This is a genomic window from Geodermatophilus sp. SYSU D01036, assembly GCF_054050435.1.
On sequence record NZ_JBJGZJ010000024.1, the window covers coordinates 1 to 57,322 of the forward strand.

56 protein-coding genes (1 of these 56 cut by a window edge) are annotated in these 57,322 nt (G+C 76.6%); 32 read left to right on the top strand and 24 right to left on the bottom strand.

Annotated elements, in window-relative coordinates:
- Positions 1–106: 106 nt before the first annotated feature.
- Complete coding sequence (malQ, locus tag ACI8AR_RS19310) at positions 107–1,996, bottom strand: 4-alpha-glucanotransferase (protein WP_457052431.1); 1,890 nt, start codon at positions 1,994–1,996, stop codon at positions 107–109.
- 144 nt (positions 1,997–2,140) lie between these two features.
- Here malQ and ACI8AR_RS19315 point away from each other — a divergent pair, with 144 nt between their 5' ends.
- The 3 genes from ACI8AR_RS19315 to ACI8AR_RS19325 all read left to right on the top strand — a co-directional run bounded on the left by ACI8AR_RS19315 (position 2,141) and on the right by ACI8AR_RS19325 (position 5,679).
- Entirely contained in the window at positions 2,141–3,172 is a 1,032-nt protein-coding gene (locus ACI8AR_RS19315; RefSeq protein ID WP_457052432.1) for a TIGR03885 family FMN-dependent LLM class oxidoreductase, read from the top strand.
- Between the two features lie 63 nt (positions 3,173–3,235).
- Positions 3,236–4,909: an alpha-amylase family protein gene (locus ACI8AR_RS19320; protein ID WP_457052433.1), complete on the top strand. Its 1,674-nt coding sequence runs from the start codon at positions 3,236–3,238 to the stop codon at positions 4,907–4,909.
- Positions 4,910–5,262: 353 nt separating this feature from the next.
- Complete coding sequence (locus ACI8AR_RS19325; RefSeq protein ID WP_457052434.1) at positions 5,263–5,679, top strand: hypothetical protein; 417 nt, start codon at positions 5,263–5,265, stop codon at positions 5,677–5,679.
- Positions 5,680–5,685: 6 nt separating this feature from the next.
- Here the strand turns inward: ACI8AR_RS19325 and ACI8AR_RS19330 are convergent, their stop codons facing one another.
- The 3 genes from ACI8AR_RS19330 to ACI8AR_RS19340 all read right to left on the bottom strand — a co-directional run bounded on the left by ACI8AR_RS19330 (position 5,686) and on the right by ACI8AR_RS19340 (position 8,091).
- Complete coding sequence (locus tag ACI8AR_RS19330; protein WP_457052435.1) at positions 5,686–6,426, bottom strand: hypothetical protein; 741 nt, start codon at positions 6,424–6,426, stop codon at positions 5,686–5,688.
- A 130-nt stretch (positions 6,427–6,556) separates the two neighbouring features.
- Positions 6,557–7,321 (bottom strand): sulfite exporter TauE/SafE family protein, encoded by a 765-nt coding sequence (locus ACI8AR_RS19335; RefSeq protein ID WP_457052436.1) that lies wholly within the window; start codon positions 7,319–7,321, stop codon positions 6,557–6,559.
- The gene (locus ACI8AR_RS19340) at positions 7,318–8,091 is read right to left on the bottom strand and encodes a sulfite exporter TauE/SafE family protein (protein WP_457052437.1); all 774 of its coding nucleotides are present in this window, start codon (positions 8,089–8,091) and stop codon (positions 7,318–7,320) included. Before ACI8AR_RS19340 ends, ACI8AR_RS19335 begins: the two co-directional genes overlap by 4 nt.
- Positions 8,092–8,168: 77 nt before the next feature.
- Here ACI8AR_RS19340 and ACI8AR_RS19345 point away from each other — a divergent pair, with 77 nt between their 5' ends.
- Positions 8,169–9,056, top strand: a complete 888-nt coding sequence (locus ACI8AR_RS19345) for an arginase family protein (RefSeq protein WP_457052438.1) — start codon at positions 8,169–8,171, stop codon at positions 9,054–9,056.
- Positions 9,057–9,058: 2 nt separating this feature from the next.
- On the opposite strand, the gene ACI8AR_RS19350 is transcribed toward ACI8AR_RS19345, so the two are convergent.
- Positions 9,059–11,611 carry a DEAD/DEAH box helicase gene (locus ACI8AR_RS19350; protein WP_457052439.1) on the bottom strand — a complete coding sequence of 851 codons (2,553 nt, stop codon included), beginning with the start codon at positions 11,609–11,611 and terminating at the stop codon, positions 9,059–9,061.
- Positions 11,612–11,750: 139 nt separating this feature from the next.
- Between ACI8AR_RS19350 and ACI8AR_RS19355 the strand changes: the two genes are divergently transcribed.
- Complete coding sequence (locus ACI8AR_RS19355; protein ID WP_457052440.1) at positions 11,751–11,888, top strand: hypothetical protein; 138 nt, start codon at positions 11,751–11,753, stop codon at positions 11,886–11,888.
- A 102-nt stretch (positions 11,889–11,990) separates the two neighbouring features.
- Entirely contained in the window at positions 11,991–12,848 is an 858-nt protein-coding gene (locus ACI8AR_RS19360) for an SDR family oxidoreductase (protein ID WP_457052441.1), read from the top strand.
- 84 nt (positions 12,849–12,932) lie between these two features.
- Here the strand turns inward: ACI8AR_RS19360 and mmuM are convergent, their stop codons facing one another.
- From mmuM to ACI8AR_RS19375, 3 genes are read right to left on the bottom strand one after another with little or no spacing between them, the layout of a single operon-like run.
- Entirely contained in the window at positions 12,933–13,829 is an 897-nt protein-coding gene (mmuM, locus tag ACI8AR_RS19365; protein WP_457052442.1) for a homocysteine S-methyltransferase, read from the bottom strand.
- Positions 13,830–13,842: 13 nt separating this feature from the next.
- The gene (locus ACI8AR_RS19370) at positions 13,843–14,304 is read right to left on the bottom strand and encodes a group II truncated hemoglobin (RefSeq protein WP_457052443.1); all 462 of its coding nucleotides are present in this window, start codon (positions 14,302–14,304) and stop codon (positions 13,843–13,845) included.
- Between the two features lie 40 nt (positions 14,305–14,344).
- Positions 14,345–14,926: a dihydrofolate reductase family protein gene (locus ACI8AR_RS19375; protein WP_457052444.1), complete on the bottom strand. Its 582-nt coding sequence runs from the start codon at positions 14,924–14,926 to the stop codon at positions 14,345–14,347.
- 79 nt (positions 14,927–15,005) lie between these two features.
- Between ACI8AR_RS19375 and ACI8AR_RS19380 the strand changes: the two genes are divergently transcribed.
- The gene (locus ACI8AR_RS19380; protein ID WP_457052445.1) at positions 15,006–15,671 is read left to right on the top strand and encodes a winged helix-turn-helix transcriptional regulator; all 666 of its coding nucleotides are present in this window, start codon (positions 15,006–15,008) and stop codon (positions 15,669–15,671) included.
- Positions 15,672–15,777: 106 nt separating this feature from the next.
- Positions 15,778–16,218 carry an alternative ribosome rescue aminoacyl-tRNA hydrolase ArfB gene (arfB, locus tag ACI8AR_RS19385; protein ID WP_457052446.1) on the top strand — a complete coding sequence of 147 codons (441 nt, stop codon included), beginning with the start codon at positions 15,778–15,780 and terminating at the stop codon, positions 16,216–16,218.
- Between the two features lie 5 nt (positions 16,219–16,223).
- Here the strand turns inward: arfB and ACI8AR_RS19390 are convergent, their stop codons facing one another.
- From ACI8AR_RS19390 to ACI8AR_RS19405, 4 genes are all read right to left on the bottom strand, one after another.
- The gene (locus tag ACI8AR_RS19390; protein WP_457052447.1) at positions 16,224–16,871 is read right to left on the bottom strand and encodes an N-acetyltransferase; all 648 of its coding nucleotides are present in this window, start codon (positions 16,869–16,871) and stop codon (positions 16,224–16,226) included.
- A 92-nt stretch (positions 16,872–16,963) separates the two neighbouring features.
- A complete protein-coding gene (locus tag ACI8AR_RS19395; protein ID WP_457052448.1) occupies positions 16,964–17,428 on the bottom strand; it encodes a hypothetical protein in 465 nt (154 codons plus the stop codon).
- A 229-nt stretch (positions 17,429–17,657) separates the two neighbouring features.
- Positions 17,658–18,476 (bottom strand): DUF2382 domain-containing protein, encoded by an 819-nt coding sequence (locus ACI8AR_RS19400; protein ID WP_457052449.1) that lies wholly within the window; start codon positions 18,474–18,476, stop codon positions 17,658–17,660.
- Positions 18,477–18,594: 118 nt separating this feature from the next.
- The gene (locus ACI8AR_RS19405) at positions 18,595–19,383 is read right to left on the bottom strand and encodes a TetR/AcrR family transcriptional regulator C-terminal domain-containing protein (RefSeq protein WP_457052450.1); all 789 of its coding nucleotides are present in this window, start codon (positions 19,381–19,383) and stop codon (positions 18,595–18,597) included.
- Positions 19,384–19,522: 139 nt separating this feature from the next.
- On the opposite strand from ACI8AR_RS19405, the gene ACI8AR_RS19410 reads away from it, so the two are divergent.
- Genes ACI8AR_RS19410 through ACI8AR_RS19420 form a run of 3 tightly spaced genes read left to right on the top strand, consistent with a single transcriptional unit; the run spans position 19,523 to position 24,989 of the window.
- The gene (locus ACI8AR_RS19410) at positions 19,523–22,120 is read left to right on the top strand and encodes a molybdopterin oxidoreductase family protein (RefSeq protein WP_457052451.1); all 2,598 of its coding nucleotides are present in this window, start codon (positions 19,523–19,525) and stop codon (positions 22,118–22,120) included.
- On the top strand, positions 22,120–24,648 hold the full coding sequence (gene nirB, locus ACI8AR_RS19415; RefSeq protein ID WP_457052452.1) for a nitrite reductase large subunit NirB: 2,529 nt from the start codon (positions 22,120–22,122) through the stop codon (positions 24,646–24,648). Before ACI8AR_RS19410 ends, nirB begins: the two co-directional genes overlap by 1 nt.
- Positions 24,645–24,989, top strand: coding sequence for a Rieske (2Fe-2S) protein (locus ACI8AR_RS19420; RefSeq protein ID WP_457052453.1), 345 nt, complete (start codon positions 24,645–24,647; stop codon positions 24,987–24,989). Before nirB ends, ACI8AR_RS19420 begins: the two co-directional genes overlap by 4 nt.
- Before the next feature lie 54 nt (positions 24,990–25,043).
- On the opposite strand, the gene arr is transcribed toward ACI8AR_RS19420, so the two are convergent.
- Both arr and ACI8AR_RS19430 read right to left on the bottom strand, forming a co-directional pair.
- A complete protein-coding gene (gene arr / locus ACI8AR_RS19425; protein ID WP_457052454.1) occupies positions 25,044–25,499 on the bottom strand; it encodes an NAD(+)--rifampin ADP-ribosyltransferase in 456 nt (151 codons plus the stop codon).
- Positions 25,500–25,515: 16 nt separating this feature from the next.
- Complete coding sequence (locus tag ACI8AR_RS19430) at positions 25,516–25,767, bottom strand: DUF2000 family protein (RefSeq protein ID WP_457052455.1); 252 nt, start codon at positions 25,765–25,767, stop codon at positions 25,516–25,518.
- Positions 25,768–25,800: 33 nt separating this feature from the next.
- On the opposite strand from ACI8AR_RS19430, the gene ACI8AR_RS19435 reads away from it, so the two are divergent.
- A complete protein-coding gene (locus ACI8AR_RS19435) occupies positions 25,801–26,121 on the top strand; it encodes a helix-turn-helix domain-containing protein (protein ID WP_457052456.1) in 321 nt (106 codons plus the stop codon).
- Between the two features lie 4 nt (positions 26,122–26,125).
- Here the strand turns inward: ACI8AR_RS19435 and ACI8AR_RS19440 are convergent, their stop codons facing one another.
- The 4 genes from ACI8AR_RS19440 to ACI8AR_RS19455 all read right to left on the bottom strand — a co-directional run bounded on the left by ACI8AR_RS19440 (position 26,126) and on the right by ACI8AR_RS19455 (position 29,447).
- A complete protein-coding gene (locus tag ACI8AR_RS19440; RefSeq protein ID WP_457052457.1) occupies positions 26,126–26,650 on the bottom strand; it encodes a hypothetical protein in 525 nt (174 codons plus the stop codon).
- A gap of 1 nt (position 26,651) precedes the next feature.
- Positions 26,652–28,028 carry a hypothetical protein gene (locus ACI8AR_RS19445; protein WP_457052458.1) on the bottom strand — a complete coding sequence of 459 codons (1,377 nt, stop codon included), beginning with the start codon at positions 28,026–28,028 and terminating at the stop codon, positions 26,652–26,654.
- Entirely contained in the window at positions 28,028–28,555 is a 528-nt protein-coding gene (locus ACI8AR_RS19450; protein WP_457052459.1) for a SigE family RNA polymerase sigma factor, read from the bottom strand. Before ACI8AR_RS19450 ends, ACI8AR_RS19445 begins: the two co-directional genes overlap by 1 nt.
- Positions 28,556–28,655: 100 nt before the next feature.
- Positions 28,656–29,447 carry a hypothetical protein gene (locus ACI8AR_RS19455; protein ID WP_457052460.1) on the bottom strand — a complete coding sequence of 264 codons (792 nt, stop codon included), beginning with the start codon at positions 29,445–29,447 and terminating at the stop codon, positions 28,656–28,658.
- Between the two features lie 148 nt (positions 29,448–29,595).
- Here ACI8AR_RS19455 and ACI8AR_RS19460 point away from each other — a divergent pair, with 148 nt between their 5' ends.
- Positions 29,596–30,981, top strand: coding sequence for an MFS transporter (locus tag ACI8AR_RS19460; RefSeq protein ID WP_457052461.1), 1,386 nt, complete (start codon positions 29,596–29,598; stop codon positions 30,979–30,981).
- A 39-nt stretch (positions 30,982–31,020) separates the two neighbouring features.
- Here ACI8AR_RS19460 and ACI8AR_RS19465 read toward each other — a convergent pair whose 3' ends face one another.
- From ACI8AR_RS19465 to ACI8AR_RS19480, 4 genes are all read right to left on the bottom strand, one after another.
- The gene (locus tag ACI8AR_RS19465) at positions 31,021–32,178 is read right to left on the bottom strand and encodes a uroporphyrinogen-III synthase (RefSeq protein WP_457052462.1); all 1,158 of its coding nucleotides are present in this window, start codon (positions 32,176–32,178) and stop codon (positions 31,021–31,023) included.
- Between the two features lie 77 nt (positions 32,179–32,255).
- Entirely contained in the window at positions 32,256–33,704 is a 1,449-nt protein-coding gene (locus ACI8AR_RS19470; protein WP_457052463.1) for a PP2C family protein-serine/threonine phosphatase, read from the bottom strand.
- Complete coding sequence (locus ACI8AR_RS19475; RefSeq protein ID WP_457052464.1) at positions 33,704–34,498, bottom strand: GAF domain-containing protein; 795 nt, start codon at positions 34,496–34,498, stop codon at positions 33,704–33,706. Before ACI8AR_RS19475 ends, ACI8AR_RS19470 begins: the two co-directional genes overlap by 1 nt.
- 16 nt (positions 34,499–34,514) lie before the next feature.
- Complete coding sequence (locus ACI8AR_RS19480; protein WP_457052465.1) at positions 34,515–35,579, bottom strand: MBL fold metallo-hydrolase; 1,065 nt, start codon at positions 35,577–35,579, stop codon at positions 34,515–34,517.
- A gap of 53 nt (positions 35,580–35,632) precedes the next feature.
- Between ACI8AR_RS19480 and ACI8AR_RS19485 the strand changes: the two genes are divergently transcribed.
- From ACI8AR_RS19485 to ACI8AR_RS19515, 7 genes are all read left to right on the top strand, one after another.
- Positions 35,633–36,124 carry a PH domain-containing protein gene (locus ACI8AR_RS19485; RefSeq protein ID WP_457052466.1) on the top strand — a complete coding sequence of 164 codons (492 nt, stop codon included), beginning with the start codon at positions 35,633–35,635 and terminating at the stop codon, positions 36,122–36,124.
- Between the two features lie 353 nt (positions 36,125–36,477).
- On the top strand, positions 36,478–37,044 hold the full coding sequence (gene infC, locus ACI8AR_RS19490; RefSeq protein ID WP_457052481.1) for a translation initiation factor IF-3: 567 nt from the start codon (positions 36,478–36,480) through the stop codon (positions 37,042–37,044).
- Positions 37,045–37,145: 101 nt separating this feature from the next.
- Positions 37,146–37,340, top strand: coding sequence for a 50S ribosomal protein L35 (rpmI, locus tag ACI8AR_RS19495; protein WP_456930242.1), 195 nt, complete (start codon positions 37,146–37,148; stop codon positions 37,338–37,340).
- A gap of 35 nt (positions 37,341–37,375) precedes the next feature.
- On the top strand, positions 37,376–37,762 hold the full coding sequence (gene rplT / locus ACI8AR_RS19500) for a 50S ribosomal protein L20 (RefSeq protein ID WP_093579784.1): 387 nt from the start codon (positions 37,376–37,378) through the stop codon (positions 37,760–37,762).
- 162 nt (positions 37,763–37,924) lie between these two features.
- A complete protein-coding gene (locus ACI8AR_RS19505) occupies positions 37,925–38,716 on the top strand; it encodes a TrmH family RNA methyltransferase (RefSeq protein WP_457052467.1) in 792 nt (263 codons plus the stop codon).
- A gap of 13 nt (positions 38,717–38,729) precedes the next feature.
- Entirely contained in the window at positions 38,730–39,305 is a 576-nt protein-coding gene (locus tag ACI8AR_RS19510; protein WP_457052468.1) for a DinB family protein, read from the top strand.
- Between the two features lie 125 nt (positions 39,306–39,430).
- Positions 39,431–40,090 carry a TetR/AcrR family transcriptional regulator gene (locus tag ACI8AR_RS19515; protein WP_457052469.1) on the top strand — a complete coding sequence of 220 codons (660 nt, stop codon included), beginning with the start codon at positions 39,431–39,433 and terminating at the stop codon, positions 40,088–40,090.
- A 61-nt stretch (positions 40,091–40,151) separates the two neighbouring features.
- On the opposite strand, the gene ACI8AR_RS19520 is transcribed toward ACI8AR_RS19515, so the two are convergent.
- Together ACI8AR_RS19520 and ACI8AR_RS19525 are read right to left on the bottom strand one after the other, a co-directional pair.
- Positions 40,152–42,476 carry a diguanylate cyclase domain-containing protein gene (locus ACI8AR_RS19520; RefSeq protein WP_457052470.1) on the bottom strand — a complete coding sequence of 775 codons (2,325 nt, stop codon included), beginning with the start codon at positions 42,474–42,476 and terminating at the stop codon, positions 40,152–40,154.
- 90 nt (positions 42,477–42,566) lie between these two features.
- Entirely contained in the window at positions 42,567–43,409 is an 843-nt protein-coding gene (locus ACI8AR_RS19525; RefSeq protein WP_457052471.1) for an EamA family transporter, read from the bottom strand.
- Positions 43,410–43,662: 253 nt separating this feature from the next.
- Between ACI8AR_RS19525 and pheS the strand changes: the two genes are divergently transcribed.
- The 12 genes from pheS to tyrS form a co-directional block, all read left to right on the top strand.
- Positions 43,663–44,730, top strand: coding sequence for a phenylalanine--tRNA ligase subunit alpha (gene pheS, locus ACI8AR_RS19530; protein WP_457052472.1), 1,068 nt, complete (start codon positions 43,663–43,665; stop codon positions 44,728–44,730).
- Positions 44,731–47,193 carry a phenylalanine--tRNA ligase subunit beta gene (pheT, locus tag ACI8AR_RS19535; RefSeq protein WP_457052473.1) on the top strand — a complete coding sequence of 821 codons (2,463 nt, stop codon included), beginning with the start codon at positions 44,731–44,733 and terminating at the stop codon, positions 47,191–47,193.
- A complete protein-coding gene (locus tag ACI8AR_RS19540) occupies positions 47,193–47,999 on the top strand; it encodes an SDR family NAD(P)-dependent oxidoreductase (protein ID WP_457052474.1) in 807 nt (268 codons plus the stop codon). The genes pheT and ACI8AR_RS19540 overlap by 1 nt, the downstream gene beginning before the upstream one ends.
- 122 nt (positions 48,000–48,121) lie before the next feature.
- Positions 48,122–49,162: an N-acetyl-gamma-glutamyl-phosphate reductase gene (gene argC / locus ACI8AR_RS19545; RefSeq protein WP_457052475.1), complete on the top strand. Its 1,041-nt coding sequence runs from the start codon at positions 48,122–48,124 to the stop codon at positions 49,160–49,162.
- Complete coding sequence (argJ, locus tag ACI8AR_RS19550) at positions 49,159–50,325, top strand: bifunctional glutamate N-acetyltransferase/amino-acid acetyltransferase ArgJ (RefSeq protein ID WP_457052476.1); 1,167 nt, start codon at positions 49,159–49,161, stop codon at positions 50,323–50,325. The genes argC and argJ overlap by 4 nt, the downstream gene beginning before the upstream one ends.
- The gene (argB, locus tag ACI8AR_RS19555) at positions 50,322–51,332 is read left to right on the top strand and encodes an acetylglutamate kinase (RefSeq protein WP_457052477.1); all 1,011 of its coding nucleotides are present in this window, start codon (positions 50,322–50,324) and stop codon (positions 51,330–51,332) included. Before argJ ends, argB begins: the two co-directional genes overlap by 4 nt.
- Positions 51,329–52,519, top strand: coding sequence for an acetylornithine transaminase (locus tag ACI8AR_RS19560; RefSeq protein ID WP_457052478.1), 1,191 nt, complete (start codon positions 51,329–51,331; stop codon positions 52,517–52,519). Before argB ends, ACI8AR_RS19560 begins: the two co-directional genes overlap by 4 nt.
- Positions 52,516–53,463, top strand: coding sequence for an ornithine carbamoyltransferase (argF, locus tag ACI8AR_RS19565; protein WP_457052479.1), 948 nt, complete (start codon positions 52,516–52,518; stop codon positions 53,461–53,463). The genes ACI8AR_RS19560 and argF overlap by 4 nt, the downstream gene beginning before the upstream one ends.
- Positions 53,460–54,008: an arginine repressor gene (locus ACI8AR_RS19570; protein WP_456930461.1), complete on the top strand. Its 549-nt coding sequence runs from the start codon at positions 53,460–53,462 to the stop codon at positions 54,006–54,008. Before argF ends, ACI8AR_RS19570 begins: the two co-directional genes overlap by 4 nt.
- A complete protein-coding gene (argH, locus tag ACI8AR_RS19575) occupies positions 54,005–55,450 on the top strand; it encodes an argininosuccinate lyase (protein ID WP_456939143.1) in 1,446 nt (481 codons plus the stop codon). The genes ACI8AR_RS19570 and argH overlap by 4 nt, the downstream gene beginning before the upstream one ends.
- 17 nt (positions 55,451–55,467) lie before the next feature.
- Complete coding sequence (locus ACI8AR_RS19580) at positions 55,468–56,094, top strand: DNA-3-methyladenine glycosylase (RefSeq protein WP_457052482.1); 627 nt, start codon at positions 55,468–55,470, stop codon at positions 56,092–56,094.
- Positions 56,091–57,322: the 5' portion of a tyrosine--tRNA ligase gene (tyrS, locus tag ACI8AR_RS19585; RefSeq protein WP_457052480.1), read on the top strand. The gene runs 52 nt beyond the window's last position; 1,232 of the gene's 1,284 nt are visible here — the first part of the coding sequence; the start codon lies at positions 56,091–56,093; its stop codon lies beyond the right edge, outside the window. Before ACI8AR_RS19580 ends, tyrS begins: the two co-directional genes overlap by 4 nt.

Sequence of the window (57,322 nt, forward strand, 5' to 3'; positions counted from 1 at the left end):
CCCGGCAGCGCCGGGGGTGGGGGTGGGTTATCCTGTGCCGGGTGTGGCACGCGCGGCGGGCGGGCCCCCCCGGGGGCCCCCCCCCCGGACTCGTCTCGCGGGCCGGTCAGTCCCGCCGGGCCTCCCCGCCGGCCTGCTCGCCGATCGCGTCCTCCTCGGGGTCGGCCGTCGCGAGCACGCCCGCGGCGAGGGTCTGCGCGACCTCCTGCAGCAGCGGGTGCCCCGCGAGGTCCTCGACGGGCACCGGCAGCGGCAGCGACCAGTTGGGCCGGTCGGTGGTGCCGGGCATGTTGGGCCGGCGCCGCACGGCGAGCGCGTCGTCGAGGGTGGCCGACAGCAGCAGCGACGGCGCCTGCCCGAGCAGCTCGTGCGCCCGCTTGACCGCCGCCTCCGGCTCCGCGTTCTCCTGCAGCCCCGGCAGCCGCTCCAGCAGCGACCGCCGGCCGCGCTCGAGCTCCTCGTCGCTGCCGGTGCCGTGCTCGCGCTGCTCCTCGACGTCGGCCCCGGTCCACAGCCCCGCCACCGTCGGCAGGTCGTGCGTGGTGATCGCGGCCATCGCCTCCTCGGGCCACTCGGCCGGGTCGTCGTCCTCGAACCACAGCAGCCGGTAGCTGAGGATGCCGTGCTCGGCCATGGCCTCCCGGACGCCGTCCTCGACCGTGCCCAGGTCCTCGCCGACGACGACCGCCTGCGCCCGGTGGCTCTCCAGCGCGACGATGTCCAGCAGGTCCTCGGCGGGGTAGCGGACGTAGGCGCCGTCGGCCGCGCTGCCGCCCGAGGGCACCCACCACAGCCGGAACAGGCCCATGACGTGGTCGATGCGCAGGCCGCCGGCGCCGGCCATCGTGGCGCGGATGGACTCGACGAACGGCTCGTAGTCCCACTCCTGCAGCCGCCACGGCACCAGCGGCGGGGAGCCCCAGTCCTGGCCCTGCGCGTTGAACTCGTCCGGCGGCGCCCCGACGGTCGCGCCCTGCGCGAGCACCCCCTGCCAGGTCCAGGCGTCGGCGCCGCCGCCGGCCACGCCGATCGGCAGGTCCTGGATGACCGTCATGCCCTCGGTGGCGCGCTCGAGCTGCAGCGCCAGGCACCACTGCAGCCAGGCGTGGAAGGCGACGTCGCGCTCGTGCTCGGCCGCGAAGGAGCCGACGGCGCCGCTGCGCGGGTCGCGCAGCTCCTCGGGCCAGGTGTGCCAGTCGGGGCCGTGGACGTCGGCCAGCGCGCACCAGGTGGCCCAGTCCTGCAGCTTCTGCCCCTGGTGCCACCACCAGTCGGGGAAGGCGGGGTCGTCGCCGCCGGTGGCGTCGAACACCCGGCGCAGGACCTCACGCTTGCGCGCCCAGATCGCGTCGCGGTCGATCAGGTCGCCCTCGGACAGGGCGCGGCCGGCGTCGCCGTCGAGGTCCACGCGGTCGGCGCCGGGGACCTCCTCGACGCGGAGGTAGACGGGGTTGCGGAAGCGGCGGGTGGCCGGCAGGTAGGGGCTGGCCTCCTGCTGCGGGGTCGGGGCGACGGCGTGCAGCGGGTTGACGAGCACGAAGCCCGCGCCCTGACCGGCGGCCATCTCGCGGACGGCGCGCAGGTCGGCGAGGTCGCCGATGCCCCAGCTGCCGCGGCTGCGGGTGGCGTAGAGCTGCACCGCCCACCCCCACGCGCGGTCCTCGGGCAGCCAGCACCGGCCGGGGGACACGACCAGCCGGCGCCGCGGGCCCCCGGGCTCCTGCAGCCAGTGGTAGCCCAGCGGGAAGTCGGCGGGCAGCTCGCCGTCGACGTGCCGGGTGGACCCGTCCTCGAGGGTCACCTCGGCCTCGTCGACCTCCAGGACGTCGCCGGGTCGGGCGACGATGGGCGCCCGGTGCTCGAGGTCCTCCGGCGGCTCGCCGATCACCTCCCGCAGGCGGTCGATGGTGGCCTGGGCGACCTCGTGTTCCTCGTCGAGGGCGTCGAGCCAGGTGGCGTCGATGCCCCAGCGGTCGGTGCTGCTGGTGCGTGTCACCCCCCGATCCTCACGGCGGGCCGGGCTGATCGCAGCGCAGGCGCGGCGTGGCGCCGCTCTCCTCCCGTCCCTCCCGGGCCGGCGGCGGTTCCGGCACCCGGCGGTCCTGTGGCCGCTGACCAGGCGCTGGGGTAGGCACGACCGGTGACCGTGATCGGCTTCCACAACTCGCACGAGCAGGTCCACCCGGCCGAGCTCCTGACCGCCTCGCAGCACGCCGAGGAGGTCGGGTTCACCGCGGCGATGTGCTCGGACCACCTGACGCCGTGGAACCCGCGGCAGGGGGAGTCGGGCTTCGCGTGGTCCTGGCTCGGCGCGGCGCTGGCCACCACCGGGCTGCCCTTCGGCGTGGTCAACGCCCCCGGGCAGCGCTACCACCCGGTGATCGTCGCGCAGGCGATCGCGACCCTCGGCGCGATGTTCCCCGGCCGGTTCTGGGCCGCGCTGGGGTCCGGCGAGGCGATGAACGAGCACGTCAGCGGGCACGTGTGGCCGAACAAGGACATCCGCGACGCGCGGCTGCGCGAGTGCGTCGACGTCATCCGCGCGCTGCTGGCCGGCGAGGAGGTCAGCCACGACGGGCTGGTCGTCGTCGACCGCGCGCAGATCTGGACGCTGCCCGAGCAGCAGCCCGCGCTCATCGCCCCCGCCGTCACCGCCCGCACCGCCGCCCGGCACGCCGAGTGGGCCGACGGGCTGGTCACCATCAACCAGCCGCACGACGTGCTGCGCGACGTCGTCTCGTCCTACCGGGACGCCGGGGGGCAGGGGACGCTGACCATCCAGGTGCACGTCTCCTGGGACCCCGACGAGGACCGCGCGCTGGGGATCGCGCACGACCAGTGGCGCAGCAACGTGTTCCCGCCGCCGCTGTGCTGGGACCTCGACACGACGACGGCCTTCGACCAGGCCAGCGCGCACGTGCGCCCCGAGGACGTGACGACGGCGGTGCGGGTGTCCTCCGACCTCGGGCAGCACGCCGCGTGGATCGCCGAGTACGTCGACCTCGGCTTCGACCAGGTCTACCTGCACCACGTGGGCAAGGAGCAGAAGCCGTTCCTCGACGCGTTCGGCGAGCACGTGCTGCCGCGGCTCGACGTCACCCGGCCCGCGCCGGCCGTCGCGGTCAACCCGCTGCGGCCGCACCAGGAGCCCCAGCCCGCCGTCCTGAAGTAGCCGCCCGAAGCGGCCCTGCACCGTCCGGTTGCCGCGCGGGGCCGTGATCGACAGGCTCGCCGGGTGCGGATCACGGACACGGCGGACCTCTGGTGGAAGACGGCGGTCGTGTACTGCCTCGACGTCGAGACGTTCATGGACTGGAACGGCGACGGGTGCGGGGACCTCGCGGGCCTGGCGCAGCGGATCGACCACCTCGCCGACCTCGGCGTCACCTGCCTGTGGCTGATGCCCTTCTACCCGACCGCCGAGCGCGACGACGGCTACGACATCACCGACTTCTACGGCGTCGACCCGCGGCTGGGCACGCACGGCGACCTGGTCGAGGTCATCCGCACGGCCAATGACCGCGGCATCCGGGTGATCGCCGACCTCGTCGTCAACCACACCTCGATCCGGCACCCCTGGTTCCAGCAGGGCCGGCAGAGCCGCGACGCGCCCTTCCACGACTTCTACGTGTGGCGCGACGACGAGCCGCCGGACACCTCCGACCAGGTCGTCTTCCCCGACCAGGAGGACTCGGTCTGGACGCGCAACGAGCCGACGGGGGAGTGGTACCTGCACCGGTTCTACAAGGAGCAGCCCGACCTCGACGTCACCAACCCGCGGGTGCGCGACGAGGTCGCCAAGCTCATGGGCTTCTGGCTGCAGCTGGGCCTGTCGGGCTTCCGCGTGGACGCCGTCCCGTTCTTCCTCGAGACCCAGGACGGCGCCGACGCCGAGCACTTCCCCGACCCGCACGAGTACCTGCGCGCGCTGCGCTCGCTGGTCGGCCGGCGCACCGGCAGCGGCGTGCTGCTCGGCGAGGTGAACCTGCCGCACGAGCAGCAGCGGGAGTTCTTCGGCGGCGACGACGGCGACGAGCTGACCATGCTGTTCGACTTCGTCGGCATGCAGGCGATGTACCTGTCGCTGGCCCGCGCCGACGCCGGCCCGCTGGTGCAGGCGCTCACCGGCCGCCCCGAGGTGGACCCCGACAGCCAGTGGGCGACGTTCGTCCGCAACCACGACGAGCTCACCCTCGACAAGCTCTCCGAGGACGAGCGCAAGGAGGTCTTCGCCGCCTTCGGCCCCGAGGAGCGGATGCAGGTCTACGGCCGCGGCCTGCGCCGCCGGCTGCCGCCGATGCTCGACGGCGACCCGCGGCGGGTGCGCATGGTCTACAGCCTCCTGTTCTCGCTGCCCGGCACGCCGGTGCTCTTCTACGGCGAGGAGATCGGCATGGGCGAGGACCTCGACGCCGAGGGCCGGCTCGCCGTCCGGACGCCGATGCAGTGGACCGCCGGGCGCAACGGCGGCTTCTCCACCGCCGACGCCGACCGGCTGCCCGGGCCCGTGGTCTCCGGCGGCTTCGCCCCGGAGTTCGTCAACGTCGCCGACCAGCGCCGCGACCCGGACTCGCTGCTGTCGTTCATGAAGCTGCTCATCCGCCGCTACCGCGAGTCGCCGGAGCTGGGCTGGGGCTCGTTCCGGGTGCTCGGGCAGCCGCACCCGGAGGTGCTCGCGCACGTCTGCGAGTGGGACGACGGCACGCTGGTCGCCGTGCACAACCTCGGCCCCGAGCCGCGCGTCGTGCCGCTCGTGCTCGACGGCTGCGACGCCTCGCACCGGTTGGAGGACCTGCTGGTCACCCGGGCCACGCCGATCGGCGACGACGGCGCGGTGGAGCTGGCGCTCGACGGCTACGGGTACCGCTGGCTGCGGGTGGTCGCCGAGGACAGCCGCCGGCTGCTCTGACGCCCCGTCATCCCGCGACGACGGGGCGTGGTCGCGCGCCGCGTCCTCCCGGTGCCGGACCGGCCGGTCCCGCCGCGCCCGGCCGACCTGCGCGGACCTGTCGGAGGGGCGGCCTAGCGTCGCCGGTGATGACCGAGCCCGCCGTCCCCGCGCACCCCGCCCCGCCGACCGCACCCGCGACCGCCCCCGTGCAGTACCCGCCCGGCGGCCCGGGTGCGGGCGGGGCGACCGCGGCCGGCCAGGCGTCCCCCGGAACCGCCGCCCCTGCCCCCGGCGGCCCTCCGGGCGGACCGGTGGCGGGTGGACCGGCGACGGGGGGACCGGCGACGGGCGCACCGGCGACGGGCGGCCCCGTGCCCGGCTCCGAGGGCGGCCCCCACCCGACCGGGCCGGTGACCGGGCGGCCGCCGGTGGTCCGGGCCCGCCGGGGCGACCCGCTGACCCGCATGGGCCCGTGGGCGCCGGCCGCCGGCGCGGTCCTCGGCCTGCTGGCCGGGGTGGTCGCCGTCCTGCTGCTCGGCGGGCGGGCCGAGGCGTTCGCCGAGCGCCTGGCGCTGGTGTTCCTCGTCGTCGGGCTGGTGATGCTCGGCGCGGCCGGGGCGCTGCTGGCCGACGAGGTGCGGCTGGTCCGCCGCGGCGCCCGGGAGGCCGCGGTGCGGCCGGCCTGGGTGGAGGCGACCGCGGGGTTGATCAACGGGCTGACCCCGGCCCGCCTGCTGCTCGGCTCCAGCGCGTTCGTGCTCTTCCTCGCCGCCTACACCGCCCGGTAGGGCGGCTCAGCCCACCGTGTCCGGGTCGCGCAGCGTGGCGGGGTCCAGCCGGCCCTCGACGATGTCGTCGGCGACGTCGTCGACCACCCGCCCGGTGGCGAAGGCGTGGGCGCGCAGCACGGTGAGGGTGTCCACGACGTCGAGGCCGAGCGCCACCGTGGCCACGCCGGTCGCCTGCCACACGCGGCTGCGGCGGCGGGCGTCGGGGGAGTCCCACCACCGGTGCCCGCCCTCGTCGGCCACCCCGCCGGAGGCCCGCACCAGCTCCTCGGTCAGGCACACGACGACCGCCTCGACGTCGTCGCGCGGGACGCCGGTGAGCGTGGCCAGCTCCCGCGCGTAGAGGTCGACGATCACCGTCGGTCCCAGCGGCGGGGCCAGCGGCACCGAGAACACCGCGCGGAACGGCGTCTCGCCGATCAGCGCCTCGTGCAGCTCGGGCCAGTTGCGGTGGATGTCCTCGATGTCGAAGACGATGGCGCTGCCGGTGTCGTGGGCGCGCAGGCACGGGCCGTCGCCGGCGGTGAACTGCAGCTGCTCGGCCCGCGAGGTGGTGCGGTCGCTGGCGCCGATCGGCGTCCGCACGCCGGCGCCCTCGTGGATGCTCAGCGCCGCGCCGTCCACCCGGACCGCCTCCGCGGCCGCCCGGGCCAGCCGGGAGGGCACCATCTCCGGGCCGTCCTCGCCGTCGCCGGGCGGGTCCTGCAGGGCGTCCAGGAACCGCGTCGCCGCATCACTCGCCGTCACCCGTCCACTCCCGTCGTCCTGGTCACCGGTCCTCCCCGGTGGCCACTTCCCGGACCTGCCCGTGCCGCGACTCGAGGTCACCTTGGTCCAGCGGCCCCGCGCGCACCACCCTGGGGTCCACCGCGCGGCGTCATCCGTAGGCCTGCACGGCGAGGACGACGGCCAGCCCCAGCCCGGCCAGCGCGATCAGCCGGCGGAGCAGGGTCTGCGGCACGCGCCGCACGACCCGCGGGCCGAGCCGGCCGCCGGCCAGGCAGCCCAGCGCCAGCGGCAGCGCGGCGCTCCAGGCCACCGGCGCGAGCACCACGAACCCGACGGCGGCCACCGCGTTCGCCGCCCCCAGGACGACGTTCTTGAGCGCGTTGCTGCGAGGCAGGCCCTCGCCGGTGCCCAGCAGCACCAGCGCGAGCAGCAGCACCCCGGCGGCGGCGCCGAAGTAGCCGCCGTAGACCCCGATGACGCCGGTGCCGGCGACCAGCCACCACGGGTCCCGGGCGCCGTGCAGCCGGCGGCCCTCCTCGGCCAGCTCGCCCGGCGGCCGCTGCAGCAGGATCGCCAGCGCCGCGCCGCCGATGAGCAGCGGGACCAGCCGCTCGAACGCCTCGGCGGGGGTGAGCAGCAGCAGCGCCGCGCCCGCCACCCCGCCGACCACCCCGGCGGCGGCCAGCGGCAGCAGCCGCCGGCCCTGCCCGGCCAGCTCCGGCCGGGACGCGCTCACCGACCCCACGCTGGTCAGCACCAGCGCGACGGTGTTGGTGACGTTGGCGGTCACCGGCGGCAGCCCGGTGGCCAGCAGCGCCGGGTAGCTCACCAGCGAGGCCAGCCCGGCGATGCTGCCGGCCAGCCCGGCGCCGAGCCCGGCGAGGACCAGCAGCAGCCACTCCAGCGCGTTCACCGGGCCACCAGCACGCCGATGGCGACGCAACCGAGCACGACGATCGCCGTCCGCAGGACCGCCGCGGGCAGCCGGCGGCCGTACCGGGCGCCGAGCGCCCCGCCCACCACGGAGCCGCCGGCGACCAGCCCGGCGGCAGCCCAGTCGACCCGGTCGGTCGCGAAGACGACGTAGGCCGTCGCCGCGACGGCGTTCACCGCGGCGCTGAGCACGTTCTTGAGCGCGTTGAGGCGCTGCAGCGGCTCCGCGAGCAGCAGCCCGAACACCCCCATCTGCAGCACGCCCTGGCTGGCGGCGAAGTAGCCGCCGTAGCTGCCGGTCGCGTACGCGCCGGCGACCAGGCCGGCCAGCCGCCACCCGTGCGGCGTCGCGCCGCCGTCGGTGCGGCGGGCGGCCAGCCGGCGGGTCAGCAGCGGCTGGACGGCGACCAGCACGACGGCCAGCCCGACCAGCACCGGCACCACCGCCTCGAACGCCGCCGCGGGCAGGTGCAGCAGCAGGACCGCGCCGGTCAGCGCGCCCAGCGCCGACGCCGGCAGCAGCCGCAGCACCAGTCCCCGCTGCCCGGCGAGCTCGCGGCGGTAGCCGACCGCGCCGCTGACGTTGCCCGGCACGAGCCCCAGCGTGTTGGACACGCTCGCGGTGACCGGCGGCAGCCCGGTGGCCAGCAGCACCGGGAAGGTGACCAGCGTCCCGGACCCGACGACGGCGTTGATCGCGCCCGCCGCGCCCCCGGCGGCGAGCACGGCGGCGATCTCCGCTCCGGTCATGCGCACATCGCCGTCGAGCCTGGCACGCCGGTCCCCGCGGCCCGGCCGCGGCTCCCGGACCGTGGTGGGATCGCCCCGTGACGGGGTCCCCAGCACGTCCGCCGGTCCACCTGCTGCGCGTCCCCTTCGACTCCGGCCACGAGGAGCGCCGGATGGGGGCGGGCCCGACGGCGCTGGTCCGCGGCGGGGCCGCCGGCCGGTTGCGCGGGCGCGGGCACGCCGTGACCGAGCAGGTGGTCGGCCCGGGGGACGCGTGGCGGGCCGAGCTGACGACGGCCTTCGAGCTCTGCCGGGCGGTCGCCTCGGCCGTGGCCACGGTCCGCCCGTCGGGGACGGTGCCGGTGCTGCTGTCCGGCAACTGCGGCACCACCCTCGGCGTCCTCGCCGGCCTGACCGGGTCCGGTCGGCGGATCGGGCTCGTCTGGCTCGACGCCCACGGCGACTTCAACACCCCCGAGGAGGACACCGGCGGGTTCCTCGACGGGCAGGGCCTGGCGGTCGTGGTCGGCCGCTGCTGGCGCGCGTTGGCCGCGCGCGTCCCGGGGTTCGTGCCGCTGGACCAGCGCGACGTCGTGCTCGCCGGCGCCCGCGACCTCTCCCCGGCGCAGCAGGCCGTCCTGCGGGCGTCGGGCGTCGCCTGGCTCCCGCCGGGGCGGGTGCGCGACGGCGCGGCGCTCGACGCCGCCCTGACCACCCTCGCCGCCCGCGTGGACGCCGTCCACCTGCACGTCGACCTCGACGTGTACGACCCGTCGATCGCCCCGGCCAACGACCACGCCGCGCCGGACGGGCTCGGCGCCGGCGACGTGCTCGACCTGCTGGAGCGGACGGCGTCGCGGCTGCCGGTGGTGTCGCTGACGCTGGCGTCCTACGACCCCGCCCTCGACCCGGCGGGGCGGCTGCGGGCGACGGCGCTGGACCTGCTCGAGGAGGTCTGCGCCCGCGCGACGCCGCTGCCGTCCTGAGGTCAGGCGTCCTTGCGGCCGGCGTCGACGACGCGCAGCACCAGCTCGCCGGCCTCGTCGGAGGCGGCCAGGTCGACCTCGGCGTCGATGCCCCAGTCGTGGTCGCCGGCCGGGTCGTCCAGGATCTGCCGCACCCTCCAGACGCCGGGCTCGCTGCGGTCCCAGACCAGCAGCGCCGGGCCGCGGGCGTCGGCGCCGGTGCCCACCTCGGCGTGCTCGGCGAAGTAGCCGCGGACCACCTCACCCCACCGCTCGGCGTCCCAGCCGGAGCCGGCGTCGAGCTCGCCGAGGTCGTACCAGCGGCGCCGCGCCCACAGCTGCACCCGGGCGAACAGCGCGTTGCGGACCATGGCGGTGAACGCCCGCTCGTTGCCGGTGAGCGGCCGGGCCCGCGCCGGGACGGCGACCGGCTCGTCCAGCGGCTGGTCCGGGCTGGTCAGCTGCTCCCACTCGTCGAGCAGGCTGGAGTCCACCTGCCGCACCAGCTCGCCGAGCCACTCGACGACGTCGGTGACCTCCTCGGTGCGGGCGGCCGCGGGCACGCCGGACCGCAGCGCCTTCACCGCGTCGGAGAGGTAGCGCAGCACCGCGCCCTCGGAGCGGGTCAGCCCGTAGGTGGACACCAGCTCCTTGAACGTCATCGCCCGCTCCCACGTCTCGCGGACGACGGACTTCGGCGAGGGGTGCGCGTCGGCGGCCCACGGGTTGCTGCGCACGTAGACGGCGAAGGCGTGCTCGAGCAGCTCCTCGAGCGGCTTCGGGTAGGTGACGTCCTCGAGCAGCTCGATCCGCTCGTCGTACTCGATGCCCTCGGCCTTCATCTGCGCGACCGCCTCGCCGCGCACCTTGTTCAGCTGCGCGGCCAGGATCTGCCGCGGGTCGTCGAGGGTGGCCTCCACGACGCTGACGACGTCGAGGGCGAAGGTGTCCGAGGCGGGGTCGAGCAGCTCGATCGCGGCGAGGGCGAACGTCGACAGCGGCTGGTTGAGCGCGAAGTCCGGCGGCAGGTCGACCGTCAGCCGGTGGCGCCGGCCGTCGGGCTCCGGCTCGGGCAGCCGCTCCAGCACGCCGGCCTGCAGCAGCGAGCGGGCGATGCCCACCGCCTCCCGGATCAGCCTGAGCTGCCGCTTGCGCGGCTCGTGGTTGTCGGTGAGCAGCCGGCGCAGCGCCGCGACCGGGTCGCCGGGCCGGTCGACGACGTCGAGCAGCATCGCCGTCGTCACGCGCATGTGGCTGGTCAGCGGCTCCGGCTCGGCGGCGACCAGGCGCTCCATGGTCGACTTCGACCACGGCACCATCCCCTCGGGGGCCTTCTTCCGGACCAGCTTGCGGCGCTTCTTCGGGTCGTCGGCGACCTTGGCGAACTGCCGGAGGTTCTCCACCTCGTGCTCGGGCGCCTGGACGACGACGGTGCCCGCGGTGTCGTAGCCCGCGCGCCCGGCCCGCCCGGCGATCTGGTGGAACTCGCGGGCGTTGAGCAGCCGGGTGCGGCTGCCGTCGTACTTGCTCAGCGCGGAGAACACGACGGTGCGGATGGGCACGTTGATGCCGACGCCGAGGGTGTCGGTGCCGCAGATGACCTTGAGCAGGCCGGCCTGGGCCAGCTGCTCCACCAGCCGCCGGTACTTGGGCAGCATCCCCGCGTGGTGGACGCCGATGCCGTGGCGCACCAGCCGCGACAGCGTCGTCCCGAAGGCCGAGGTGAACCGGAACCCGCCGATCGCGTCGGCGATGGCGGCCTTCTCCTCCTTGGTGCACACGTTGACGCTCATCAGCGCCTGCGCCCGCTCCAGCGCCTGGGCCTGGGTGAAGTGCACGACGTAGACCGGCGCCTGCCGCGTGTCCAGGAGCTCCTGGATGGTCTCGTGCGCCGGCGTCGTCGCGTACCAGTGGTGCAGGGGGACCGGGCGCTCGGCGCCGGCGACCAGCGCGGTGGGCCGGCCGGTGCGGCGGGTGAGGTCCTCCTGCAGCGCGTCGGTGTTGCCGAGCGTGGCGCTCATCAGCAGGAACTGCGCCCGGGGCAGCTCCAGCAGCGGCACCTGCCAGGCCCAGCCGCGGTCGGGGTCGCCGTAGAAGTGGAACTCGTCCATGACGACGAGGCCGATGTCGGCGTCGGCGCCCTCGCGCAGCGCCACGTTGGCGAGCACCTCGGCCGTGCAGGCGATGACCGGCGCGCCGGCGTTGACGCTCGCGTCGCCGGTGAGCATGCCGACGTTGGCCGCGCCGAACACCCCGCACAGCGCGAAGAACTTCTCGCTCACCAGGGCCTTGATCGGCGCGGTGTAGAAGCTGCGCCGCCCGGCCGCCATCGCCGCGTACTGCGCGCCGGTGGCGACCAGGGACTTGCCCGACCCGGTCGGCGTCGCGAGGACGACGTTCGCGCCGCTGACCAGCTCGATCAGCGCCTCCTCCTGGTGCGGGTACAGCGGCGTGCCGCCGTCCTCGGCCCAGGCCGCGAAGGAGGTGAACAGCTCGTCGGGGTCGCTGCCGCGCGCCCGGAGGGCGGTGAGGTCGCCGGGGTCGTCGAGCAGGGGGAGGGGCGCGGTCGCGGTCATCGTGAGGGACAGCGTGCCCGACGGTCCCGGCCTTCCCCGACGCCGGGGCGGCGTAACGAAACGGTCACGACTCGCCCGGTGGGGTGTGGCGCGGATCGCCTCCGCCCATCAAGGTGAACGGAAGGTGAACGGAAGGTGGATGCGACGCATGCTGGAGAAGAACTGCCCTGAGTGCCACTGGGTGACGGTGACCGACGCCGACGGGCGTCGCCGGATCGAGATGCGGTGGGGCTCGCCGCAGCCGGCCGCGAAGGCGCGGCCGCGGCGCGCGGCCTGAGGCCGCCCGGGTTCCGCGCGGGGACGCGCGGGTAGGCGGGTCGGCGAGGGCGGGACGGGGAGCAGACCCGCCCCGCCGGACCGCCAGCAGGAGGAGCCCCCCGTGTCGTCACCCCGCCCCGAGTCCCAGCCCGAGCAGCAGCAGACCCCGCCGGGCACGCTCGGCGAGATGGAGCCGAAGCCCGACCACGGTGAGGAGACCTACCGCGGGTCGGGCCGCCTGGCCGGCAAGGCCGCGGTCATCACCGGCGGCGACAGCGGCATCGGCCGCGCCGTCGCGATCGCCTTCGCCCGCGAGGGCGCCGACGTGCTCATCTCGTACCTCTCCGAGCACGAGGACGCCGAGGACACGAAGAAGTACGTCGAGGAGGCCGGCCGCCGGTGCGTGCTGGTGCCCGGTGACCTCTCCGACCGGGCGCACGCCAAGACGATCATCCCGAAGGCCGTCGAGGAGTTCGGCAAGGTCGACGTCCTGGTGAACAACGCCGCCTTCCAGATGTCGCACGACAGCCTGGAGGAGGTCTCCGACGAGGAGTGGGACCACACGGTGGCCACCAACCTCACCGCGATGTTCACCCTCTGCAAGGACGTGATCCCGCACATGCCGTCGGGCGGGTCGATCATCAACTCGTCGTCGGTGAACTCCGACATGCCGAGCCCGAGCCTCGCGCCCTACGCCATGACCAAGGCCGGCATCGCGAACTTCACCGCGAGCCTCGCGCAGATGTACGCCGAGAAGGGCATCCGGGCCAACAGCGTCGCGCCCGGGCCGGTCTGGACGCCGCTGATCCCCGCGACCATGCCCGAGGAGAAGGTGGCCAGCTTCGGCCAGCAGGTGCCGATGGGCCGCGCCGGTCAGCCGGCCGAGCTCGCGCCGGTGTACGTGCTGCTGGCCAGCGACGAGGCGTCCTACGTGTCGGGCGCACGCGTCGCGGTGACCGGCGGCAACCCCATCCTGTAGCGCCGTCCGCGGATGATCAGCTGAGCTCACGCTGACGCGTCCTGGCTCACCGTCGGCGGTGTGCCAGGACGCGGCACGATCAGGTCACCTGATCGTGCGTGCCAGCGCGGCGACGTCGGCCGGGCGCACCCGGCAGCAGCCGCCGACCAGCCGCGCGCCGGCGGCCACCCACGCCGCGGCGTCGCCGGGGTCGATGCCACCGGTGCCCGTCCAGCGCCGGGCCGCGGCGTCCCACCCCTCGCCGCTGTTCGGGTACGCGACCAGCGGCACCCCCGCGGCCGCCGCGGCCGCCAGCGCCGGGAGCACCCCGGCCGGGTCGGTGCAGTTGACGCCGACGGCGACCACCTCGGGCACGCCACGCGCCAGCGCGAACACCTCCGCCGCGCGCTCGCCGCGGCGGGTGCGCGCCACGCCGTCGGCGCCGACGACGGTGGTCAGCGACAGCCACACCGGCACGCCCCGCGACGTCGCCTCGGCCAGCACCGCCTCCACCTCGGCGGCGGCCGGCAGCGTCTCGCAGGCCAGCACGTCGGCGCCGGCGTCGGCGAGCGCGGCCATCCGCGGCCGGTGGAACGCGCGCAGCCGGTCGACGCCGACCTCCGCCACGTACGCGCCGGTGTATTCGGAGCCGTCGGCCAGCGCGGCGCCGTACGGCCCGACCGACCCGGCCACCCACGCGCCCGGCGCCCCCTCCCGGGCCAGCGCCACCGAGCGGGCGACCAGCGCCAGCGCCTCGTCCCGGTCCACGCCCACCGCGGCGAACCCCTCGACGGTCGCCTGGTAGCTCGCCGTCGTCGCCACCTGCGCCCCGGCGGCCGCGAAGGCGGCGTGCGCGGCGACGACGGCCCCCGGGTCGTCGCGCAGCAGCCGCGCCGACCACAGCACCGACGTGACGTCGTGCCCGTGGGCCTCGAGCTCGGTGGACAGGCCGCCGTCGAGCAGGACCGGGCCGGCGGCGAGCGCGGCGGGCAGGGAGGTCACCGCCCCATCGTCCTCAGGAGGGCCGGTACGGCGGCGCCACGCCCCAGCCCCACCGCGGGACCGGGGCGTGCTCGACGACGGCGGCGCCGTCCTGCGAGTTGGCCAGCGCCAGGCGGGTGCCCCACTCGACGTAGCCGACGAAGGCCGCGCGGAACTCGGGGTCGTCGGGCAGGCCGGCGTCGTCGGCGGCGCGGCTCATCAGCGTGGCGAACCGGAACCGCTGCTCGGGCACCAGCCGCAGCCCGCGGTGGTGGGCGAGCATCCGCTCGTAGCCGCCGAGCTGCTCGGAGTAGAGCGCCGGGCCGCCGAACACCTCGCACCACCAGGCGGTGACGTGCGCGCGGTGCGCCTCGGACACGCCGCCGGGGAACAGCGGGCCGAGCAGGTCGTCCCGCTCGACCCGGTCGTAGAACGCGTCGATCAGGCGCCGGAAGGCCGGGGCGCCGCCGGCCCACTCGTAGAGCGTGGGTGGCACGCCGGCCAGCGCACCACGGCCCCCGCCGGCGGGGAAGGACTCAGCGCGCGAGGCGGTAGTGGGACAGGACGACGCCAGTCGTCGTCGGCACCGACTCGACCAGCTCCCAGCGCAGGTGCGCCCCGGCCGGGAACAGGGTGCGGCCGCTGCCCAGGGCGACCGGCGCGACGGCGAGCCACGCGTCGTCGACCAGGCCGGCCGGGAGGAGGGTGGCCAGCAGGTCGGGGCTGCCGAGCACGGTGAGGTCGGTGTCGACGGTCGCCTTGAGCTCGGCGACGGTCGCGGCGGCGTCGCCGGCGAGGACCGTGGTGTTCGCCCACGTCGGCGCGTAGCCCGGGTCCCGGGTGGCGACGTACTTCCGCTTCGCGTCGAGCACCGGGCCGAACGGGTTGTCGGTGGTGCCCGCCCACGCGGCCTGCAGCGACTCGAAGGTGCGCCGGCCGAACAACATGGCGCCCTCGCGCGCCATGCCGCGGCCCATGACCTCGCCGAGGACGCCGTCGGGATAGGGCGCGAACCAGCCGCCGTGGGTGAACCCGCCGCGGGTGTCCTCGTCCGGTGCGGCCGGCGCCTGCACGACGCCGTCCAGGCTGACGTTCTCGACGATGCTGATCCTGCCCACGGCTCCTCCTCGGACGCAGTGCTACGGATTCAGTAGTAGCGACTACGTCTGACAAAGTGCAAGGGGTAGCCTCGACCGCGTGCCGGACCGCCGCAGCTACGACGACCCGTGCGGGGTCGCCCGCGCCCTCGACGTCGTGGGGGAGCGGTGGGCGCTGCTCGTCGTCCGCGAGCTGCTGCTCGGTCCGAAGCGCTACACCGACCTGGCGCGCGGGCTGCCCGGCAGCAGCCCGACCGTGCTGAGCCAGCGGCTGCGCGACCTGGAGGCGGCCGGGGTCGTCACGCGGCCGGTGGCCGGGCCACCGGTCGGCGGGCGGGTCTATGCCCTCACCCCCCGCGGGCGCGAGCTCGAGGACGTGCTGCTCGCGCTCGGCCGGTGGGGCTCGCGCACGGTGCAGACCTCGGCCGGGGACCTGGGCACCGACGCGTTCGTGCTCGCGCTGCGCACCGTCGCCGACCCCTCCCGGCTGGCCGGCTGGTCGGCGCGGGTGGAGCTCGCGGTCGACGACCCCGCGGCGCCCGACCGGGTCACGCTCACCGTCGCCGACGGCCGGCTGTCGGCCGTCCGCGGCACGGCCGGCGCCCCCGACGCCGTCCTGGCCGGCCCGCCGGCGGTGCTCCGCCCGGTCGCCTTCGGACGCCGGTCCCTCGACGACGCCCTGGCCGCCGGGGACCTGCGCGTCGACGGCGACGTCGACGTGGTGCGCCGGCTGCTGGGCGCGCTCGTCCCACCGGTCCCGGCCTGACCTCCGCGAGCACGGGCCTCCCTGGCCGACACGCCGGGCACCGCCGGCGTGTCCCCACCGCGGGGCCGTGATCGCGGGGACGAGGCGCGTCGGTGAGACTGGGCGGGTGCCCGGCAGCGACGACACCAGCGGCGACCTCCCGGTCACCGGCTCCCTCGTCGTCCCCGCCGCGGCGCTGGGCTGGCGCTTCTCGCGGTCCTCGGGGCCCGGCGGGCAGGGCGTCAACACCGCCGACTCCCGCGTCGAGCTGTCGGTCGCGCCGCTGGAGCTGCGCGGGCTGACCGACGCGCAGCGGCAGCGGCTGACCGAGCGGCTGGGCCCGCGGCTGGTCGACGGCGTCCTGACCATCACGGCGAGCGAGCACCGCCAGCAGCTGCGCAACCGGGCCGCCGCGCGCGAGCGGCTGGCCGCGGTGCTGCGCGCCGCCCTGGCCGCCCCGCCCCCGCCGCGCCGGCGCACGAAGCCGACCCGCGGCTCGCAGGAGCGGCGGATCGCGGAGAAGAAGCGGCGCGGCGAGCTCAAGCGCCGCCGCGGCAGCTGGGAGTAGCGCTCCTAGAGCTCCGGCATCGGCACGCCCGGCGGCCGGACGGCCACCCACAGCGGCAGCTGCCCGTCGGCCGAGCGGGTCGCCGTCGTCACCTCGAAGCCCAGCCCGCGGGCGAAGCGCACCACCGCCCAGGCGGGGGCGACCAGCGCGGCGGGCACGCCCTCGGCGTCGCAGCGGGCCAGCACCGGCGCGAGCACCGCGCCGCCCAGGCCGCGACGGCGCGAGCGCGGCCGGGTGGCCAGCGCGCGCAGCCGCCAGTGCGGACCCTCGGGCAGCGCGGCGGCGAGCTCGGCCTCGGTGCGGGCGACGGCGTCGGCGCGGTCGGCGTGCAGCCGCGGCACCTCCCGCTCCAGCGCCGCGCGGACGTCGGCCGGCACCGGTGTCGCGGCCCCGGCGGGAGCCACCCAGGAGGCGACGGCGTCGACGTCCTCGCTGACCCAGGTGGTGCCGGTGGCGACCCCGCGGTGCCCGGCGTCGAGCTCGGCCAGCCGGGTGAGCCGCTGTGTGCGCCCGTCCAGCGGCAGCGCCCAGCGCACCCACCGCGACTCGGCCAGCGCCACGGTGACGGTGGCGGCGATGCGCGGCACGTCGCGCGGCTCGGCCTCCCGGACCACCGGGACGCCGACGTGGACCGTCGGCCCGGGTTCGCTCATGGCAGCCATGACACCACGGCGCGCGCACGGCCCGGCCACGCCCGTGGGGCCGGCCCCGAGACGGGCCCGGCCCCACGGGGCGTGTGTCGGACTCACACGTCGAAGCCGGCGCGGTCGACCTTGCGGTGGTAGCGGGTACCGAGCCTGCCGCCCAGGATCGCGCCGAGCAGCATGACCAGGAGCGCGGCGATGCCGGCGACGATCCCGGCGGTGGTCAGGGTGTCCCCGCTGATCGGGATGCTGGGCAGGTTCAGCTGCGAGAGCACGTCGTACTCCGAGCCGAGCGCCGCGCCGAGGACGGCGAGGACGACGACGACCAGCAGGCCGATCACCCACACGGCGATGCCCTGCCGGACCCCGTCGAAGCGGGCCATGCGCCCGGCGACGTAGCCGCCGGCGAGATGGGCCAGGAACAGCACGACCAGCAGCGTGATGCCGCCGATGACGCCGATGGTGTCGGCCTGTGCAGGGGTCTGGTCGGCGGCCTGGTCGGCGGTGGACGCCTGGGTCAGGCCGAAGGCGACGCCGGCGGCGGACAGCAGGGCCAGCAGGATCACGGCCAGACCGTTGGCGGACAGCCAGCCGAAGGAGGCCGCTCCCCACGTGACGCCGCCGAAGCGCTCGTGCTGCGCGTCGACGGCGTCACGGGCCTTGCCGCGGGTGGCCGACGCACCGACCGAGCCGGAGGTGGCGTCGCCGCCGAGAGAGGAGCTCGCGGTGCCTTCCTGAGGGGACCGGGGAGTGCGGGTGCGGACCGGCCGACGGGCCGGCCGGTCCGCGGTGGGGTCAGCGGCGACGGGTCGTCGGGTCGACGTCGCCGTCGACCTCGATCTGCTCCTTGCGCACCTGCTCGGTGACCTGCTGCTGCTCGGTCACCGTCTGGGTGTCGAGGCGGATGCGCTCGACCGGCGTGGCCTCCTTGGACACCACGGGGCGCTCGGCGTGCAGGACGACCTCGTGCTCCTCCTCGGAGATGGCCGGCCCGTCCATCGCGTTGCCGATGTTGGCGTCGGTGATGGGCTCGCGCTCGACCCGGACCTCCTCGTGGGAGACGGGGACGGTCTGGCTCACGTTCTCCGTGACGACGTACTTCCGCAGCCGCGCCCGGCCGGCCTCGACGCGCTGGGTGCCCACGGTGAGGTGTTCCTCGGAGCGGGTCATGGCGTTGTCGGTCGTCGGGCCCGAGGTGTCGCGGCCGACGACGCCCTCCTGGCCGCTGAGGTCGGCTCGGCCACCGGTCGTCGTCCCGGTCGTCGTCCCGGTCGTCATCGCCTGACCGGTCGCGGTGCCCGAGGTGCCCAGGCCGTAGTAGCGGTAGAGCTCCTGCTCCTCCTGCGGCGACAGGTGGCCGGCGGAGACGTCGACGTGCGGGGCGCCCTTGACCTTCGCCTTGTCGTAGGGGACGCGCAGCTCGCCGCCGGAGACCGTGGCGTCGGCCAGGGGGACGAAGGCCTCCTTGGTGCCGAACAGGCCGGTGCGGACGGTCGCCCACTCGGGACGGCCGGTCTCGTCGTCGAGGAAGACCTCGCCGACGCTGCCGTGCTTGCCGTCGGGGCCGACGGCGGTGCTGCCGATGACGTCGCTGATCTGCCGGTCGTCGATCACGTGCGCTCCTCGCGGAAGGGGGTGGGGGATCGGCCGGCTCCCTCACGCGGCGGAGTGCCGGGGGTCAGCTGGCCACTCCGGGGGTGCCCTGCGGTTTACGACGTAAACCCCCTCCCGGTCACTCCCCGGGGACGCGCCCCTCCCGCCGGAGGGACTCCAGGCGGCCGAGCAGGTTCTCGAGGGCCTCCTCGAACTCGGCGGCCGACTCGTCCCGCGACAGCAGCTCCTCCAGCTCGGTGACGAGCGGGTACTGCGAGAGGTCGGTCCCGGTGCCGGGGACGCCCCCCGGTGCGTCCTCGGGGCTGATCTGCACGCCCTTCTGCGACACCTCGAGCAGCAGGTGTCCGAGCAGGAAGCTCGAGTAGGCGCGGTACGCGGCGACCGCCGCCTCGGCGCCGAAGCCGCTGTCGGTCATCGCGGTGAGGAAGGACTCGACCCAGCGCAGGCTGCGCAGCGGCGGGCGGACCCAGGGGGCCTCCGGCGGCCGGGTGGCCACCAGGGGGAAGACCTCGGGGTGCGCGAGGGCGATCCGCCGGACGCCGTGGGCCAGCCGCTGCAGGAAGTCCTGCCACCCGCCGGCGGCGCGCATGTGCACGTCGGGATCGCCGTACAGCTCGTCGATGACGGTCTCGACGACGCCGTCGAGCAGTTGCTCGCGTCCGGGCACGTACCGGTAGAGCGCCATGGCCTCCACCCCGAGAAAGGCGCCGAGCCGCCGCATCGTGAGGGCGGCCAGACCGTGCCGGTCGATGAACTCGACGGCCGCGCCCAGGATGCGGCGGCGGTCGAGGGGGGCCCGCCCGGTGCTGGGGGGGCCGGCGGGGAGGACGGCCGCCGCGCCACCACGGGCCTCCGGCGAGTCGGGGTCGGGACGGTGCATCGGGATGGTGTCGTCGGTCCGCGCCACGTTCGCCTCCCGGTTCCTCGTCGGACCCTGCATACCACCGTCGCCGCACCGGACCCCGTTCCCGCCCGTGAGGTCTCCGGAACGCAGCCTTGACGTCGTCGTGGCCGCGGGGAAACTGCCGCACCCGACGCTCGGAGCCGTGTCCGCAACCCTCCCGTCCGGCGCCGCCGCACCGGCCGGTCCCCGCACGCGGACCACCGCGACGCACTGTCCCTACTGCTCGCTGCAGTGCGGCACGGCGGTCACCGCCGGCGACCGTCCCGCGACGCTCGTACCCCTCGACTTCCCGACCAACCGGGGCGGGCTGTGCAGCAAGGGCTGGTCGGCGGCCGAGCTGCTCGACCACCCCGAGCGGCTGACCCGCCCGCTGGTCCGCGCGGTGCCCGGCGACCGCACCAGCCCGCTGGTCGAGTCGACCTGGGACGAGGCGCTCGACCGCGTCGTCGCCGCGATCGGGCGCACCCAGGCCCGGTACGGCCGCGACGCCGTCGGCTGCTTCGGCGGCGGGTCCCTGACCAACGAGCAGGCCTACCAGTTCGGCAAGTTCGCCCGGGTCGCGCTGCGCACCAGCGCCATCGACTACAACGGCCGCTTCTGCATGTCCTCGGCGGTCGCCGCGGCCACCCGCGCGTTCGGGCTCGACCGCGGCCTGCCGTTCCCGCTGGCCGACGTCGCCGGCGCCGACGTCGTGGTGCTGGTGGGCAGCAACCCGGCCGACACCATGCCGCCGGCGATGCAGCACCTGGACGCCGGCCGGGAGCGCGGCGCGCTGCACGTCGTCGTCGACCCCCGCCGGACGGCGACCGCCCGCAGCGCCGGGCTGCACCTGCAGCCGCTGCCGGGCACCGACCTCGCGCTGGCCAACGGGCTGCTGCACGTCGCGATCGCCGAGGGGCTGGTCGACGAGGAGTACGTGGCCGCGCGCACCACCGGCTTCGACGCCGTGCGCGCCGCGGTGCGCAGCTACTGGCCCGACCGCGTCGAGCGGCTCACCGGCGTGCCGGTGGACCAGCAACGGCGCACCGTGGCCGCGCTCGCCCGGGCGGATCGCGCGATGGTGCTCACCGCGCGCGGCGCCGAGCAGCACAGCGCGGGCACCGACACCGCGACCGCGTGGCTCAACCTGGCGCTGGCCCTCGGGCTGCCCGGCCGGCCCGGCAGCGGCTGGGGCACCCTCACCGGCCAGGGGAACGGGCAGGGCGGCCGCGAGCACGGGCAGAAGGCCGACCAGCTGCCCGGCTACCGCAGGCTCGCCGACCCGGCCGACCGCGCGCACGTCGCCGCCGTCTGGGGCGTCGACCCCGCCGACCTGCCGGTGCCCGGGCGCAGCGCCTTCGAGCTGCTCGACGCGCTCGGCACCGACGGCGGGGTGCGCACGCTGCTCGTGCTCGCCTCCAACGTCGCCGTCTCCGCCCCCGACGCCCGCCGGGTGGTCAGCCGGCTCGGCGACCTGGACTTCCTCGCCGTCAGCGACTTCTTCCTCTCCGAGACCGCGGCGCTGGCCGACGTCGTCCTGCCCAGCGCCATGTGGGCCGAGGAGTCCGGGACGGTGACCAACCTCGAGGGCCGGGTGATCCGCCGCCGGCGCGCGCTGGACCCGCCCGACGGCGTCCGCGACGACCTGGCCCTGCTCGCCGAACTGGCGGGCCGACTCGGCGCGCGCGGCTTCTCGGCCGACCCGGAGACCGTCTTCGCCGAGCTCGGCCGGGCCGGCGCCGGAGGAGCGGCCGACTACTCGGGCATCACCTACGACCGCATCGACGCCGAGCAGGGCGTGTTCTGGCCGTGCCCCGCCACCCCGGACGACGAGCCGGGCCACCCCGGCACCCCGCGGCTGTTCACCGAGCGGTTCGCCACCCCCGACGGCCGCGCCCGGTTCGTGCCGGTGCACCACACCGGCGCGCGCGAGCAGCCCGACGCCGACTACCCCCACGTGCTCACCACCGGCCGGGTGCTCGCCCACTACCAGTCGGGCACCCAGACCCGCCGGACGCGCAGCCTGCAGCTGGTGGCCCCCGTCCCGCGGGCGGAGCTGCACCCCGACCTCGCCCGCCGGCTCGGGATCGCGCACGACGACGTCGTGGAGCTGGCCACCCGCCGCGGCCGCGCCCGGTTCACCGCCGCGGTCACCGACGCCATCCGACCGGACACCGTCTTCGTGCCCTTCCACTGGGGCGGCGGGTCCAGCGCCAACGCGCTCACCGACCCCGCGCTCGACCCGGTCAGCCGGATGCCCGCCTTCAAGGCCTGCGCGGTCGCCGTCACCCGCGTCGGCGGCCCGGCCGAGCGGCCGCCCGCCCCCGACGCCGCGAGCCAGCCCGCGCCGCGGCCGCACACCCGCCCCGACCCGCCCGCACCACGGCCCCCGACCCGGAGGAGGACCCCCGGCGTGAAGAGCACCCCGAGATTCCTGCAAGGCGTCTTCCCGCTGACCGGGGAGGGCCTGGCCAAGCCCGGCCCGGTCGACCCGGCGCTGCGCTACCAGGTGCCCGCCGCCGCCACCGCCCAGGCGCTGTACTTCCGCGGCGGCAACTCCACCGCGGAGCTGGTCTACGTGCTGCTGCTGCGCGACGGCGAGCCGATGCGCTGGTTCCCGATCGGCGCCAGGGGCGACGTGCACGTGCCGCTGCGGGTGGTCGAGGACCTGCCCGGCGGCTGCGTCGTCGAGCTGCACGCCGCCGCGCCCGAGGGCGTCACCGGCGAGCTCGTGGTCGACCTGGGCCTGGTGGAGGTGTGATGACGGGAGTGCTCGGCGGCCGCCCCGAGGGGCTGACCACGCTGGCGCTGGACGACGACCTCGACCCCCGTCCGCGGCTGGTCGTCGTCGGCAACGGCATGGCCGGCGCCCGGTTCGTCGAGGAGGTGCTCGAGCGCGGCGGCGGCGAGCAGTTCCGGATCACCGTCCTCGGCGACGAGCCGCACGGCAACTACAACCGGATCCTGCTCAGCCCGGTCCTGGCCGGGGAGGCGTCCGAGGACGACATCGTCCTCAACAGCCACGACTGGTACGCCGACAACGGCGTCACGCTGCGCGCCGGCGTCCGGGTGGAGCGGGTCGACACCGCCGCCAAGGTCGTCTACGCCGCCGACGGGACCACCACCGCCTACGACCACCTCGTGCTGGCCACCGGCAGCTACAGCTTCGTCCCGCCGATGACCGGCGTCCGGCGCGACGACGGCAGCCTGCTGCCCGGCGTGCACGGCTTCCGCACCATCGACGAGACCCGCGCGATGCTCGCCGCCACCGGCCGCTGCCGGAAGGCGGTGGTCATGGGCGGCGGGCTGCTCGGGCTGGAGGCCGCCCGCGCGCTGCAGGGGCACGGTCTCGAGGTCGACCTCGTGCACGCGATGCCGTGGCTGATGAACGCCCAGCTCTCCCGGGAGGCCGGCGCCGTCCTCGAGCGCAGCGTCGCGTCGCTCGGCATCACCGTCCACCTCGACGTGCTGGCCACCGAGGTGCTCGGCGACGACGCCGTCGAGGGTGTCCTGCTGGCGGACGGACGGCGGATCGACTGCGACCTGCTCGTGGTCGCCGCCGGCGTCCGCCCGCACACCGACGTCGCCGTCCGCTCGGGCCTGGAGGTGGAGCGCGGCGTCGTCGTCGACGACCAGCTGCGCACCGACGACCCCGACGTGTACGCCATCGGCGAGTGCGCGCAGCACCGCGGCTCGGTCTACGGCCTGGTCGCCCCCGCCTGGGAGCACGCGAGGGTGCTCGCCGACGTGCTCACCGGCACCGATCCGGACGCCGAGTACCACGGCAGCCGGACGGCGACCAAGCTCAAGGTCGCCGGGGTCGACGTCGCCACGATGGGCGTGAGCACCCCCGAGCGCGACTCGGACGAGTTCCTCGTCATCTCCGAGCCGCGGCGCGGCGTGCACCTGTCCGTGGTGGTCCGGGACGACCGGCTGGTCGGCGCCACGCTGCTCGGCGACACCCGCAAGGTCGCCTACCTCACCCAGGCGTTCGACCGCGGCAGCGCGCTGCCCGAGGAGCGCATCCGCCTGCTGGTCGACCTGTCCGACGGGCAGGAGGAGGTCGGCGTCGCGGACATGCCCGCCGACTCCCAGGTCTGCAACTGCAACGGCGTGACCAAGGGCGCGATCTGCGGGGCGGTCGCCGACGGCTGCGGCAGCGTCGGCACGGTCATGGACCGCACCCGCGCCGGCAAGGGCTGCGGGTCCTGCAAGGCGCTGGTGAGGCAGGTCGTGGAGTGGGCCGCCGACGGCGACGTCGCCGAGGACCCGGCCGCCTCGTACTACGTGCCGGGCGTCCCGCTGGCCAAGCCCGACCTCGTGGCCGCGATCCGGGAGCGGGACCTGCGCAGCGTCTCCGCCGTGTTCGCGGCGCTCGCGCCCGGCGGCAAGGAGGACGCCCGCTCGAAGATGGGCCTGACCTCGCTGCTCAAGACGGTGTGGGGCACCGAGTTCGTCCGCGAGAAGGACGCCGAGTTCGTCAACGACCGAGTGCACGCCAACATCCAGCGGGACGGCACGTTCTCCGTCGTCCCGCAGATGAAGGGCGGGGTGACGACGCCGGCCCAGCTGCGCCGCATCGCCGACGTCGCCGAGAAGTACGAGGTGCCGATGGTCAAGGTGACCGGCGGGCAGCGGATCGACCTGCTCGGCGTGCGCAAGGAGGACCTGCCCGCGATGTGGGCCGACCTCGGCATGCCCTCGGGCTACGCCTACGGCAAGAGCATGCGCACGGTGAAGACCTGCGTGGGCAGCGACTTCTGCCGGTTCGGCCTCGGGGACTCCACGCAGCTCGGCATCGACCTGGAGACCCGGCTGCAGGGCATCGAGAGCCCCGCGAAGATCAAGATGGCCGTCGTCGGGTGCCCGCGGAACTGCGCCGAGGCGTACGTGAAGGACGTCGGCGTCGTCGCGGTCGGGAGCGGCCGCTGGGAGGTCTACGTCGGCGGTGCCGCCGGGGCCACGGTGCGCAAGGGCGACCTGCTGGCCACCGTCGACTCCCCGGAGGCGGTGATGACGCTGGTCGGCCGGTTCGTGCAGTACTACCGGGAGAACGCCAACTGGCTGGAGCGGACCTACGACTTCGTGCCGCGGATCGGGCTGGAGCGGATCCGGTCGGTGGTGGTCGACGACGCCGACGGGATCTGCGCCGACCTCGACGCGGGCCTGCAGCGCTCGGTCGACGCCTACACCGACCCGTGGGGGCAGGACGGTCCCGAGCCGGCCACGCCGGGGCAGTTCCGGCCGGCGCTGCCGCTGGTCGCGCTGCCGCAGGTGCCGGTCCGGTGAGCGTCGTCGACACCCGGCCGGCGGCTCCGGCCGGCGTCCGGGCGTACGCGGTCGGCCGGGCCGGGGACGTGCCGCCGGGGGAGGGGCGGGCGTTCGTCGCCGGGGACGTGCAGGTCGCCGTCTTCCGGCTGCGCGACGGGTCGCTGCACGCCACCCAGGCCGCCTGCCCGCACGCCGGCGGCCCGCTCGCCGACGGGCAGACCGACCCGGACGTGCTCGTCTGCCCGCTGCACCTGTACGGGTTCCGGTGGCCCGACGGCGCCCCGACCGGCGGCGACGTCGGCCCGCTGCGCGTGTACCCGGTCCGCGAGGTGGACGGGATGCTCGTCGTCGACGTCTGACCCCCGTGCACCTCCGCGGACGTGCACCGTGCACGTCCGCGGAGATGCACGGCCCTAGTCCTCGATGACGTCGAGGCCCTGCTCGCGCAGCCGCGCCAGGGAGGCGAGCATCCCCTCCACCACCTCCGGGGCGTGCCCCTCCCAGTCCTCCACCTCGCCGACGACGCGCAGCGGGGAGCGGGTCCGGTAGGACCGCGTGGGGTTGCCGGGGAACCGCTTGTCGGTGACGTTCGGGTCGTCCTCGAAGGGGCCCAGCGGCTCCACGACGTAGACGTGTCCCCGGTGCCGGTCCCCGGCCGACGCCGTCGCCAGCTCCGCGCCCCAGGCGGCGGTGTCGACCAGCGCGGTGAAGTACACGTGGTTCATCACCCGGCCGGCCCGGAAGTTGGAGCCGCGACCGGGGACCAGCTCGTCGCCGACCGCCAGCGTCGCCCGCGTCCCGTGGAAGAAGGGCCCGGGGACGTCCCCGCAGTTCTCGAAGGTGACGGCGACGCGCGGCGACTGCTCCACCCCGGCGATGATGCCCTCAGGGGTGCATGCGGGCGCCCCTGGTGACCTTGTCGACGGCGTTCCGCGGGCCGTGCACGGCGATCCCGACCAGGTCGAGGTCGGCACCGGCGACCGCACGCACGGCGGCCCGGTTCTCGGCGTCGCCGCCGGTGGCGAACAGGTCCGCGGTGAACAGCGACGTCGGCAGCCCTCGCTCCAGCGCCCGCGTCCGCGCCCGGGCGAGCAGCTCACCGGGCCCGGTGAGGACCAGCACCGGCTGGCGGAACATCGCGAGGTAGCGGGTGCCGTCGCGGCCCCGTCCGTGCGGGACGACCCGCTCGCCGACCGGCTGCGCGACCTGCTCGACGCCCGCCTCGCCGACGGGGTGTCCCTGGAGGCGACGGCGGCCGGGTGGGGCGTGCACCCGACGCACCTTGGCCGCGCGTTCACCCGCCGGCACGGGCTGCCGCCGCACCGGTACCTGACCGGCCGGCGGGCCGACCGCGCCCGGCGGCTGCTGCTCGACGGGCTGCCCGCCGCGGAGGTGGCGACGGCGGTCGGCTTCTTCGACCAGGCGCACCTGACCCGGCACTCCCGCCGGATGCCGGCGACGACCCCCGCCGCCTTCGCCCGCTCGGCCTGACCGCTCAGGGCGCCGGGACGACGACGGTGGCCGCCATCGGCCCGCCGCACTCCTCGCTGCCGCCGACCCGCACCCAGTCCAGGTCGGCGTCGACCTCGGCGAGCGCACGGGCATCGGCCGCGAGCACGGTGACGGTCGCGGCGTCCGGCGTCTCCGTGTCCGTCGGCACGCCGGCCGTCGTCCCGGTCAGCGGCGCGGTGACCTCGCGCCGCGGCTCGGGGTCCCGGTCCGGGCGGACCACCTGCCCGCACGAGGGCTCGCAGACCACCCGCACCGACGCCGGCGCCCGCCCCGTCCAGTCGCCGGTGAGCTCCACCCGCACCGCGTTGACCCACCCGACCGCCGGGCAGACGACCTCTCCGGAGCCGCCGGCCCCGGCCGCGCACCCGGCCGCCAGCCCCGCCGCGAGCAGGACCCGTCCGGTGGGCCGCGGCACCGGCCGCCGCGGCCGGCGCGGGGCGGTCCGGCGGTCCCGTGCCTCCTCGGCCGGCTGCCGGGCGGCGACGACGGAGGCGGGCTCGGTGCTCACGTCAGTCCCAGCCGTGGGTCGCGGCGAGCCGCTCGAGGCCGTCGAGGCCGAGCTCCTCGGCCGGGGCCAGCACCGTGCCGTCGGCGGCGAGGAACAGGACCTCGGCGGCGTCGCCCGGCACGGCGGCGACCCGGTCCCGCAGCGGCACGTCCGCGCCGTCCACCCGCGCGGTCGCCGCACCCGGCGGGCCGACCAGCACCGCGCCGTCGGCCTCCGGGCACCGCAGCACGAACCCGCGCCCGGTCACCGGGGCGCCGGCCGGCAGGAGGTCGGTGGCGCACCAGGTGCTCGCGGCGGCACCGGTCCCGGCGCTCCCGGTGAGCGTCGCCTCCAGGTAGACCGCGCCCGAGGGCAGCGTCGCGGCGAGCAGCCGCAGCGTCCCCGGGCCGCCCCCGCCCGGCAGGCTCCCGGACCAGACGACGTCGAGGGTGACCTCGTCCGGCCGCAGACCCGTGACGGCGAGGACGTGGTCGACCGCCCCGGCCAGGACGGGGTCCGTGCCCCCCGCGGCGAGCGCCGGGCCCGGCGGCGCCGAGTCCTCCGGCCGCCAGCCCAGCGGCATCGCGGTCACGACCGTCGCGCCGGCGCGGACCACCCGGTAGCGCAGCGCCTCGTCGTAGGAGCCGCCCGCCGGGCCCAGCGCCAGCGCCGCGACGCCGTCGGGCGCGTCGACCGCGACGAAGTCCCGGCCCACCGTGCCGTCGGCGGCCACCTCCGGACGGCGGGACACCTCGACGACGTCCCCCGGCGCGGCGACCACGAGCAGGGCGCCGGTGCTCGCGTCCGACAGCGCCACCGGCCGCCCCGCGCCGAGCCCCGACATCGACCCGGCCCGCTGCAGCTGCTCCGGGGCCGCGCCCTCCGGGCCGGTGAACCAGACGGCGGCCAGGGTGCCGGCGGCCGTGGGGTCGGCGGGGTCGGCGGGCCGGTTCGCGGCCATCGCCGGGTCCTCGCCGGCGACCAGCACCCACCGCCGGCCGGCGGCGTCCCCGGCGTACACGACGCGGCGGGCCTCCGGCGGGGAGTCGGGGGCGTGGTCGCCCGGGCTGTCGGTCCACGGCAGCGCCCGGACGGCCGCGAGGAACGCGGCGTCCCCGGCCAGCGAGCCGCGGGCCGGCCCGGCGAGGACGTCGGCGGAGGCGGCGACCGGGCCGGGTGCGGCGACACCGACCGCGGGCACCGCCCGGTCGCCCGGGTCCCGCAGCACGACCGGCACGGCGACCACCACGGCCGCCACCGCCGCGGCCACCGCGGTGAGCCCGATGGTCTGCCGGCGCCGCGCCCGGTGCCGGGTCACCACGGCCCGGGCCAGGTCCTCCCGCGGCGGGGGAGCGGTGCGCTCGGCCAGCCGGGTCAGCCGGTCGGTCAGGTCGTCCATCAGGAGTCCTCCCCGCTCACGAGGACCGGCGGCGCCAGCAGCGCGCGCAGGCGGGCCAGCCCCCGGGTGGTGTGGGTGTTCACCGCGCTGGCCGAGCAGCCCATCGCCTCGGCGGCCTGCTGCTCGGAGAGGTCGGCGTAGTAGCGCAGGACGACGGCGGCGCGCATCCGCGGCGGCAGCGAGCGCAGCGCGGCGCGCAGCTCGTCGTCGTCCTCGCGCGGCCGGGCCGGGTCGGCGCGGTCGGGCAGCGTCTCGACCACCTGCTCGGTGCTCGCGAGCCGGCGCCGCCAGCTGGTGTGCGTGGTGACGACGACCCGGCGGACGTAGGCGGTGGGGTCGCCGCCGCGGGTGACCCGGTCCCAGTGCCGGTAGGTCTTGAGCAGCGCGGTCTGGACCAGGTCCTCGGCGTGCCCGCGGTCCCCGGTCAGCAGCACCGCCAGGCGCAGCAGCCCGGCCTGCTGGCGGGACACGAAGCCCTCGAAGGACGTGTCCCCGGAGGACGTGTCCCCGACGCCCTGCTGCTCCACCCGTGCCCTCCCGCGGTCCGCCGTCACCCCTTCCACGCGGCGGGACCGGCGGCGGACCCACAGCCGCAGGTCACGGGACGACCACGATCCGCGGGCGGGGTCAGGCCAGCTCGGCGAGGGCGGCGGTGGTCGTCGTGTCGCGCACGAAGTCCAGCGCGAGCAGCCGGTGCACGAGCACGCCGCGGCGGGTCAGCCGCAGGTCGGCCGGGCGCAGCCGGGGGAGCGCCGCGCCGCCGGGACGCGGGGTCGCGGGGGGCGGGTCCAGCAGGCCGCGGCGCTGCAGGTCGGTGAGGTCCTCGAGTACGCCCCACGCCGTCCAGCCGCGCGGGTCCTGCGGCACCGGCGCCATCGGCAGCGGGGTGCGCTCGCGCCGGCCGACCGCGGCCAGCAGCACCCACTGCCGGCCGGTGAGCTCCGTGGCCAGCCGCAGCCCGCGGAACACGACGGCGGCGTCCAGGTCGGGGGAGACGGCGGCCTCGGCGAGCAGGTAGCCGAGGTGGCGCACCCGCCACTCCTCGGTGACCCCGCGGGCGGCGAGCACGACGGCCTCGGCCACCTCGTCGGCGGGCGCGCGGTCGCCGGGACCGGGGGTGAGGAAGCCGTCGCTGCGCACCGCGCGGCCCTGGGCGGCGCGGGTCACCGACAGCTCGGCGGCGAAGGCCAGCGCGGCGCCGGCGCGGCAGCGGGCGCGGGAGGACACCGGCGCGGGCGGGTCGGCGTCGGCCGCGGTCGCGGCGCGCCGCAGCCACGCGGCCAGCCCGCCGTCCAGGCGCACCTTCGCCGAGCCGTCGTCGAACACCAGCCCCGCGGCCGTGCGCGCCATCGTCCCGGCGACCAGTTCCCCGGACTCCACGAGCGCGCGTCCCGGTGCCGCCTCCGTGTACTCCGCCACGCCGTCGATCATGGCCGAGCCGGGCGCCCCGTGTCGGCCCGGCGGCCGGACCCTCACCACAGCGGGGCAGGGCCGGTGAGCACAACGGAACACACGGTCAGCCCGACGGCGACGGCGGGGAAACCGCGGCCCGCGACGCTTCCGCTCCATGGCCGCCCCCACGCGCACCGCGCCACCCACCGCTCCCGCGCCGCCGAGCCCGCCGCGCGGCGGGCGCTGGATCGACGACTGGCGCCCCGAGGACCCGCAGTTCTGGGAGACCACCGGGAAGCGGGTCGCCCGGCGCAACCTGTTCTTCTCGGTGTTCTCCGAGCACGTCGGCTTCTCGGTCTGGAGCCTGTGGTCGGTCGTGGTGCTGTTCCTGCCCGAGCCGGTGTTCGGCATCGACCCGGCCGGCAAGTTCCTGCTCACCACGCTGCCGACCGCGCTGGGCGCCGCCGTCCGGCTGCCCTACACCTTCGCGGTCGCCACGTTCGGCGGCCGCAACTGGACGATCGTCAGCGCCGCCCTGCTGCTGGTCCCGACCGTCGCCACCGCCGTCGTCCTCGAGCCCGGCGTCTCCTACACGACGCTGCTGGTCGTCTCCTGCCTCGCCGGCGTCGGCGGCGGCAACTTCGCCAGCTCCATGGCCAACATCAACGCCTTCTACCCCGACCGGCTCAAGGGCTGGGCGCTGGGACTCAACGCCGGCGGCGGCAACCTCGGCGTCCCGGTGATCCAGCTCGTCGGCCTGCTCGTGCTCGCCACTGCCGGCGTCGAGCACCCGCGGATCGTGCTGCTCGTCTACGTCCCGCTGATCGTCGTCGCCGCCGTCGGCGCGGCCCTGCTCATGGACAACCTGACGACGGCGCGCAACCAGCCGCGGGCCATGCGCGAGGCGGCCCGCGAGCCGCACACCTACGTCATGTCCTTCCTCTACATCGGCACGTTCGGCTCGTTCATCGGCTTCGGGTTCGCCTTCGGGCAGGTCCTGCAGAACCAGTTCGGCGCGGACTTCGCCACCCCGCTGGCGGCCGCGTCCCTGACCTGGCTGGGCCCGCTGCTCGGCAGCCTGGTCCGCCCGCTCGGCGGCTCGCTGGCCGACCGCTTCGGCGGCGCGCGCATCACCTTCTGGACCTTCGTCGCGATGGCGGGCGGCGCCGCGGTCGTGTTCACCGCGAGCCAGGTGGGGTCGCTGCCGCTGTTCGTCGTCGGGTTCGTGCTGCTGTTCGTGCTCAGCGGCGTCGGCAACGGCTCGACCTACAAGATGATCCCGGCGATCTCCAGGACGCAGGCGTGGCAGCGGGTGGCCGCCGGTGCCGACCCCGCCGCCGCCGACCGGCAGGCGCTGCGGACGTCCGGGGCGCTGATCGGCATCGCCGGCGCCGTCGGCGCCGTCGGCGGCGTGCTGGTGAACCTGGCCTTCCGCCAGTCGTTCCTCACCACCGGCAGCGGCGACGCCGCCTACCTCGTGTTCATCGCCTTCTACGCGGTCTGCGTCGCGGTCACCTGGGCGGTCTACCTGCGGCCGACCGCCCGCGCGGCCGGCGTGTGAGCGCGGTCCCCGCGCACGTCCGCGGACGTGCGCGGGGACTCACACCGCCAGGCGGTAGCCGCGCTTGACGACGGTCTCGACGACGCCCGGCCCGAGCGCGGCGCGCAGCCGGGTCACCGCCATCTCCACGGCGTGCCCGTCCCCGCTGCCGGGCAGCCCGCGCACCAGGTCGGGCTTGGCGACGACGGCGCCGGGACGGGCGGCCAGCGCCCGCAGCACCGCCATCGGCCCCGGCGGCAGCTCGACCAGGCGGCCGTCGAGGACGGCGGCGTGCCCGCGCACCTGCAGCGCGGCGTCCCCGACCCGCAGCACCGGGTCCCGCTCGGGCAGCCGGGCGACGACCTCGCGGGCCAGCGCGCCCAGCCGGGAGCGCTCGGGCTGCAGCGTCGGGATCCCGGCGGCGGTCAGCGGGCCGGCGGTGACCGGCCCGACGGCGACCGGCAGCACCCCGCCGGTCAGCGCGGCGACCAGCTCGTCCCGCCGGCCGAGCTCGGTGGCCACCGACAGCAGGCTGGCCGCGGCCGGCGCGCTGGTGAACGTCACGGCGTCGACCCCGCGGGCCACCACCGTCGTCACCAGCCGGCGCAGCGGCCCGACGTCCTCGGGCAGCACCCACCGGTACACCGGCACGGTCAGCACCTCGGCGCCGGTGGCGCGCAGCGCGTCGACGAAGTCCGGCAGCGGGTCGCCGTGCAGCTGGACGGCGACCCGCCGCCCCCGCAGCGGTCCCTCCGCGCCGGACAGCAGGTGCTCGAGCACCTCGGCCGAGGACTCCGACGCCGGCGACCACGCGTCGACCAGGCCGCCGCCGCGGATGGCGCCGCGCGCCTTGGGGCCGCGGGCGAGCACCCGGGCGCCGCGCAGGTGGTCGACCAGCGGCAGGTCCCACGCGTCGGCGGCCTCCAGCCACCCGCGGAACCCCACGCCCGTCGTCGCGACCACCAGGTCCACCGGCGCGGCGAGCACCGCCTGGGTGGCGGCGACCAGGTCGGCGTCGTCGGCCAGCGGCACGATCCGGATCGCCGGGGCGTAGACCACGCGGGCGCCGCGGCGGTCGAGCAGCGCGCCGAGCTCCTCCCGCCGCCGCGCGGCGGTGACCGCCACGGTGTACCCGGCCAGCGGCGCGGGGCCCGCGTCCTGCTCCGGGCCGTTCGCGAGGCCGGGGGCGAGCGCCGGGGCGTCGGGGGAGGAGGTCACCGGTCCATGGTGGCCGCTGGGCGTTGCGGTCGTGTGACGGCCCCTGCACCGCGGGCCGGCCGCGGGGGTGCGACCGGTCAGCGGGTGGTCCACGAGGCGATGAGGATGCTGGCGTCGTCCTGCAGCACCCCGCCCTGGTGGTCGAGGACCGCGCGCACCAGCCGGCGCACGGTCTCCGGCGGCGGGTGCCCGGCCGCCGCCGCCCGGGTCAGGAACTCCACCAGGCGCTGCTCGCCGAACCACCGCCCGGCGGCGTCGCGCGCCTCGGTGACGCCGTCGGTGTAGAGCACCAGCGAGTCCCCGGGCTCGAGCACCTCCTCGGCCACCTCGAACGCCGGCGTCCCGAGGCCGAAGGGCACCCGCCCGCCCGCGCTGAGCTCCTTGACCACCCGCCCGTGCCGCAGCAGCAGCGGCGGCGGGTGCCCGGCGCGGACGTAGCGCAGCCTGCCCGAGGTCACGTCCAGCTGGGCGAGGACCCCGGTGACGAAGGCGCTGCCCGTGAACGTCGTGGCGACCACCTCGTCCACCGCGCGGACCTGGTCGTGCAGGCCGCGCCCGTCCCGCCGCGCGCTGCGGGCGGTGGCGAGCGCCGCGGCGCTCATCAGCCCCGCCCCGAGGCCGTGCCCCATGGCGTCGAGCACGGTCAGCCACACCTCGTCCTCGGCGAGCGCGTAGTCGAAGGCGTCCCCGCCGACGGAGGCGCTGGGTTCCAGCAGGCCGGCGACGACGAAGGCGTCGGTCGCGGCGGTCAGCGGGGGCAGCTGCTGCCAGACCAGCTCGGCCGACGGCGTCCGCGGCCGACTGCGCCGGGTGCACTCGAGCCCGTCGCCGTAGACGCCCATCGAGGTGATGAGGTGGCCGACCATCGAGGCCAGCCACCAGCACTGCTCGCGCAGGCCGGGGTCCTCGAGGTCCCGGGCGGCCTCCACCCGCACCTCCAGGACGCCGACCCGGTCGGCGCCGTCGAGCAGCGGCACCCACAGGCGCGGCAGCCCCCCGGCCTCCGACGGCAGCGACTGCCCGAACTGGAAGACGCGGCCGGGCAGGGTGCCGTCCACGGCGATCGGCTCACCCGCCGGCCGGCCCTCGCCGGACAGCGGCACCAGCCGGCGCTGTTCGTGGTCGACGACGTGCACGGTCACCTCGACGCCGAGGACGCGGCCGGCCCCCGCGGCGAGCAGCGCCAGCCGGTCCGGCGGGGCGGAGCGGGCGGCCTCCAGCAGCTGCAGCAGCGCCGCCAGCGGTCCGGTGGTGGGCCGCGGCGGCCGCAGCGGCCGGGAGTAGGGCACCCGGCGGGCCGCGGACAGCTCGTCGAGCCGCTCGTTGACCGCGACCGCCAGCAGGTCGCCGTCCAGGTCGGGCAGCTGCGCCAGTCCGTCCAGGTGGGCCTCGACGTCGAACAGGTCGGCGTTGCCCCCCAGCTCGAAGTACCGCAGCCAGAGCTGCTCGAGGGTCAGCTCGGCGTGCCGGAGCGCGGCCACCAGCACGGCGCGCCGGCCCCCGTCGGGGACGCCCTCCGCCACCATCAACGGAGCCGGCGGACGGCCGAGTCGACCACCGTCCGGGCCGCCTGCCGCAGCGTGCCGGCGTCCCCTCCCGAGCGGGACAGCAGCATGGCCAGCGCGGTCTCCTCGCCGACCCCGTGCCGGGCCATGAGCACCCCCTTGGCGGTGCTGACGACGTCGCGCGTCGACACGGCCCTCCTCAGGTCGTCGCTGGCCCGGCGGGCCCGCTCCCGGGCCGTGACGTGGCTGACCAGCAGGGCGGCCTGCGCGGCGGACAGGGTGAGCACCTGCGCGTCGTGGTCGGTGAAGACGCCGGGCCCGGGGCCGTAGACCTTGAGGGCCCCCAGCGTCCGGTCCCCGGCCACCAGCGGCACGCTCACGGTGGACAGCAGGCCGAGCCCGACCGCCGCGGGGGCCCAGTGCGGCCACCGGGGCTCGGCGCGCAGGTCGTCGGCCCGCACCAGCACCCGCCCGGCGGCCGCGGCCAGGCACGGACCCTCGTCGAGCTCGTACTGCAGCGCGTCGGCGCGCTCGACCAGCGGGTCGGTGGAGCCCGACGAGCGCCGCCCGGTGCGGTCGACGATCGAGACGCCCGCGCCGGTGGCCGCCGGGACCGTCTGCAGGATCAGGGAGCCGACCAGGCCCAGCGCGGTGGCGACGGTCTCCTCGGACAGCAGCAGGCCGGCCACGCGGGCGGAGACGACCGACAGTTCGTCGGCCAGGGGGAGCGAACGGGTGGCGTCCTGGGACACGGGCACCTCGCGGGAACCGGTCGTGGCCACCCGGGTCTTCGAGGTGCCGCGACCTGCGGACACCCAGGCTAGTGCCCGATCACCGCAGGGGCGCCGCCGCGTAGCGCGGCACCCGCCCGCCGTCGCCGACGACCAGGCCGCGGCTGACCAGCAGCCGCAGGTGGGCGTCGGTCTCGGTGACGGCGAAGATCCGCATCCGCCGCTCGTACTGCGACCAGGGCCGCGACCACGTCAGGTGCGCGGCCAGGTCCCACGGGGTGCTCCCCGGGTGTGCCCGGACCGCGGCCAGCAGCTCGGCCAGCCGGCGCTCGTGGTGCGCGCGCAGCTCGCGGGCCCGCCCGGCCAGGCCGCGGAAGCGCCACTCGTGGCCGGGCAGCACCTCGTCGGCCTCCTCCCCGGCGACCCCCTCCAGCGAGGACAGGTAGTCGCGCAGCGGGTCGGCGGCGCCGCCGGCGTGCGTCGAGACGTTCGGGCTGATGCGGGGGAGGACGTGGTCGCCGGCGAAGAACAGCCCGGTGGCCTCGTCGGCGAAGCACAGGTGCCCGGCGGTGTGCCCGGGCGTGTGGACGGCGCGCAGCGACCAGCCGGGCAGGTCCGCGCGGTCGCCGTCCTCGAGCAGCCGGTCGGGCAGCGCCAGCCGCCGCCACCGCGCGCGCTCCTCCGGCGTGCCGGCGTCCGCGCGCGCGTCCGGCTCGGGGGCGCCGAGCCCGACGAGGAAGGCGACCTCGACCTCGGTGGACTCCTCGGGGGAGCGGGCGGTGAAGGCGGTCAGGTCGCGGGCGTCGGCCGGGTGCATCGCCACCCACGCCCCCGAGGCCTCCCGCACCCGGCCGGCCAGGCCCACGTGGTCCATGTGCATGTGGGTGACCAGCACGCCGCGCACGTCGGCGACGCCGGCGCCGATCCCGGCCAGCCCGGCGCACAGCGCCGCCCAGCTGTCGTCGGCGTCCCAGCCGGTGTCGACCAGGCCCAGCCCGCCGCCGGCCAGCTCGAGCACGTACGCGTTGACCCAGCGCAGCGGGCCGCCCATCGGCACCGGCACCGACCACAGGCCCGGCCGCACCCGCTCGACGGCGGGCACCGACCGCTCGCGCCACGCGGCGCGCTGCGCCCGTCCGGTCACCTCCACGCCGCTCGCGTCCACGTCCCGGCACTCTGCCAGCCCGGCCGCGCGCTCCGGGCTGGGACCATGGGGGCGTGCCGACGCCGCCCACCACCTCCACCCGGATCTCCGCCGTCCCCCTGGTCATGCGGGTGGTCTGCACGCTGCTCGCCGTCACGGTCGTCGTCGTCATGGTCGTCACCGCGCTCGTCACCCACCCGTCGGACGAGCTCAACCCCTTCGACGCCGCCGACCGCGTGGCCATCGCCGGGATCGGCCTGTTCGTCGGCGCGGGGATCCTGCTGCTGGGCCGGCCGCGGGTCGACGCCGACGCCTCCGGCATCCGGGTGCGCAACCTGCTCGGGCAGCGGACGCTGCCCTGGGCGGCGGTGCGCGGCGTCCGGTTCGACCGCCGGGCCTGGGTGGCCACGCTGGAGCTCGCCAACGGCGACGCGATGCCGGTGACGGCGCTGCAGGCGGTCGACGGCGAGCGCGCGGCCACCGCCGTCGAGGGGCTGCGGGCGCTGCTGGCCGCCGACGTGGCCGCCCGCCCCGCGCCGGCGCACGGCCCGCTGCTGCACGAGTGAGCGCCGTCCCGGCCACCGGAATACCCGGCCCGACCGCGACGCTGTAGCATGGGCGTGCCTCCCCGCTACACGAGGCGCGTGAACCACCCCAGCGGCCCCGCCCCGGGCCGCTGACCAAGAGGAGCCCGCTCCCACCTGGCGCCGTCGAGGCGCCCAGGTCCCCGGTTCGCGGGAGTCCGGCCTCCCCCGGCCGGGAGCCCGCGACGTGCCCGGCCCGGCGACGGGCCGGTGCCGCACCGGCGAGACGGGCCCTGTGAGCACCGCTCACGGGGCCCTCGCCGTCTCCGGTGCCCGGGTGGGCGCGACCTCCTCCCGTGTGACAGAGCAGAGGAGAGGCCATCACCGAGCCCCGTATCAACGACCGTATCCGCGTCCCCGAGGTCCGCCTGGTCGGCCCGGAGGGCGAGCAGGTCGGCATCGTGCCGATCGGCGAGGCGCTGCGCCTGGCGCAGGACTCCGAGCTCGACCTCGTCGAGGTCGCGCCGATGGCCCGGCCGCCGGTCGTCAAGCTGATGGACTACGGGAAGTTCAAGTACGAGTCCGCGCAGAAGGCCCGCGAGGCCCGGCGGAACCAGGCGCTCACCGTCATCAAGGAGATGCGGCTGCGCCTGAAGATCGACCCGCACGACTACGAGACCAAGAAGGGCCACGTCGAGCGCTTCCTCAAGGCGGGCGACAAGGTCAAGATCACCGTGATGTTCCGCGGTCGCGAGCAGTCGCGGCCCGAGATGGGCTACCGCCTGCTGCAGCGGCTGGCCGGCGACGTGTCCGAGCTGGGCGTCGTCGAGTCCAACCCGAAGCAGGACGGCCGGAACATGGTCATGGTGATCGCCCCGCACCGGAACCAGGCCGCGACCGACGGCGCCCGCCGTCAGGCCAAGGCCGACCGGGCCGCCGAGGGGCAGACCCCGACGGCCTGACCGGTCACACAGCAGGACCGCACCACCGAGACGGCCGGCGTCGTCTCGGCAGCCCCGTGCTGCCGGGCGGCGCCGACACCCACGAACAGGACGACGAGGACATGCCGAAGCAGAAGACCCACAAGGGCACCGCGAAGCGGGTGCGCGTCACGGGCACCGGCAAGATCATGCGCGAGCAGGCCAACAACCAGCACAAGTTCGAGCACAAGAGCTCGCGGCGCAAGCGCCGGCTGGAGAAGGACCAGGTCATGTCCCCGGCCGACACGAAGACCATCAAGAAGCTGCTGGGCATCTGAGCCCCCGCCTCCCGTAACCAGCAAGGAGTTCTCACGTGGCACGCGTGAAGCGGGCGGTCAACGCCCAGAAGAAGCGCCGGACGACCCTCGAGGCCGCCAGCGGGTACCGCGGTCAGCGTTCGCGCCTGTACCGCAAGGCCAAGGAGCAGATCCTCCACTCGGCCACCTACAACTACCGCGACCGCAAGGTGCGCAAGGGTGACTTCCGCAAGCTGTGGATCACCCGCATCAACGCCGCCGCGCGGCAGAACGACATGACGTACAACCGGTTCATGCAGGGCCTGAAGCTGGCCGGCATCGAGCTCGACCGCCGCGTGCTCGCCGAGCTCGCGGTCAACGAGCCGGCCGCCTTCGCCGCCCTGGTGGAGACCGCCCGGGCCGCCGTCGCCGCGGCCCCGGCCGGCGGCGAGCAGGCCGCCTGAACCACCCCTCCCGACGCCGTCGGTGACCGGCCCACCAGGGCCGGCGCCGGCGGCGTCGGTGCGTGTGGGGGCGGGTGCTCCCGGCGAGATCGCGCCATCTCGCCGGCGGGAGGCCTCGGGAACGCCGAGATCGCGCGATCTCGACCGAGACGGGAGGACGACGTGAGCGAGCTGCTGACCGAGCGGTCCGGGCGGGTCGCCGCCGCGCGCAGGCTGACCCGGCGCGCCGGCCGCGACGCCGCGGGCGCCTTCCTCGCCGAGGGCCGCCAGGCGGTGTCCGAGGCGCTGGCCACCGCGCCGGACGACGTCCGCGAGGTGTTCGCCACCGAGGCCGCGGCCGCCGCGCACCGCGACCTGCTCGCCGGCACGACCGTCCCCGTCCGGCTGATCACCCCGAAGGCCGCCGCGGGCCTGTCCGAGACCGTGACGCCGCAGGGCCTGGTCGCCGTCTGCGCGCTGCGCGACCTGCCCGCCGAGGCGCTGACCGCCGACCCGCCCGCGCTCGCCGTCGGCCTGGCCGGCCTGGCCGACCCCGGCAACGCCGGCACCGTGCTGCGCACCGCGGACGCGTGCGGCGCCGGCGCGGTGGTCTTCGGCGCCGGGTCCGCCGACCCCTACGGCGGCAAGGCGGTCCGGTCCAGCGCCGGCAGCCTGTTCCACGTCGACGTCGTCCGGGGCGCGCCGCTGGAGCCCCTGGCCGCCGGCCTGAAGGCCCGCGGGGTCACCGTGCTGGCCGCCGACGGCGGGGGCGAGGCGGCGCTCGACGAGCTGGGGGACGCCCTCGCCGGGCCGGTGCTGTGGCTGTTCGGCAACGAGGCGCGCGGCGTGCCGCCGGAGCTCGCCGCGGCCGCCGACGCCCGGGTGCGGATCCCGATGCGCGGCCGCGCGGAGAGCCTCAACCTGGCCGCGGCCGCGGCGATCTGCCTCTACGCGACCCAGCTCGCCCAGGGCTGAGAGGCTGCCCCGCGTGGACGACGCGAAGGCCGTGCTGCTGCGCTACCTCACCACCGCCCGCGAGGCGCTGCTGTGGAAGCTCGAGGGGCTGTCCGAGTACGACGTCCGCCGGCCGCTGACGGCCACCGGCACCAACCTGCTCGGGCTGGTCAAGCACCTGGCCTGCGTGGAGGCCGGCTACCTCGGCACCGCCGTCGGCCGGCCGTTCCCCGAGCCGATGGTCTGGGACGACCCGGACGCCGGGGACGACGACCTGTGGGTGCGCCCCGACGAGTCCCGCGAGGACGTCCTGGCGCTGTACGCCCGCGCCACCGCGCACGCCGACGCCTCCGTCGCCGCGCTGCCGCTGGACGCCACCGGCGAGGTGCCGTGGTGGCCCGAGGAGCGGCGGCACCCCACGCTGCACACGCTGCTGGTGCACGTGCTCGCCGAGGTCGCCCGCCACGCCGGGCACGCCGACGTGCTGCGCGAGGGCCTCGACGGCGCGGCCGGCCTGCGGCGGGACGACGACAACCTCACCCGCGACGGCGACGCCGACCGGGCCGCCTACGTCGCGATGGTCGAGGAGGCCGCCACGCCGTTCCGGTGAGGCCGACGCGCCGCGGCCGGTGCCGGACCGGGTGCCGGTGCCTTCCCGCCATGGGCCGCGGACGGCAGGGTGCACGTCTGCGGCCCTCCCCGGGGCGGCCGATGTCTCTGTGGCGGAGGGCAGCTGTGACCGTGGGACCCAGGCAACGGCTCGACGACGACCCGCCCGCGGTCGCCGACGGACGGCGCTCCCGCTGGACCGAGCACCGCCGCGCCCGCCGGGAGGAGCTGGTCGCCGCCGCCGTCGAGGCGGTCCGCCGGGCGGGCCCGGGCTTCGCCGTGGACGACGTCGCCCGCGCCGCGGGGGTGTCCAAGACGGTCATCTACCGCTACTTCACCGACAAGGACGAGCTGGTCGACGCCGTCCTCGAGCGGATCTCCTCGGCGATCCTGCTGCCGCGGCTGCTCGGGGAGTTGGCCGCCGAGCGCCGCGACGACGTCGAGCGGCTGCGCGCGGTCATCGCCGCGTTCGTGCTGCTGGTCGAGGACGAGCCGGAGCTCTACCGCTTCGTCTACGCCTCGGCCGGCCGCGCCGGGCGCCCGGACCTCGTCGCCGCCACCGAGCGCGAGGTCGCCGGCGCGCTGGCGGCGCTGCTCGGTGACCGGCTGGCCGCCGCGGGCCGGCCCACCGCCGCCGTGACGACGTGGGCCTACGGCGTCGTCGGCATGGTGCAGCTGGCCGCGCACTGGTGGTCGGGCACCCGCGAGGTGCCCGCCGCCGAGCTGGTCGAGCAGCTGACCGCGCTGGCCGCCGGGGGACTGGTCGGTCTGCTGCCGCCCGCCTGAGCCCGACGCCGCGCCGGCGCCCCGGCGGTGCGGCGTCGGCGCCCCGTGCCGGGGCGCACCGCTACGGCAGGACCGGCTCCCGCCGCGGCAGCGGCGCGGCGCCCGCGGCGGCCCGCGCGGTGCCGGCCCGGGCGGTGGAGTCGCGGGTGACCGCCTTGCGGTCGTACATGCGCAGGTCGGCGCGGTGCAGCAGGTCGGCGAAGACGACGCCGTCGGCGGGGCAGACGCTGACCCCGATGCTCGCGTCCACGTGCACCTCGGTGCCGTGCAGCGGCACCGGCCGGCGGATCGAGGCGGTGAGCTCGTCGGCGACCCGCCGCGCCTCCTCCAGCGCCGTCTCCGGCCGCAGGTCCGGCAGCGCGACGAGGAACTCGTCGCCGCCCAGGCGGGCCAGCAGGTCGCGGCGGCGGACCCGCTCGCGCAGCCGGCGGGCGACCACCTGCAGCAGCTCGTCGCCGGCGGCGTGGCCGAGCCGGTCGTTGACCGCCTTGAACCCGTCGAGGTCGACGAACAGCAGGCCGAGCGCGTCGCCGCGGGCGCGGGCCTCCCAGATCGCGGCCTCCACCTGCTCCTCCAGCCGGCGCCGGTTGGGCAGCCCGGTCAGCGGGTCGGTGTAGGCCAGCTCCTGGATGCGGGCCAGCGCGGCCGACGTGCGGTCGCGCTCGCGGACCAACGCCCGCTCGGCCTCCACGCGCGCGGTGACGTCCACCTGCACGCCGATGTACTGGACGACGGTGCCGTCGGCGTCGTGCACCGGGGCGAGGTGCAGCTCGTTCCACCACGGCGTCCGCCCGGGGCCGCGGACGTTGAGCAGCGTCTCCCGGCACGGCCGCCCGGCGTCGACCGCCGCGCGGACGCGGGCGACCGCGCCCGGGTCGGTGTCGGGGTGCTGCAGCAGCCGGCAGTTGCGGCCGAGGATCTCATCCGAGCTCAGGCCGGCCAGCTGCCGGAAGGCCTCGTTGGCGTAGACGATCGGCTGGTCGGGCAGCCGCATGTCGACGACGGTCACCCCGCTCGGCGTGGCCTCCAGCGCCCGCCGCAGCAGCACCTCCGCCTGCGTGCTGCCCACGGCCAGGCCGGCGGCCGCCGGGCTCGCCGCGGCCGCGGGAAGGGGTGCCGGGGCCACAGTCGGGACGGCGTCGCCGGCGCGCGGGGCCACCCGGGACAGCAGCGACGACGCCGCGCGGGACACCGTGGTGCGCTCGTAGGTGAGCGCGTACTCGAAGGTGCGCTCCAAGTCGGGGCCGTCGTCGCCGAGGTCGCGGGCCAGCAGCGCGGCGCTGAAGTGCGGGGACAGGACGGCGACGTCCCACTCGCCGCGGACCGGGTCGTCCTCGGCGAGGTGCGCGCCGCGCAGCCCGGGCAGCGGCTCCACCGGCAGGTCCTCGCCCAGGGCGCAGACGAAGCCGGTGCGCTCGACCAGGTCGCGGTAGCGCTGGGTGGTGGAGACGGTGAAGTGGCGGGCCTCCTGGAAGGTCGCGGCCACCACGCAGGTCTCGCCCAGGCGCAGGGCCTCCCGCTCCAGCTGCTTGGACAGCTCGATGAGCAGGGCCTTGGGCGCGCGGCGCAGCGGGACGTCGTCGGGCAGGCAGGCGAAGGGGGAGACCGCGCCGACCGCGCCGGTGGGCCGGCCGGCGCCGGGCAGCACCAGCTCGCCGACCGGCAGGTCCGGGGCGGCGCCCGGTCCGGGGCGGCCGAGGAACCAGCCCTGGCCGAGGGTGGCGCCCAGGCCCCGGGCGTAGGCCAGGTGCCCGGCGGTCTCGATGCCCTCGGCGAGCACCACGGCGCCGCTGCGCTCGGCGTAGGCGTTGACCGCGTTCATGATCTCGGCGATCGCGGGACCGGGGCGCTCCTGCACCAGGCGCAGGTCGAGCTTGACGACGTCGGGGCACAGCAGCGGCAGGAACGCCAGCGACATCGACTCGGCGCCGACGTCGTCGACGGCGATCGCCCAGCCCAGCTCCCGCACCCGCTCGACGGTGCGCAGCAGCTCGGCCGGCCGGGCCGCGATCGCCCGCTCGGTGATCTCCATGACCACCCGCAGGTCGCCGGGCGCGCCCTCGGCGATGGCGACGAGGTCGGCCAGCGGCGCGGTGTCGAGCACCTCGGGCTCGACGTTGACGAATACGGTCAGCGGCGCGACCAGCCCGCCGTCGACGGCGCCGCGGAAGGCGGCGGCCCGGCAGGCCTCGTCCAGCTCCGCGAGCCGGCCGGCGCCGCGGGCCGCGGCGAACAGCGCGTCGGGCCGCTCCAGCGGGCCGACCGGGCCGCGCGCCAGCGCCTCGTAGGCCACCACCCGCCCGGTGTCGATCTCGACGATGGGCTGGAAGACGCTGCGCACGCCGCGCAGGGCCTCGGCGAGGACGGGGTCGGATCCGGACGGCACCGGTGCCTCCTGGGGGCGGGTCACCTCCCGGGTGTCGGCCCCGGGCCCCCGGTCCGACACCCGGGCGTCCGCCCGGGTCCCCCGGGAGGGTCAGGCGGGCAGCGCGATGAGCACGACGGCGGCCGCCGCGACGGCGAGCCCGGCCTGCTGGGCCCCGGCCAGCCGCTCGCGCAGCACCACCTGCGCCAGCACGACCGTGCTCGCCGGGTACAGCGACGCCAGCACGCCGGTGACCGCCAGCTGCTCGCCGACCTGGGTGGCGACGAGGAACAGCGCGTTGGCCGTCATGTCGGCGACGCCGGCGAGCACCACGACCGGCAGCACCCGGCGGGACACGAGCAGCGACCGGCCCGACGCCAGCGCGAGCCCGCCGATCAGCAGCACCGACACCACGCGAGCGGCCAGCAGCGGGCTCAGTCCCGAGTCCTCGCCGGTGCGGTCCAGCAGCACGAAGAACAGCCCGAACCCGGCGCCGGCGGCCAGCGCCGGCCCCATGCTGGCCGGCCGGGCGGTGCGCAGGGAGGACAGCCCGCCCTCGGCCGCCACGAGCACCACCGCGACCAGCGCGAGCAGGATCCCCAGCGCGGCCAGCACGCCGATCCGCTCGCCGAGCAGCAGGCCGCCGACCACCGGCAGCGCGGCGGCCGACACCGCCGTCACCGGGGCCACCACGCTCATCACCCCGGTGGCCAGCGAGCGGTAGAACAGCAGCAGCCCGGCCCCGCCGGCGACGCCCGCGGCCGCGCCCCAGCCCAGGTCGGCGGGCGTGGGGCTGCCGCCGAGCCAGGGGAGCAGCAGTACGACGGCGACCAGCCCGGCGGCCTGCGACAGCGCGACGACGGCGGCCGCGGCGGCGCGGCGGCTGGCGATCCCCCCGCAGAAGTCGGCCATCCCGTAGACGACGGCCGAGGCCAGCGCCAGCACCATCGCCATCCGGTGCGCCTCCCGAGTCCTCGTCCCGCCGTCCCGCCGATCCTGACAGCCGGTGCCGACGCGGCCCCGCCCCGGGGGGGGGGGGGGGGGGGGGGGGGGGGGGGGGGGGGGGGGGGGGGGGGGGGGGGGGGGGGGGGGGGGCCGCCCCCCCCCCCCCCCCCCCCCCCCCCCCCCCCCCCCCCCCCCCCCCCGGAGGGTGCCGGCCGAGAACCCGGGGGCGGGGGAGACGGGGCGGCGGGCAGAATGGCCTCCCGTGTCCGGCGCCAACGACCCCTACGACCCCAAGCAGGTCGCGGCCCTGTCCGCCGAGGCCCTCGACGCCGCCGTCGCCGCGGCCCGCGAGGGCTTCGCGGGAGCGGGCGACCTCGAGGCGCTGGCCGCCGTGCGCCCGGCCCACCTCGGTGACCGCGCGCCCGTGCCGCTGGCCCGCCGCGAGCTCGGCGCGCTGCCGCCGGCCGCCCGCGCCGACGCCGGCAAGCGGGTGAACGCCGCGCGGGTCGCCGTCACCGAGGCCTACGAGACGCGCCGGGCCGAGCTCGAGGCCGAGCGCGACGCCCGGGCGCTGGCCGAGGAGCGGGTCGACGTCACCCTCCCCTGGGACCGCACCCCGCGCGGCGCCCGCCACCCGCTGACCACGCTGCAGGAGCGGATCGCCGACGTGTTCGTCGGCATGGGCTACGAGGTGGCCGAGGGCCCCGAGCTCGAGGCCGAGTGGCTCAACTTCGACGCGCTCAACATCGGCCGCGACCACCCGGCCCGCACGATGATGGACACCCTGTTCGTCGCCCCCGAGGACTCCGGCCTGGTGCTGCGCACGCACACCAGCCCGGTGCAGGCCCGCACGCTGCTGTCCCGGACGCCGCCGCTGTACGTCGTCGCGCCCGGGCGGGTCTACCGCACCGACGAGCTCGACGCGACGCACACCCCGGTCTTCCACCAGGTCGAGGGCCTGGCCGTCGACCGCGGGCTGACGATGGCGCACCTGCGCGGCACCCTCGACCACCTCGCGCGGGCGCTGTTCGGCCCCGAGGCGGTGACCCGCTGGCGGCCGTCGTACTTCCCGTTCACCGAGCCCTCGGCGGAGTTCGACGTCTGGTTCCCCGAGCACCGCGACGGCCCCCGCTGGGTCGAGTGGGGCGGCTGCGGGATGGTCAACCCGCGGGTGCTGGTCGCCTGCGGCGTCGACCCCGAGGAGTACAGCGGCTTCGCCTTCGGCATGGGCATCGAGCGGGCGCTGCAGTTCCGCTCGGGCGTCGGCGACATGCGCGACATCGTCGAGGGCGACGTCCGGTTCACGAGTGCGTTCGGAGTGGAGCTCTAGATGCGGGTCCCCGTCGGCTGGCTGGCCGAGTACGTCGACGTCCCCGCCGGGACCACCGTCGAGGACCTCGACGCCGCCTTCGTCCGGCTGGGCCTGGAGGTCGAGGAGGTCCACACCCCGGCCGAGGTCAGCGGCCCGCTGGTGGTCGGCCGGGTGCTGGAGATCGAGGAGCTCACCGGCTTCAAGAAGCCGATCCGGTGGTGCCAGGTCGACGTCGGCGAGGGCACCCCGCGCGGGATCGTCTGCGGCGCGAGCAACTTCGCGGTGGGGGACACCGTCGTCGTCGCGCTGCCCGGCGCCGTGCTGCCCGGCGGGTTCGAGATCGCCGCGCGGAAGACCTACGACCACGTCTCCGACGGGATGATCTGCTCGGTCCGCGAGCTCGGCATCGGCGAGGACCACGCCGGGATCCTGGTGCTGGGCGAGGGCTTCGAGCCCGGCGCCGACGCCCGCCCCGTCGTGGGCCTCGACGACGTCGTCGTCGAGCTCAACGTGACCCCCGACCGCGGCTACTGCCTGGCGATGCGCGGCGTCGCCCGGGAGATGGGCACCGGCCTGGGCGTCGCGTGGCGCGACCCGGGCGCGGCCGAGGTCCCCGCCTGGTCCGGCGAGCCGGCGTGGGAGGTGACCGTCGCCGACGCCGACCGCTGCGACCGGTTCTCGATGATCGCGCTGGAGGGCCTGGACCCGACCGCGCCCAGTCCGTGGTGGATGCGCCGCCGGCTCGCCCAGTCCGGCATCCGCTCCATCTCGCTGGCCGTCGACGTCACCAACTACGTGATGCTCGAGCTCGGTCAGCCGATGCACGCCTTCGACCGGGACGCGGTGACCGGCCCGATCGTCGTCCGCCGGGCCCGCGAGGGCGAGCGGCTGACCACCCTCGACGGCGCCGACCGGCAGCTGTCCGACGACGACCTGCTCATCACCGACGACACCGGCCCGATCGGGCTGGCCGCGGTGATGGGCGGCGCCTCGACCGAGATCGGCGACGGCACCACGGCCGTGCTGCTCGAGGCGGCGCACTGGGAGCCCACCGGCGTCGCGCGCACCGCCCGCCGGCACCGGCTGCCGAGCGAGGCCGCGCGCCGCTTCGAGCGCGGCGTCGACCCGGAGATGACCGTCCCCGCGCTGGCCCGCGCCGCGCGGCTGCTCGCCGAGCACGGCGGCGCGCGTGTCGTCGGCGCGCTGGTCGACGTCGACACCCGCGCCCCCCGCCCGTCGATCGCGCTGGACGCCGCGAGGCCCGGCCGGGTCTCCGGCGTGCCCTACTCGCCGGCCCAGGTGGTCGAGCTGCTCGGCGCGGTCGGCTGCGCGGTGGAGGCGGACGGCTCCTCCCTGACCGTCACCCCGCCGTCCTGGCGCCCGGACCTCACCGACCCGGCCGACCTCGTCGAGGAGGTCGTCCGGCTGGCCGGCTACGACGACGTCCCCTCGGTGCTGCCCACCGCCCCGCCCGGCCGCGGGCTCACCGAGACCCAGCGCCGCCGCCGCACGGTCGGCCGGGCGCTGGCCGAGGCCGGCTACGTCGAGGCGCCGTCCTACCCGTTCGTCGGCGCCCCGGCGCTGGACGCGCTCGGCCTCGCCGAGGACGACCCGCGCCGCCGGGTCGTGCTCGTGCGCAACCCGCTGTCGGAGGAGGAGCCGGCGCTGCGCACCACGCTGCTGCCCGGCCTGCTCGCGACCCTGGCGCGCAACCTCTCCCGCGGCCGGCGCGACGTCGCCCTGTTCGAGCACGGCGCGGTGTTCCCCGGCGACCGGCGCACCCCCGCGCCGCTGCCCGGCGTCGACCGCCGCCCGGACGACGACACCCTCGCCGCCCTGCTCGGCGCGGTGCCCGACCAGCCCTGGCACGTCGCCGTCGCGCTGGCCGGCCTGCGCGAGCCGCGCGGCTGGTGGGGCCCGGGCCGGGCCGCGGGCTGGGCCGACGCCGTGCAGGCCGCCCGGCTGGTGGCCGCCGCCGCGGGTGTCGAGCTGTTCGTCCGCCCCGGCGAGCAGGCGCCCTGGCACCCCGGCCGCTGCGCCGAGCTCGTGGTCGACGACCGGGTGGTCGGGTACGCCGGCGAGCTGCACCCGCGGGTGTGCGCCGCGCTGGACCTGCCGGCCCGCACCTCGGTCATGGAGCTCGACGTCGACGCGCTCCCGCCGGCGCCCGTCCCTGTGGGGCCGCGCATCTCGACGTTCCCGCCGGTCTTCCTCGACCTGGCCTTCGTCGTGCCCGACGAGATCACCGCCGCGCACGTCGAGTCGCTGGTCCGCGGGGGCGCGGGCGAGCTGTTCGAGGCGGTCCGCCTGTTCGACGTGTACTCCGGCCCGCCGGTCCCGGCCGGGTCGCGGTCGCTGGCGTACTCCCTGGTGCTGCGCGCGCCGGACCGCACGCTGACCGCCGAGGACGTCGCCCGGGTGCGCGAGGGCATCGTCGCCGTCGTCGAGCTGCAGGGCATCAGCCTGCGCAGCGGCGACTGATGGCGGACCTCACCGGCCTGGTCGCGCTCGTCACCGGGGCCTCGGCGGGCATCGGCCGGCACCTGGTCGAGGGGCTGGCCGCCCGGGGGGCCGCCGTCGCCGGCATCGCCCGCGGGCCCGAGCGGCTGCGGACGGCGATGGCCGAGGTCGCCGCCGCCACGGGCGCCCGCACCCTCGCGCTGCCCGCCGACGTCACCGACCGCACCGCCGTCGACGCCGCCGTCGGCGAGGTGGTCCGCGAGCTCGGCCCGGTCGGGCTGCTGGTGAACAACGCCGGCCTCGTCGACGCCGCCGAGGTGCCGCTGTGGGAGGCCGACCCCGACCAGTGGTGGCAGGTCGTGGAGAGCCAGGTGCGCGGGCCGTTCCTCGTCGCCCGCGCCGTGCTGCCCGGGATGGTCGCCGTCGGCGGCGGCCGGGTGGTCGACCTGGCCAGCGGGATCGGCACCCGCGTCAACCCGCACTACAGCGCGTACTCGGCGGGCAAGACGGCGCAGATGCGGATCACCGAGGCGATCGACCTGGCCGGCGCCGCGCACGGCGTGCGGGCGTTCGACCTGGCGCCGGGCGTCGTCGACACCGCGATGACCCGCGCCATGGCGATGCACGAGGGCCGCACCGAGTGGACCCGGCCCGAGGACGTCGTCGACCTGGTGGTGGCGATCGCCGCCGGGGAGCTGGACCAGTGGTCGGGTCGGTTCTTCCGCGCCGGCGTCGACGACCTCGACACCCTCCGCGCCACCACGCCGACCGACGACGCCCGGCGGCTGCGGCTGCTCCCGTACGGCGACGGCGACCCGCTGGCCTGACCTCCCTCGCCCGTGCGCGCTCGTGCTCTGCCCCCGATCGGGGGCAGAGCACGAGCGCGCACGCGGGCACGTCGGGCACCCGGCCATGAAAGGTCATGCACGGACCTGTATGGTCATGCATCGTGAACACAGGGCAGACGTGGACGGTCGGGGTCACCGGCGCCACCGGGTACGCGGGGGGAGAGGTGTGCCGGCTGCTGGCCGGGCATCCGCACCTCCGCCTGGCCGGGGTGCACGCGAACAGCAGCGCCGGCCGACGCCTGGGTGAGCTGCAGCCGCACCTGCTGCCCTTCGCCGACCTCGAGGTCCGGCCGAGCGCGCCCGAGGACCTCGCCGGCTACGACGTCGTGTTCCTCGCGCTCCCGCACGGGGAGTCGGCCGCGATCGCCGCGCAGCTGTCCCCGGACACCCTGGTCATCGACTGCGGCGCCGACCACCGGCTGCAGGACCCGGCCGCCTGGGCCCGCTGGTACGGCGGCGACCACGCCGGGTCGTGGCCCTACGGCCTGCCCGAGCTGCCCGGCCAGCGGGAGCGGCTGGCCGGCGCGCGGCGGATCGCCGTCCCCGGCTGCTACCCCACCTCGGTCACCCTCGCGATGGCCCCGGCGCTCGCCGCCGGGCTGGTGGAGCCGGACGTCGTCGTGGTCGCCGCCTCCGGCACCTCCGGCGCGGGCAAGGCGGCCAAGCCGCACCTGCTCGGCAGCGAGGTGATGGGCTCGGTCAGCGCCTACGGCGTCGGCGGTGTGCACCGGCACACCCCCGAGATGGCGCAGACGCTGGGTGCGGCCGCCGGGGAGCCGGTGCGGATCAGCTTCACCCCGACCCTGGTGCCGATGAGCCGGGGCATCCTCGCCACCTGCTCGGCGCCGCTGCGGCCCGGGACCGACGCCGACGCCGCGCGGGCCGCCTACCAGAAGGCCTACGCCGACGAGCCGTTCGTGCACCTGCTGCCCGAGGGCCAGTGGCCGACGACGGCGCAGGTGCTCGGCGCCAACACCGTCGCGGTGCAGGTCGCCGTCGACCCGGACGCCGGCCGGCTGGTCGTCGTCGCCGCGGTCGACAACCTCACCAAGGGCACCGCCGGCGGCGCCGTCCAGAGCGCCAACATCGCCCTCGGGCTGCCCGAGACCGCGGGCCTGCCGCTGGTGGGGGTGGCCCCGTGAGCGTCACCGCACCGCAGGGCTTCCGGGCCGCCGGCGTCGCGGCCGGGCTCAAGAGCACCGGCGCGGCCGACGTCGCGCTGGTCGTCAACGACGGGCCGCAGGACGCCGCCGCCGCCGTCTTCACCACCAACCGCTTCCCGGCCGCGCCGGTGCAGTGGAGCCGCCAGGTGCTGGCCACCGGCCGGCTGCGGGCGGTGGTGCTCAACTCCGGCGGTGCCAACGCCTGCACCGGCCCCGAGGGCTTCCAGGACACCCACGCCACCGCCGAGCACGCCGCGGCCGAGCTGGGCCGTGCTGGTCTGGAGGTCGGCGCGATCGACGTCGCGGTCGCCTCCACCGGCCTGATCGGCGTCCGGCTGCCGATGGACAGGCTGCTGCCCGGGGTCACCGACGCGGCGAAGGCGCTGTCGGCCGACGGCGGTCCCGACGCCGCCCGGGCGATCATGACCACCGACTCGGTGCCCAAGACGACGGTCGTCGAGCGGGACGGCTGGTCGGTCGGCGGGATGGCCAAGGGCGCCGGCATGCTCGCGCCGAGCCTGGCCACGATGCTCGTCGTCCTCACCACCGACGCCGCCGTCGACCCGGCCGTGCTGCAGGACGCGCTGAAGACCGCCACCGGCGTCAGCTTCGAGCGGGTCGACTCCGACGGCTGCCTGTCCACCAACGACACGGTCGTGGCGATGGCCAACGGCGCCAGCGGGGTCGGCCCGGCCGCGGAGGAGGTCGCCGAGGCGCTCACCGCCGCGGCCACCGACCTGGCCATGCAGCTGCTCGCCGACGCCGAGGGCTCGACCAAGGACATCGCGATCACCGTGCGCAACGCGGCGAGCGTCGAGGACGCGCTCACCGCCGGCCGGGCCTGCGCGCGCAACAACCTGCTCAAGACGGCGCTGTTCGGCAACGACCCCAACTGGGGCCGGGTGCTCGCGGCGATCGGCACCACCGACGCCGCGTTCGAGCCCGACCGCGTCGACGTGACCATCAACGGCGTCACCGTCTGCCGGGGCGGCGCGATCGGCGACCCGCGCGAGGGCGTCGACCTCACCGGCCGGGCCATCACCATCGACGTCGACCTCGGCGCCGGCACCGAGCAGGCGACGATCTGGACCAACGACCTGTCCATCGCCTACGTGCACGAGAACTCGGCCTACTCGACGTGAGCACCCACCCGAACACTCACGAGGACCCCACCCCGCCCGACGTCCGGGTCGACGAGGCGCCCCCGGCGCGCCGGCGGATCGGCACCGCCCGGGTCATGCGCACCTACGACCCGGAGGGCGACGCCCGCAAGGTCGCCGTCCTCACCGGCGCGCTGCCGTGGCTGCGCGAGTTCCACGGCAACGTCGTGGTGATCAAGTACGGCGGCCACGCGATGGTCGACGAGGAGTGCCGCCGGGCCTTCGCCGAGGACATGGTGTTCCTCCGGACCTGCGGCATCCTGCCCGTCGTCGTCCACGGCGGCGGCCCGCAGATCACCGAGATGCTCGGCCGGCTCGGCATCGAGAGCGAGTTCCGCGGCGGCCTGCGGGTGACCACCGACGAGACCGTCGAGGTGGTCCGCATGGTGCTCACCGGCCAGGTCACCCCGGAGGTTGTCGGGCTGGTCAACCAGCACGGCCCGCTCGCGGTCGGCCTGTCCGGGGAGGACGGCGGCCTGTTCACCGCCGAGCGCACCCAGGCGCTGGTCGACGGGCAGCCGGTCGACGTCGGCCGGGTCGGGGACGTCGTCGCCGTCGACCCGACGCCGGTCACCGCGCTGCTGGAGTCCGGGAAGATCCCGGTCGTCGCCACGGTCGCGCCCGACCGCGACGGCGTGGTGCACAACGTCAACGCCGACACCGCCGCCGCCGCGCTCGCCGTGGCGCTCGGCGCGGTGAAGCTCGTCGTCCTCACCGACGTCGAGGGCCTCTACGCCGACTGGCCCGACCGCGACTCGCTCGTGCAGCAGATCGACGCCGCCGAGCTCGCCGAGATCCTCCCCGACCTGGACGCCGGGATGATCCCGAAGATGGCCGCCTGCCTGCGGGCGGTCGAGGGCGGGGTGAAGCGGGCGACCGTCGTCGACGGCCGGACGCCGCACGCCCTGCTGCTGGAGATGTTCACCACCGAGGGCACCGGGACGATGGTCGTCCCCGCCCACACACTGAGCGGAGAGGAGCCGGCATGACCCACACGGAGGAGCTGGCCACCCGCTGGTCGGCCGTGATGATGGGCAACTACCGCACCCCGCCGGTCGCGCTCGCGCGCGGCGCGGGCGCCACCGTCTGGGACGTCGACGGCCGCGAGTACACCGACCTGCTCGGCGGCATCGCGACGACGATCCTCGGGCACGCCCACCCGAGGGTGGTCGAGGCGATCACCGAGCAGGCGCAGACCCTCGGGCACGTCTCCAACCTGGCGATGCACGAGCCCGGCGTGACCCTGGCCGAGCGGCTGCTGGAGCTGGCCGGCCGGCCCGGGCGGGTGTTCTTCTGCAACTCCGGCGCCGAGGCCAACGAGGCCGCGTTCAAGATCAGCCGGCTCACCGGGCGGCCCGAGGTGGTCACCGCCGAGGGCGCCTTCCACGGCCGCACGATGGGCGCGCTCGCGCTCACCGGCCAGCCGTCCAAGGCCGCCGCGTTCGCCCCGCTGCCCGGCGGCGTCCGGTACGTGCCCTACGGCGACGCCGACGCGCTGGCCGGCGCGGTCGGTGAGCAGACGGCGATGGTGCTGCTCGAGCCGCTGCTCGGGGAGGGCGGCGTGCAGCCCCCGCCGCCGGGCTACCTCGCCGCCGCCGCCCGCACCGCCGCCGACGCCGGCGCGCTGTTCGCCGTCGACGAGGTGCAGACCGGCACCGGCCGCACCGGCCACTGGTTCGCCCACCAGGCGGACGGCCTCCAGCCGGACCTCGTCACCATGGCCAAGGCGCTCGGCGGCGGCCTGCCGATCGGCGCCACGCTCGCCTTCGGCGAGGCCGCGGAGCTCATGACCGCCGGCTCGCACGGCTCCACGTTCGGCGGCAACCCGATCGCCTGCGCCGCCGCGCTCGCCGTCCTCGACACGATGCGCGACGAGGGTCTGCTGGAGCGCGCCAAGGAGCTCGAGCACCGGTTCACCGCCGGCATCGAGGGCCTCGGTCACGCCGGGATCGCCGGGGTGCGGGGGAGGGGCGCGCTGCTCGGCGTCGTCCTCACCGTCCCGGCCGCCGCGGCGCTGGAGGCGCAGCTGCGCGCCGCCGGCTTCCTCACCAACGCCGTCGCCCCCGACGTGCTCCGCCTGGCGCCCTCCCTGGTCCTCACCGACGCCCAGGTCGACGCCTTCGTCGCCGCGCTGCCGGCCGCCCTCGACACCGCCCTGCAGGAGACCGACCAGTGACCCGGCACCTCACCCGCGACGACGACCTCACCCCCGACGAGCAGGCCCAGGTCCTCGCGCTCGCCGCCGAGCTCAAGCGCACCCGGCACACCGACGCCGCGCCCACCCCGCTGCGCGCCGCGAACGGCGTGCCCCGTGCGGTGGCCGTGCTGTTCGACAAGCCCTCCACCCGCACCAGGGTGTCGTTCTCGGTCGGCGTCGCCGAGCTCGGCGGGTACCCGCTGGTGATCGACGCCGGGTCCAGCCAGCTCGGCCGCGGCGAGCCGGTGGAGGACACCACCCGCGTGCTCGACCGGCAGGTCGCCGCGATCGTGTGGCGCACCTTCGGCCAGGACCGGCTGGAGACCATGGCCGCCACCAGCCGCGTGCCGGTGGTCAACGCGCTCACCGACGACTTCCACCCCTGCCAGATCCTCGCCGACCTGCAGACGGTGGCCGAGCACAAGGGCTCGCTGGCCGGCCGGTCGCTGACCTACCTCGGCGACGGCGCCAACAACATGGCGCACTCCTACCTGCTCGGCGGCGCCACCGCGGGTATGCACGTGCGGATCGGCTCGCCCGAGGAGTACCAGCCGGCGCCCGACGTCCTGAAGCGGGCGGCGGAGATCGCCGCCGAGACCGGCGGCTCGGTGCAGTGGACCGCCGACGCCGCGGCCGCCGCCGACGGCGCCGACGTCCTCGCCACCGACACCTGGGTCTCGATGGGCCAGGAGGACGAGTACGACACCCGTGTCGCGCCGTTCCTGCCCTACGCGGTCGACGACGCCGCGCTGGCCCGCGCCGCCGACGACGCCCTCGTCCTGCACTGCCTGCCGGCCTACCGCGGCAAGGAGATCGCGGCCGAGGTGATCGACGGCCCGCAGAGCGTCGTCTGGGACGAGGCGGAGAACCGGCTGCACGCGCAGAAGGCCCTGCTGACCTGGCTGCTGGAGCGATCGGGATGACGGGAGCGCTGACCCGGTCGGCGCGGCAGGCCCGCATCGCCGAGCTCATCGCCGCCCGGCCGGTGACCTCGCAGACCCAGCTCGCCGCGCTGCTGGCCGAGTCGGGCGTCGAGGTCACCCAGGCCACGCTCTCGCGCGACCTGGAGGAGCTCGGCGCGGTCAAGCTGCGCGGCTCCGACGGCGCCCCGGCGTCCTACGTGCTGCCGCCGGAGAACGCCCCGCTGCGCCCCGCGCAGGCCGCCCCCGCCCGGCTGACCCGGCTGCTCGGGGACCTGCTCACCAGCGCCGAGGGCAGCGCCAACCTGGCGGTGCTGCGCACCCCGCCCGGCGCCGCGCAGTTCCTCGCCTCGGCGCTGGACAAGGTGGGCCTGCCCGACGTCCTGGGCACCATCGCCGGGGACGACACCCTGCTCGTCGTCTCGCGCGACCCCGACGGCGGCGCGGCGCTGGCGCAGCGCCTGCGGTCGCTGGCCGGCCGCGCGCCCGGCGAGCCGCCCCACCTGACCGACGAGACCGACGACCCCGCTGGAGGATCAGCCCCGTGACCGACCCGACCGCCCCCGCCTCGCAGACCCGGCTCTGGGGCGGCCGCTTCGGCGGCGGGCCGTCGCCGGCCATGGCGGCGCTGTCGAAGTCGACCGACGTCGACTGGCGGCTGGCCCCCTACGACCTGGCCGGCTCCCGTGCGCACGCCCGGGTGCTGCACCGCGCCGGGCTGCTCGCCGACGACGAGCTCGAGCAGATGCTGCGCGCGCTCACCGAGCTCTCCGCCGAGGTCGCCGCCGGCACCTTCGCGCCGGTCGAGGCCGACGAGGACGTGCACGAGGCGCTCGAGCGCGGCCTGATCGCCAAGCTCGGCACCCTCGGCGGCAAGCTGCGCGCCGGCCGGTCCCGCAACGACCAGGTCGCCACCGACCTGCGGCTGTACCTGCGGCACAACGTGCGCGCCCTGGTCGGCGAGCTGGCCTCGCTGGAGTACGCGCTCACGGGGCTGGCCGAGCGGTACCTCGAGGTTCCCGCGCCCGGCATGACCCACCTGCAGCACGCCCAGCCGGTGCTCGTCAGCCACCAGCTGCTCGCGCACGCGCACGCCTTCGCCCGCGACGTCGACCGGCTGCTCGACTGGGACCGCCGCGCCGCCGTCAGCCCGCTCGGCTCCGGCGCGCTGGCCGGCTCCTCGCTGCCGCTGGACCCCGACGCCGTCGCCGCCGAGCTCGGCTTCGACCGGGCCGCGGAGAACTCGATCGACGCGGTCAGCGACCGCGACTTCGCCGCGGAGTTCTGCTTCGCCGCCGCGATGGTCGGCGTCCACCTGTCCCGGCTGGGGGAGGAGGTCGTGCTCTGGACCTCGACCGAGTTCGGCTGGGCCCGCCTCGACGACGCCTGGGCGACCGGGTCGTCGATCATGCCGCAGAAGAAGAACCCCGACATCGCCGAGCTGGCGCGCGGCAAGTCCGGCCGGTTCGTCGGCAACCTCACCGGCCTGCTCACCATGCTCAAGGGCCTGCCGCTGGCCTACGACCGCGACCTGCAGGAGGACAAGGAGCCGGTCTTCGACTCCCTCGAGCAGCTGCTGCTCCTGCTGCCCGCGGTCACCGGCATGGTCGCCACGCTCACGCTGCGCCCGGAGGTGCTCGAGGCCGCCGCGCCGCAGGGCTTCGCGCTGGCCACAGACGTCGCCGAGTGGCTGGTCAAGAACGGCGTGCCGTTCCGGTCGGCGCACGAGATCTCCGGCGAGATGGTCGCCGTCTGCGAGGCCGCGGGCCTGGAGCTCGACCAGCTCGACGACGACCAGCTCGCCGGCATCGACGAGCGGCTCACCCCCGCCGTCCGCGAGGTGCTGTCGGTGCAGGGTGCCCTGGCCGCCCGGGACACCCGCGGCGGGACGGCGCCCGCGCGGGTCGCCGGCCAGCTCGCCGCGCTCAAGGACGTCGTCGCCGCGCACGGCCGCTGGTCGGCCGACTCGCCCGTGGCGGCCGCGCTCTGAGCCCGCCTGGCCGCCTGCTGACGGCAGAGGAGCTGCTCGGGCCGGTCGACGACGTCGCCCCGGCGCTGCTGGGCTGCTGGGTGGTCACCGACCGTCCGGAGGGGACCGTCGCCGTCCGGCTCACCGAGGTCGAGGCGTACTCGGGGGAGGGGGAGGACCCGGCGTCGCACGCGCACCGCGGCCCGACCCCGCGCGCGGCGATCATGTTCGGCCCGCCCGGGCGGCTGTACGTGTACTTCAGCTACGGCGTGCACTGGTGCGCCAACGTCGTCGTCGGTCCCGCCGGCCGCGGCTCGGCGGTGCTGCTGCGCGCCGGCGAGGTGGTCGTGGGGGAGGACGTCGCGGCGCTGCGCCGTCCCTCCGCCCGCGTGCTCCGGGACCTGGCCCGCGGCCCGGCGCGGCTGACCGCGGCGCTGGCGATCGGGCCGGACGACGGCGGCGCCGACGTCCTGGACCCGGCCTCGCCGGTGCGGCTGCACGCGGGGAAGCGGCCGGACGCCGTCTCGGCCGGGCCCCGGGTCGGGATCAGCCGGGCCACCGAGCTGCCGTGGCGGTTCTGGGAGACCGGGGCGCCGTCGGTGAGCGTCTTCCGCCCGGGTGGCCAGCGCCGCCGCCGCGCCGCCGGGCAGACTGGTACCTCGTGACCTCCTCCGTCCTCGACGAACTGCAGCGCCGCGGGCTCATCGCCCAGACCACCGACGAGGACGCCCTGCGCGCCCACCTCGCCGAGGGACCGGTCACCTACTACTGCGGCTTCGACCCCACCGCGCCGAGCCTGCACGTCGGGCACCTGGTCCAGGTGATGGTGCTGCGGGCGCTGCAGCGCGCCGGCCACCACCCGGTGGTCCTCGTCGGCGGCGCCACCGGCCTCATCGGCGACCCGCGGCCGACCGCCGAGCGGCAGCTCAACGACCGCTCCACCGTGGCCGGCTGGGTGGACAGCATCCGCCGCCAGCTGGCGCCCTTCCTCGACCGGCCCGCCGAGCAGGAGAACCTGCCCGCGCCGGTCTACGTGGACAACCTCACCTGGACCGAGCCGCTGTCGGCCATCGACTTCCTCCGCGACCTCGGCAAGCACTTCCGGGTCGGCCGGATGCTCGCCAAGGAGGCGGTGTCCGCGCGGCTGAACTCCGAGGCCGGCATCAGCTACACCGAGTTCAGCTACCAGATCCTCCAGGCGCACGACTTCCTGCAGCTGTTCCGCCGACACGGCGTCACGCTGCAGACCGGCGGCTCGGACCAGTGGGGCAACCTGACCGCCGGCATCGACCTGGTCCGCCGGGTGGAGGGGACCTCGGTGCACGCGCTGTCCACCGTGCTGGTCACCAAGTCCGACGGGCAGAAGTTCGGCAAGAGCGAGGGCGGCACCGTGTGGCTCGACCCCGCGCTCACCTCGCCCTACGCCTTCTTCCAGTTCTGGCTCAACGCCGACGACGCCGACGCGCTCACCTGGCTGCCGCAGTTCTCCGAGCGGCCGGCCGAGGAGGTCGAGGCGGTCCTGGCCGAGAGCCGGGAGCGCCCGGCGTCGCGCGCGGCGCAGCGGGCCCTGGCCGAGGAGCTGACCGCGCTGGTCCACGGGCCCGAGGAGCTCCGCCAGGCCGAGGCGGCCGGGCGCGCGCTGTTCGGCCGGGACGACCTGACGGCGCTCGGCGCCGACACCCTCGGCGCGGCCCTGCGGGAGGCCGGCAGCGTCACCGTCGACGGCACGACGCCGACCGTCGCCCAGCTGCTCCAGCAGACGGGGCTCGTCTCGAGCCTGTCCGAGGCCCGCCGGACGGTGAAGGAGGGCGGCGCCTACCTGAACAACGAGCGGGTGACCGACGCCGACGCGGTCCCGGGCGAGGAGGCCTGGCTGCCGGGCGGCTGGCTGGT

Coding starts and splice junctions, on each gene's coding strand:
- ACI8AR_RS19540 (WP_457052474.1), top strand. CDS start 47,193: ATGGCGGACCTCACCGGCCTGGTCGCGCTCGTCACCGGGGCCTCGGCG.
- ACI8AR_RS19470 (WP_457052463.1), bottom strand. CDS start 33,704: ATGGTGGCGGAGGGCGTCCCCGACGGGGGCCGGCGCGCCGTGCTGGTG.
- ACI8AR_RS19390 (WP_457052447.1), bottom strand. CDS start 16,871: ATGAGCGAACCCGGGCCGACGGTCCACGTCGGCGTCCCGGTGGTCCGG.
- ACI8AR_RS19460 (WP_457052461.1), top strand. CDS start 29,596: ATGGCCGCCCCCACGCGCACCGCGCCACCCACCGCTCCCGCGCCGCCG.
- ACI8AR_RS19340 (WP_457052437.1), bottom strand. CDS start 8,091: ATGACCGGAGCGGAGATCGCCGCCGTGCTCGCCGCCGGGGGCGCGGCG.
- ACI8AR_RS19570 (WP_456930461.1), top strand. CDS start 53,460: ATGACGGGAGCGCTGACCCGGTCGGCGCGGCAGGCCCGCATCGCCGAG.
- nirB (WP_457052452.1), top strand. CDS start 22,120: ATGACGGGAGTGCTCGGCGGCCGCCCCGAGGGGCTGACCACGCTGGCG.
- ACI8AR_RS19350 (WP_457052439.1), bottom strand. CDS start 11,611: ATGACCGCGACCGCGCCCCTCCCCCTGCTCGACGACCCCGGCGACCTC.
- pheT (WP_457052473.1), top strand. CDS start 44,731: ATGCGGGTCCCCGTCGGCTGGCTGGCCGAGTACGTCGACGTCCCCGCC.
- ACI8AR_RS19560 (WP_457052478.1), top strand. CDS start 51,329: ATGACCCACACGGAGGAGCTGGCCACCCGCTGGTCGGCCGTGATGATG.
- rpmI (WP_456930242.1), top strand. CDS start 37,146: ATGCCGAAGCAGAAGACCCACAAGGGCACCGCGAAGCGGGTGCGCGTC.
- ACI8AR_RS19355 (WP_457052440.1), top strand. CDS start 11,751: ATGCGACGCATGCTGGAGAAGAACTGCCCTGAGTGCCACTGGGTGACG.
- ACI8AR_RS19430 (WP_457052455.1), bottom strand. CDS start 25,767: ATGTTCCGCCAGCCGGTGCTGGTCCTCACCGGGCCCGGTGAGCTGCTC.
- ACI8AR_RS19445 (WP_457052458.1), bottom strand. CDS start 28,028: ATGGACGACCTGACCGACCGGCTGACCCGGCTGGCCGAGCGCACCGCT.
- ACI8AR_RS19525 (WP_457052471.1), bottom strand. CDS start 43,409: ATGGCGATGGTGCTGGCGCTGGCCTCGGCCGTCGTCTACGGGATGGCC.